This window comes from Corynebacterium phocae (genome assembly GCF_008693075.1).
GTDB lineage: Bacteria > Actinomycetota > Actinomycetes > Mycobacteriales > Mycobacteriaceae > Corynebacterium > Corynebacterium phocae.
In genome coordinates this window covers 57,484-115,154 of record NZ_VXKJ01000037.1, presented here as the reverse complement: position 1 = coordinate 115,154, position 57,671 = coordinate 57,484, and the positions used below count along the sequence as shown (strand labels likewise).

The following is a 57,671-nucleotide window of genomic DNA, read 5'->3' as shown; positions in this document are numbered from 1 at the left end:
CGGGCATAGGATGCGGCGCGTGGGTTAACGCAAAAGTCTCAGTCCTAAGCGCAGTCTAGGCAAATCGGATTGTCGTCTTCATGGTGCGAAAGACGTTTGTTGGACTGAACTAGAAAGCAGGAAAAACACGTAAATTCGTGTTCCTGACGTGGCCTAACTTCTACGTTGAGCTCCTCACCCGTGAGGTCAACTGTGGGCGGCTCGAAAGGCTCAACGATTTCGCCATCGTCGTCAATACTGCTGTTATCAGATTCGGCAGCTTTCAAACCCTCGAGAGAGTCTGTTTCAAGCTCGTCTTCTGCACGACGGCGCGGTGCGTCATAATCGGTAGCCATGGTGGGCGTCCCTTCTGAAGTTGGTTTCTAATTCTGGTGCTTTTACCGATCGCGCATATTAAACGACAAACTCATAAAAGTCATAATGCGCCACGACAGGGGCTAGAAAATTATCACCCCCATGCGGACAAAGCCCGCCCTAAACTGGCAAAACCTCACCGGCCCCCAACGTGAATAATAATTTTCCCAACCGTTGCGCAATACCGGGGTTGCCCGCCAGGAAAAGCTCCGGAGAATCTCCCCTGGACTGCATTCCCGGGTGGTGGACCACCGCACCCGCTTCCCTGGCAATAATGGTCGCGCCTGCGAAATCCCAGGCCTTAGTGCCATGCTCGTAATAGGCGTCCACCCGGCCCTCCGCGACGTGGCAGATGTCCAAGGCGGCCGAGCCAGCCCGGCGGATGTCACGAACGCGCGGGAGGACCTTGACCAACAGTTCCGCCTGCGCTTTTCTCCAGTGAGATTTGTAGGCAAAGCCGGTGGCAAGCAAGGTCATGGACAACCTATTTTCATCACTGGGGAAAAGTCTCACGGCGTCTTCCCCAGGGCGTTGAACAAAAGCGCCCAAACCCCGCCCGGCGTAATAGGTGTCACCAAGCGCAACGTTAACTACTGCGCCGGCTACGGGTTCACCATTAACGACGGCGCCAATTGACACCGCGTATTCGGGGATCGCGTAGAGGAAATTGACGGTTCCGTCTATCGGGTCAATTACCCAAGTCACCCCGGTGGAAGAATCCGCTAACGCCCCCTCCTCACCGAGAAAACCGTCGTTGGGACGCCGGCTGGATAGATAGTTGACTATGTAATCCTCACTGGCTTTGTCTACTACTGTGACTGGGTCTTCGGCGGTGCCCTTAGCTTCAGTTACCGCGGCCAATCCACCCTCGGCCACCAGGTCCGCCCTGCGCGCTCTGACTATTTCCGCCGCCCCCACGGCCGCTTCCACCGCTAAATCTTGCAGCTGTTGGAAAAAATCTTGCGAGAACCCGGCGTTGGACGTGGGGGTTTTACCATCAGGGACACCAGATTGGTTGTTATTCATGCCATCTATTCTGCCTTCTTCTACACTAGTTGGCATGACTAAAAATTCTTCGCAGAACGTTTCTGACAAACCACGAAAACTGGCGCTAGGCATTGACGTGGGCGGGTCCGGAATCAAAGGGGCCGTGGTGGACCTTGAAACTGGTGAGTTTGCCACCGAAAGGGTGCGGATTGAAACCCCCAAGCCCGCCACGCCGGACGCCGTGGCCGCAACCATCAGAAAGGTCGCAGATGAGCTGGGGTGGGAAGGCCCCATTGGCATCACTCTTCCCGGCGTGGTTCAAAACAATAGGCTTCGCTCCGCCGGCAACATCGACCAGGCATGGTTGGGGCTCGACCTGGATGAGCTCTTCGCCCGCCACTTGGACGGCCGCCAGGTGGCCATCCTCAACGACGCCGACGCCGCCGGGCTTGCTGAGGTCGCTTATGGCGAAGATCTCGCTAAGAAGGGCGCTGTCTTGTTCCTCACTCTGGGCACTGGCATTGGCTCCGCCTTCCTCCTTGACGGCAAGTTGTTCCCCAACACCGAATTGGGTCACATGCTCGTGGGTGACATGAAGGCAGAACACCAGGCTTCCTCCGCCGTCAGGGAACGTGAAGGTCTTAGTTTCAAGAAGTGGGCAAAGCGGCTCAACGTGGTCCTCAACGAGTACTCAAACCTGTTTAACCCGGACGTTTTCATTGTTGGCGGCGGGGTTTCCCGCAAGTTTGACAAGTGGGGGCCGCTACTTGAGACCACTACCCCGGTGTTGCCCGCGAAGCTGAAGAACCGGGCGGGGATTGTGGGTGCCGCCATGGCTATCACCGACCGGATTGAACGTCAGTCCTAAGCTCTCCCGACTGCCCGGATTTTCCGGTTGTGAAAAAATTTTCCGGCTAACCCCTTGACAAAGAGGAATTCAACCGCCTGGTGTCACATCGCTTTGGGGTTTTGCGTTATACTGGGCGGTCGATCCTACAAATGACTATCCAACTTTGCGCCTCGCTTCATAACTGCGAGGCGCGTTGGTAGTCAACTATGAAACTTAAGGCGAAAGGGCGTACGTGGCAGCCACTGAATCTTCAGCACAGGCACAGGACGGCAACGCAGAAGTTGACTCCTCTAGCGCTGGCGTAACCAAGCGCACGGCAAAGAAAACCGCCAAGAAAACGGCAAAGAAAACCGCCAAAAAGACGGCCAAGAAGACCGCAAAGAAGACTACCAAGAAGGCAGATAAGGAGCCCGCGAAGAAAACCGCGAAGAAGTCTGCCAAGAAAACTACGAAGAAGACCGCTAAGAAGGCGGCCAAGAAAGCCTCCACTGCGGCCACGAAGAAGACTGCGAAGAAAGCAACAGTTAAAAAGACTGCTGCCAAGAAAACCACTGCCAAGAAGACGGTTCGTAAGTCTGCGGAGTCCAAGGACACCGCACCAGAGAAGGTTTCCGTTGAGGCTGAGGAGGATGATGATCTACCAGTCGATCCGGATGTGGATTCGGATGTTGAGGACGTAGATCCGGACGCCTTGGTAGACGACGAAGATATTGATGAGGACCTCCCGGCTGATATCGACGAGGACGATGAAGACGCGGAGGACGAAGACTCTGATGAGGATGAGGCCGGAAAAGCCGTCTGGGATGAGGATGAGTCTGCGGCATTGCGCCAAGCCCGCAAGGACGCTGAGCTTACCGCGTCTGCTGACTCGGTCCGCGCCTACCTCAAGCAGATTGGTAAAGTTGCGCTGCTCAACGCTGAGCAGGAAGTTTCCCTTGCTGAACGCATCGAAGCCGGCCTTTACGCCCAGCACAAGCTCGATGACGCTATCCAGGCTCAGAAAGACGGGGATAAAGAAAAATCCCTTAAGCCCGCAGACAAACGCGATCTGCGCGCTATTGCCCGTGATGGCCGCAAGGCTAAGAACCACCTGTTGGAAGCAAACCTCCGCTTGGTGGTTTCTTTGGCAAAGCGCTACACCGGCCGCGGCATGGCGTTCCTAGACCTGATCCAAGAAGGAAACCTCGGCCTAATCCGCGCGGTGGAAAAGTTCGACTACACCAAGGGCTACAAATTCTCCACCTACGCCACCTGGTGGATCCGCCAAGCTATCACCCGTGCCATGGCCGACCAGGCGCGTACCATCCGCATCCCGGTCCACATGGTAGAAGTTATCAACAAGCTGGGCCGTATCCAACGCGAGCTCTTGCAAGACCTGGGCCGCGAGCCAACCCCGCAGGAGCTGGCTAAGGAAATGGACATCACCGAGGAAAAGGTGATGGAGATCCAGCAGTACGCCCGCGAGCCCATCTCCTTGGACCAAAACATCGGTGATGAGGGTGACTCACAGTTAGGTGACTTCATCGAGGATTCTGAGGCCGTGGTAGCCGTCGACGCGGTGTCCTTCACGCTCCTCCAGGATCAGTTGCAAGACGTCCTTCTTACGCTATCCGAGCGGGAAGCCGGTGTGGTCCGTCTGCGCTTTGGCTTGACCGACGGTATGCCCCGGACACTGGACGAAATTGGTCAGGTCTACGGTGTCACGCGCGAGCGTATTCGCCAGATCGAGTCCAAGACCATGTCCAAGCTGCGCCACCCATCGCGTTCTCAGGTACTGCGCGACTACCTGGACTAGCTTTCCAACGCGGACTTAACGCCGCCACCGCCTTCCCCCATGTGTGGGCAAGGCGGTGGCGGTTTCTTTATGTTCGGTGTCCGCGCCCGGGGCCCATGTTGCGCGCGATGGTTTGGCGGCGGGCCGTAGAGGCAAAGCAAAGCCGGGGCGCAGGTCCCGGTGTGGGTTTCCTGCGCCCCGGCGGAGCGGTAGCCCCCTTGGGGCTTACCTTGAAGCTGTAGTTCTACGAACTACTGCTGGGTTTCGCCGTTAATCTCCGTGTTGAGTTTTTCTTCCAGGCACTGCTCCACGGCGACCTGGGTTTCTAGACCCATGCAGTCCTGCGCACCGGTGCTGTTGAAAAGGGACACACCCAAGGCAATAAAGCCGATGGCGCCGAGTAGGGCCAGAACCGAGGTAACAAGGCCAACTACTGACATCCAAGTGCGGCTCAGCTCCTTAGGCAGTTTCTTCCCCTTTACCAGGGCAATGATGGCCAGGATGATGCCAATTGGACCCAGTAGGAATGGTGGTAGCACCAGCAGCAGGGAGAGCAGGGCCAAAATACCCACGCCAAGCGCCCAGGGGGCAAGCTTGTTTTTCTCGGCCGGGATCTGAGTATTTTCGTATCCCACAGGACCTGCCCCATAGCCGGCTACCGGGGCGTTATTGCCGTAGGCAGCTCCCTGGTCGTGGTTCACAGCGCCCGCCTGGTGGGTCTCATTGCCGTAGGAAGGAAGCCCGTTGGTGTCGTTGTTGTCGCCGTAGGGGGTGTTTGGATTGGTCACTGTTGGTGAGCCTTTCTCTAGTCTTCTAGTCTTTAAACGTTCGCAGGCCACCCTACCGGAAAGATACCGGAATAGGTAAGCCTTAGCGTCGCATTTCGATTACATTCAGGAAACATCTGAGCTACGCCGCCACCGGTCCGGGCCTAAAAAGCCTGGTTTGGGGCAGGCTTTGTGCACGGGGGCTGTACCACTACTCCCCTAGCAGCACTACCAAGAGCGCAAGTAGTCTATGCGCTCGCGCAACTGCTTGGCATTGCACAGAGCGGTGGGCGGACCGCCGCAGGCCTTGCGGGCCTCGGTGTGGATGGCACCGTGGGGGCGCCCGGAGTTCTGTGCCTGGATGGAGACCACGGTATTGAGTTCTTTGCGGAGCTTTTCCAGCTCGTCTACCACTCCGTCGCTGGCGGGCACGGCCTTTCCCGCGCCACGCTGCGGGGCGGAGGGCAGTCCAAAGATGTCGCGGCGGTGGGCCTCGGCTGCCTCGGCAGCCCGGCGCGCTTTTTCTTCCGCATCGCGGCGGTCTAGCTCCTCGGACTGTTTCTTTCGGAGTAGATCTTTGACCTGGTCCGCGTCGAGTAGTCCAGGGATCCCCAGGAAATCATCATCCACGTCGCCCTGACCGGTAGTAAACTGCGATCCGTTGTAGAGCAGACCGGAAAACTCCGCTTCCGCGCCCAGGGCTTCGTAGGACTTCTCCAACAAGTCCGGTTCGGTTTTCTTCTGGTTGGCCTCATCGAGCAGGTCATCATCCCAGCCTTCTTTGTCCGGCTTCTCCCCTCCCAGGACGTGGTCGCGGGATTTTTCCATGTTCTCCGCCAGTCCCAGCAGGACGGGGACGGAAGGCAGGAATACGGACGCGGTTTCGCCTTTGGCGCGTTTTCGCACAAAGCGCCCGATGGCCTGGGCGAAAAACAACGGCGTGGAAGCTGACGTGGCGTACACGCCCACGGAAAGCCGCGGAACGTCCACACCCTCGGAGACCATGCGCACGGCCACCATCCACTCATCGTTGGATTGGTCAAACTCCTTGATGCGCTTGGAGGAACCCGGGTCATCCGACAAAATGACGGACACTGGGGTGCTAGACATTTGCTTCAAGATTTTGGCGTAGGCACGTGCAGTTTGCGTGTCGGTGGCTAGCACCAGCCCGCCGGCGTCGGGTACTACGCGGCGCACCTGCAGGAGTCGGGTGTGGGCGGCTTGCAAGACGGCGGGAATCCAGTCCCCTTTGGGGTCTAGGGCGGTGCGCCAAGCGCGGGCAATGTGTTCGGGTTTTAGGATATCGCCCAACCGGGCCGCGTACTCCTCACCGGCACTATCGCGCCAGCGGGATTCCCCGGAGTAGGAAAGGAACACTACGGGCCGGACCACGCCGTCTGCGAGTGCTGCACCGTAGTCATAGGTGTGATCCGCGCGGGAGACTAAGTGACCCTCCCCGTCTTCCTCGTAGCGGACGAAGGGAATCCGCGAGTCATCTGAGCGGAAAGGGGTGCCCGTCAGCGCCAATCGGTGCACGGCATCAAGGTAGGCTTCACGAACACCGTCGCCCCAGCTCTTGGCGTCACCGGCGTGGTGAATCTCGTCCAGGATGACCAGCGACTTCTTGGCGGATGCTACGGCGTGGTGTTTGAAGGGGTGCATGCCCACCTGGGCGTAGGTGACCACTACCCCGTCCATGGCGGGGTTGACGGCGGAGGAGTTTTTAAACTCCGGGTCTAGGGCTAAGCCCACGCGCGCGGCGGCTTGCGACCACTGCACTTTGAGGTGTTCGGTGGGGACCACCACGATAACCCGGTTGACCGTCTTGTCCTCCACGAGGTCACTGGCAATACGCAGCGCGAATGTGGTCTTGCCCGCTCCGGGGGTTGCCACCGCCATGAAATCGCGTGGGCGGGTGGCCATGAACTTATCCAGGGCAGCTTGCTGCCACGCGCGCAGCTGGCCTTTATTCTTGCTCACTTACGACGCAGTGCCTTGTAGGCTTTCTCGCAATCAGGGCACACCGGGGATCCCGGTTTGGCCTGCTTGGTAACCGGGAAGGTGTCCCCGCATAGTGCGACCACAAAACTGCCGTTTACGGCGGAGTCGAGGATTCGATCCTTTTTCACGTAGTGGAAGAACTTTGGGGTGTCGTTTCCCGTTGAGGTTTCATCACGGACATCTGGGCGCTCAATTGTCTTTGTTGTCGTACTCACGCCCACCATAATGCCCCACCAACGCATGGTTGTGCGAGTTAACCAGGTAACGTGGGTTGCTATGAAAGGAAAGCGCAAACCTCACCTCATTACGGACGCCAAGGTTGGCCCGGGCCAAGACCGGCACCGGCGTGAGGTGGAGTACCTCGTTTTGCAAGGCCTGCGCATTCCTCCGCTGATTTTGTGCTCGATCTTTGTCTACTATCACTGGTGGGTTGCCGCTGCGATAGTGGCTGGCATTACTATCCCCCTGCCGTGGATAGCGGTGGTGCTGGGAAACTCCAAGGGCCAGGTACGCGACGAGCGGGAAAGAATGGCTTACCGGCCGGGCATGGCCAGGCAACAGATGCAGGATTTGGAGCGCCAACAGCTCCAACAGCAGAAATTGGCGCAGCTACCCGCGCCGTTGCCTTCGACAATCGACCATACCGAGCACGAGCACGGTTCAGATAAGGAGACACCATGAATAACTATTTCACCAAGCTGGATGGCCGCGTGGTCCCGGCCCAGGTAGCCGAGGACTTGGTGGCAGTATTCAAGGAGGTCGGTTACACCGCTGACGGCCTGGCGGGACACCTGGGCCCGGAATATACTGAGGCGCTCTACCGTGGTGAGCCGGCTCCGGTGGTAATGGCCACCCGCGGCGGATCGAGCCTGGACCTGGTTATCCGCGCTTTCGTGCTCCACGACCCCGTTTCTCTCGAAGATCTAGCTCGGGCTCTGGGAGCCAAGGTTGCCGCCCAACTTGTCGACGCCGCCGTGGCCGTCCCGGAAGAGCCTGCCACCGGCGAAGATACCCAGCCGGCCGGCAGGTTTGTCATTGCCCTGGACATCCGGCCGCACGTGATTGTGGGGCGCAACTACTGGGTCTTTTCGGACGTGGACGCCTCACTCGTGGATCACGTTCCCGGACCGGACCACGTGCTGGGAGTGGGTTCGGCTTCTTTATCGTTGCTGCAATCCATCCCCACCTCCCCTGTGTCCTCCGTCCTGGATCTGGGAACTGGCTCCGGTGTACAGCTACTGGGACAGCTTCATAGTGCGGACGCCATCACCGGCACGGACGTCCACGACCGCGCCCTAGTGTTGGCCGCGGCCACCGTGGCCGGAGCCGGATATGCGGCTAAGAACCGCGTGGAGTTGCTCCAAGGTTCTTGGTTTGAACCGGTGGAGGGACGCACGTTCGACCGGGTGGTAGCCAACCCACCGTTTGTGGTGGGAATGCCAAAGGTGGGCCATGTCTACCGGGACTCCGGTCTGAACCTCGACGGCGCGACTGAGCTGGTTGTCTCCCAAGTCACCAACTATCTCAACCAGGGTGGAACAGCCCACATCCTGGGCGCGTGGATTCATCAGGGGGATATTCCCTGGCAACAGCGCGTAGCGTCCTGGCTCCCTGACAAGGGGGTGCGCGCCTGGATCATTCAGCGCGACGCGGCGGATCCAGCCTTGTACGTCTCCACCTGGTTGAAAGACGAGTCGGTGGATGTTCGCTCCTCTCAGGGCCGCGCCCAGGCAAAGGCTTGGCTGGAACATTTTCACAACCACGATGTCCACGGAATTGGGTTTGGGTTCGTAGCTATCCAGCGTATCGCTGATGATGAACCTTCGGATGTCTTGGCCGAATACCTGCCGCAGGATTTTGAAGATGCGCTGGGGCCGGAGGTAGAAGAGTACTTCCTGCGCGCGAGCTGGCTGGCGGGGTTGGTTCCGGGAGAAATTGAGACGAAGAATTTTGCTCCCAGACCGGGGTTGGCAAAGGAGGATATCAGCGTGGCAGGTGATGGCGGGTCCGCTTTTTCTCAAGCGGCACTACGCCTTACCCGCACGGAAGGCCCGCGCTGGAGCCACGAGGTAGACGAGCACCTGGCCGCCATTATCTCTGGTCTCAACCCTTTCGGTCTCAACTTAGAAGACACCGTGGGGCTTTACGCCGCCGCCCACGGCTTTGACGAGGGTGAACTGCTAAACGCAGCCGTCCCGGCCATAGTAGACCTCGTCCGCCATGGGCTAGTTATCCCCTCCGAGCTGCTCGACTTTGGCCCCAGCGTCGCGGAGTGGGACTAAGCAGCAGGTTTACACATCTACAAGAGCACGTAAGGAGTTAAGTATGCGCGCTGTTCTCACGCGGGTTTCCACGGCCAGTGTCACCGTTGACGGTGAGGTGGTCGGTTCCATCGATTGCCCGAAAACCGGCGGCCTCCTGGCTCTCGTTGGTGTCGCGCATGAAGATGCCTTAGACCCAGCCGAGTGTGAGAAGAAGATAGCCAAGATGGCCGATAAAATAGCCAATCTCCGCATCTTAGACGGGGAGCTAAGCATCTCCGACGCCCAAGCGCCGGTTCTTTTAGTCAGCCAGTTCACGCTTTACGGGCGCACTGCCAAGGGCCGCCGGCCGTCCTGGTCGGACGCCGCCTCTGGCGAGGTCGCCCAACCGATAATCGAGAAACTATCGAAATTATTACAAAGTTCCGGTATAGAAGTCCAACATGGCCGATTTGGCGCGATGATGCAGGTTAGCTCCGTAAATGAAGGACCTTTCACCGTCCTCGTCGAAACCTAGGCTTTACTTGACTCCCCCTTAAAGGGGGCGGAGTCGGCCACTGGTGATGGCAATCGGGAACCTGCTCCGTCCCCGGGGCGTTGGACTTTGTAGATAGCAATTCGCGACGCCGGTTTCCGGCACAACCGCTTCAGGAGGCCTAGAAGTGACTACATCATCCGCTGCGTCGAAGTCCGCGGGAAGTTCCGTGTTCCCTGACGAAGATCAGGTAGACCGTGGATCCCGCCGAAACCAAACCAATGACAATCCTTCTGCCGATTTAGTACGTGTTTATCTCAACGGAATTGGAAAAACCGCGCTCCTCAGCGCCGAAGATGAGGTAGAGCTCGCTCAGCGTATTGAGGTGGGACTCTATGCCGAATACAAGTTAAAAAACGCCGCCAAGTTAACCCGTGCGGAAAAGCGTGACCTAAAGATTTTAGCCCGGGACGGCAAGAAGGCACGCTCCCACCTTTTGGAGGCAAACCTGCGGTTAGTCGTCTCTCTGGCCAAGCGCTATACCGGCCGCGGGATGCCTTTGCTGGATCTCATCCAGGAGGGGAACCTCGGTCTCATTCGTGCGATGGAGAAATTCGATTACTCCAAGGGCTTTAAATTCTCCACTTATGCCACGTGGTGGATCCGCCAAGCTATCACCCGTGGAATGGCTGATCAATCGCGCACCATCCGCCTCCCGGTCCACCTGGTAGAGCAGGTCAACAAACTTTCCCGCATTAAACGGGAGATGTACCAGTCCCTGGGCCGTGAGGCAACCAACGAGGAGCTGTCGGAGGAATCCGGGATTGAGGAGTCCAAAATAGAGATGCTCCTCCGCCAGTCCCGCGATCCAGTTTCCTTGGACATGCCTGTTGGCGCGGATGAGGAGGCTCCACTGGGGGACTTCATCGAGGACGCTGAAGCCACAGACGCAGAATCCGCTGTGGTAGCCGCCATGCGCCATTCGGATATCCGGGATGTCATTCAGACTTTGGAAGATCGCGAGCAGGACGTCATCCGCCTGCGCTACGGCCTAGATGACGGCGTCCCCCGTACGCTCGACCAGATTGGCCGCCAGTTTGGGCTCTCCCGTGAGCGGGTCCGCCAGATTGAACGCGAAGTCATGGCCAAGCTACGTGACGGTAACCGGGCCAACCGTTTGCGCGACTACGCGTTATAACCGTCGCTGCGGATTGGGAACCATCCGGGCGTACTAGTGATGGCCGTTAAGCCGGTCCGGGTCCGCCCCAACGGGCTCGGACCGATCTTGTTTCCACGCGTCTTACCCCGTCCCGGCTGGGAAAAATGCTAGCCCCCGACCACTGATTCATGTTAGGTAAGGCTAAGGTTTTACAACTTTTGCCGGGGACGTACGCCACAGCACCGAAAATCTGCGCTAAAATGGTCGGGGATTAAAGGTTTCACACTCAACGGCCGTCACTTGCACCCTGAAGGAGTCGGTCATTGGAATGAGAACCCCTTTGCACGCGATAGTGTGACACCGCTAGTGCGACACCGAATTCAAAGAAATTTTTGAGGCTGCCATTGTTCAGGCAATCTCTCCAGAAAGGCCACTTATATGCGCGACCTCGTTGACACCACAGAAATGTACCTGCGGACTATCTACGAATTGGAAGAGGAGGGCATTACCCCTCTCCGTGCTCGCATTGCTGAGCGCCTGGAGCAATCGGGACCCACCGTCTCCCAGACGGTGGCCCGTATGGAACGCGACGGTCTGCTACACGTTCGCAGCGACCGCAGCCTAGACCTCACCCAGAGGGGCCGGGAGCTGGCAACTTCGGTCATGCGCAAGCACCGCCTCGCGGAACTTCTGCTCGTGAACATCTTGGGCATGGAACTCGACCGCGTGCACGACGAGGCTTGTCGGTGGGAACACGTGATGAGCGAGGAGGTGGAACGCCGCGTAGTGGAGCTTCTGGACCACCCCTCCCGCTCCCCCTTTGGCAACCCCATCCCTGCCCTTGATGAGTTGGGCATGAAGCAACCCAAGTTGGACAGCGGAATCCGGGTAATTGATCTGCCAGATGGTGAGGAAGTCTCCGGCACCATCGTGCAAATTAACGAGGTCCTCCAGGTGGATGCAGACCACTTCCGCGAACTAACCAAGGCTGGAATTGGCGTCAACAAACACATCACAGTTGTAAATAACAATGGCGAGGTCACATTCACGACCGAAACCGGTGCCACTGTTGAATTAGCAGACGAGCTGGCCCACGCTATCCGCGTGGCCCGCACCTAGGCGTAGAAAAACTTCGGCTCCGCACAGCCTGCAAATCCCGCATCCAGCTCCCGCCAGGGGCCGGATGCGGGATTTTGCCTTTCGCACGCATTCCACAACTTCGCTAACAATCCGCAACCCACAACCCAGCGGACCTTCGCGGGCGCAGAAGCTCCCGGCCGTCGGAATAACTGTCAGGCCAACCCGCCGACAACCCGGCCGACAACCCGGCAACAGCTCCGGGAAACCTCTGGATCAAGATTGCGTACAATCATAAGGTGGAATACAGCCCGGGCGGTTGCGCGGCTGGCGAGAAGACCGACTTATGAAGGATAAGGCTAGACCCATGAAACTTTTAGTCACCGGCGGCGCCGGATATGTAGGTAGCGTCTGCGCTGCCGTGCTGGTAGAACAAGGACATGATGTCACCATCATCGATAATTTCAGCACCGGCAACCGCAACGCAGTTCCTAAGAGGGCGCGGCTGGTGGAAGGCAACCTGGAAGACAAGGCCGCCGGAGTTCTATCCGAGGGCGGGTTTGATGGGGTCATCCACTTCGCGGCGCAGTCGCTAGTTGGAGAGTCTGTAGAAAAGCCCGCGCAGTACTGGCAAAAGAACCTGGTGGCAACTTTAGGACTACTAGATGCCATGCGGGACAACGGCGTCAGTAACCTGGTATTTTCCTCGACCGCCGCTACCTACGGTGAGCCCCACACCGTGCCCATTGTCGAGGATATGCCCACCTCCCCCACCAACCCCTACGGTGCCACCAAACTCTCTATCGACTACGCCATCACCTCCTATGCGCACGCCTACGGCCTGGGAGCTACCTCCTTGCGTTACTTCAACGTGGCCGGTGCCTACGGGGATATTGGCGAAAACCGGGAAGTTGAAACCCACCTGATTCCACTGGTTCTCCAGGTTGCGTTGGGTCACAGGGACAAAATCTTCATCTTTGGCGACGACTACGCGACTGCTGACGGCACCGCGGTGCGCGATTACATTCACGTCCGGGACTTGGCAGAGGCCCACCTCCTAGCGCTGGAAACCAACCAGCCCGGAATCCACCGCATTTACAATCTGGGGTCCGGGGATGGCTTTTCCGTCAAGCAGGTCATCGATATGTGTAGAAATGTCACCGGCCACGATATCCCGGCGGAATTAGCACCCCGGCGCGCTGGGGACCCAGCTGTTCTCATTGCCTCCTCGGACAAAATCAAACGCGAACTGGGGTGGAACCCCAAGCGGACTAAGCTGGAGACCATTGTTAGAGACGCTTGGGAGTTCACGCGAGAACTAGGAGACCAGGCTCACTCCGCGAAGCGTTAGTTGCCCCTACCCCGGATGCAGTTAGCGTTGGCCGGCCAAAGTAGCGCCCGGCTACGCGGCGGTTTCACCACGGGAGGGCCGCGTGCGCGCAGAGGCCCTAGGGTGCGTTTTCCAATTTTGCACCGCTAACTCTGAACCCTTTGTTAGGTTGTCCACCAAACGGCTGTGCAGCCCGGCGCGGTAAGCCTGGTTGACCAGGCTAGCCAACCGGTGGGTGGGGTCCTCAGTGGTGGCAACTGATAGCGCTAAGCCTCCCACCATGGCCATGTCTTGGACTATGCAGACCGCCGCGTAGATAACCAGGGCGTTGATTCGGATGGTCCCAGAATAGGTGTGCATCGTGGCTAGCATCAGAACTTCGGCCGTCGCCGGGTGCTCGATAAGCACCCCCAGGACTACATCGCGCAGCGTGGCGGTGGCCAGCCAGCTCCCCAATTCCAGCAGAGCCTCTTGCTTTGCGTAGACGTGGTCTAGGTCCAACCCTTCGCACTCTGTGATGAGGCGCAGGGCCGTCTCGCGGATCTGTTCTGCTTTAACGCACACCACCGAGTTGGGTTTTAGGCCCGTGGCCTTTCCGGTGGCTAGCCTGATTTGGGCGTCCACTATCGCCCGGGACTTCTTCGTGGCCTGCACCGTCATTGCCCTAGCATTTGCGGCGGTGATGAAGGGGTTGCGTTTGTTTAGCTGCCTAATCCCGTCATCACGAGTAATTTCCGGCAACTTCCCCTGGCCAATCCAGTTAGTCATCGACGCGGCGTCAGTGATGGTGGGGATTTTACCCTCCGCCCAGCGCGGCATGGGTTCCTTGTCACCGTATTCCGGTCCGAACCAGAGTTCATAAGGCTGTCCCAGGCTGATTTCCGGGGTGTGCCAGCAGGCGTCAAAGCCGCGATCGGTAGCTGAGGAATATTCGAAGAGGAAGTCTGCAATCCAATCCAGTTCTTTCAACGGCCGGTAAGAGACCACGAAGGCGAATATGACGTCGCTGTAGGATTCCACCGCGCTAAATGCCTCATCGCACTGCCGTTTGACGTTGTCTAGGTCCAGCCTAGCTACGGGGCCTAACTCAAGAAGACTGCCGTTTTGCTCGAAGCCCATCACTACGAGGGACTCCAGGGGGAAAAATCCCAATGCCCCGGGAACGTTGGATATCAAGTAGCCGGGCGTGGCACCTTTGGGTGCCATTACGGCCTCCCGCGCAGGTTCTGCCGGGGGGTTGCCTTTACGGGCCTGTGGGTCTTGCTGCGGTTCATGTGTGGAGTGTGAGTGTTTATCTGATTTATCTTTATTGTTTTTCATATCCCCACAATGGCCGGAAACTGAGGCCTTGAAAACCCCCCGCCGGCCACCTGTGGATAACTGCGGCCGCCTGGCTATTTTCACCTAAAAAATTGGCCCCGCTGAGAGAAGTTATCCACAGAACGAGTTGCTGGTGGTAAAAATGGGGGCACCCGCTTGCCCCCTGCGTTTCTTCTGCGCTTCCTTAGCCGGAGTTGCCTTCCGTCAACAACCGTCACTTTAACTACCCCAAAGTAAGGGAACACAGGTAGAATGAGGGTTTGACCTAGCAACCAAAATTCTAGCTCTGGCTAGCGCCCACCACAGGTGGGAATAACCCGGGTATAGTTTCCGTTGCACTTCACAACGGCAATGGGCACGAGTCCAGTAGATTTTGATTTTACTGTGCGCAGACCTACTGCTGAGTGAGGGCTTTGAAGGAGGATTCACATGCACGACCACGCTATTGGCAACCAGGACTCCGGTGACCGCAACGAGCGCGCACACGCTGACCGCGGCATGTACGAATTGGAGTACCCGGCGCCGGCCATAAATGCTGAGGGCGCGCCCCAGGACAAAGGGCCTACTTTGATCGTGGCTTTGCATGGCTACGCTGACGCCGGCCAGGCGATTGAGGCTAGTGCTGACCACCTTAAAGCAGCACTAAACAACCGGTTGGTTGCCACCTTTGACGCGGATGAACTCATTGACTACCGTTCCCGCCGGCCGGCCACCACGGTCAGCGGTGATAATCCCATTGAGATTGAAAACCTCGACCTTGATATGCGTGCGGTGTGGGATGTCTCCGGCAAACCCTTCCTCTTGCTGTCCGGTCCGGAACCAGACTTACGCTGGCAGGGCTTTAGCCGCGCGGTGACCGACCTGGTGAAGAAGTTCAACGTGGAGGACACCATCATGGTCTACGCCGCCCCTACCCCTTCACCGCATACCCGTCCCCTGGTGGTCTCAGCTCATGGAAACTCCAAGAAACTGGTTGACCGCATGTTCCGGTTCGACCAATCCATGATGGTGCCGGGCTCCGCGCAGCTGTTTATCGAAAAAGAGCTGGCCAAGCAGGGACGCAACGTGGCGGGTTACACCGCCCACGTGCCTCACTATCTGGCATCTTCTCCCTACCCGCAGGCCATCTATAGCCTGCTGGACTCCGTGTCCAAAGTGGTGGGGCTGGATCTTCCTCTCAAGTCCATAGCCAGTGACATTGAAAAGGTGGCGGAGCAACTGGAGGAACAGGTCATGGATTCGGAGGAAATCCAGGGAGTAGTAGCCCAGCTGGAGGAGCAGTACGACTCCTACGTAGAGCGTTACCGCAACGAAAACCCGCAGGCAATCTTGCCCGGTGAGCCCACGGTCCCCAGCGGTGAAGAGATTTCTGAGGAATTTGAAAAATTCTTGGACGCCCTAGGCAATGAGGACTCCTGGAAGGAACTGCTTTTAAACCAGGACCTCAATGACCAAGAAGAATCCGTTATCGAGGAAACTACGGACTCTACGGGCCCGGATGTAGATAGCCCTGATGAAAACGGGGCAGGCGGCGGCAACACCCCCGGCCAGTAGCGCGGAGTCGCTAAGATAGTAAGGCGTGAATACCGATAACCTGTCCCAACGCCTGCCTGAGCTAGAAGAAGTCCCAGAGCCCATCCGTGATGAGGTCATCTGGGACACTTTCATGTCCTGGATCACTGACCGCGGGATAAGCCTCTACCCGGCGCAGGAGGAAGCCTCTCTAGCCGTGCTGGCTAGCGACAACGTTATCCTGGCTACGCCCACCGGCTCCGGCAAGTCCATGGTGGCCAACGCCGCGCACTTCATCGCGCTAGCCCGCGGCCAGCGCAGCTTCTACACCGCGCCCATCAAGGCGCTGGTGAGTGAGAAGTTCTTCGCGCTGTGTGAAATCTTCGGTGCGGAAAACGTAGGCATGATGACTGGCGATGCCACCGTCAACGGCCAGGCCCCCATCATCGCCGCCACCGCAGAGATTGTGGCCAATATCGCTCTGCGCGACGGCGCGCAGGCCAACATCGACCAAGTGGTGATGGATGAGTTCCACTACTATTCCGAACCTGATCGCGGTTGGGCCTGGCAGGTGCCACTGCTGGAGTTGCCCAAAGCGCAGTTCCTGCTCATGTCCGCCACCCTAGGTGATACCAAGTGGTTGGAAAAGGACTTAACCGAGCGCACGGGACGGGAGACTACTCTGGTGGCCGGCAGCACACGCCCGGTCCCGCTGGATTTTTCCTACACCTTCAAAGCTGTCCACGAGACCATCGAGGAGCTGCTGGCTTCTAAGAAGGCCCCTGTCTACATTGTGCACTTCTCCCAGCGCGAGGCCGCTGAACGCGCCCAGGCGCTGACCTCCCTCGCGAAAATCATCACCCCGGAAGAAAAGGAAGCCATTGCCGCGGAGCTGGCCAACTTCCGGTTTACCACTGCCTTCGGTAAGGATTTGTCCAAGCTGGTGCGAAGGGGCATCGGCGTGCATCATGCGGGCATGCTGCCCAAGTACCGCCGCCTGGTGGAGCGCCTGGCGCAAAAGGGCTTGCTCAAGGTTATTTGCGGCACGGACACCCTGGGCGTGGGTATCAACGTGCCCATCCGCACCGTACTGATGACCGGCCTGGCCAAGTTCGACGGCCAGCGCCAGCGGATCCTCAAGTCGCGTGAGTTCCACCAGATTGCCGGGCGCGCCGGGCGCGCGGGCTATGACACGGAAGGCACCGTGGTGGTGGAAGCCCCAGAGCATGAGATTGAAAACGCCAAGGCCCGCCAACGCGCAAGTGGGGATCCCGCCAAACTGAAGAAGCTGAAGAAGAAATCCGCGCGCGACGGGGAGGTCACGTGGTCGGAGAAGACCTACCTGCGCCTCATTGACGCCGAGCCGGAGCAGCTGACCTCCCAATTTAAGGTCTCTAACTCCATGTTGCTCAACGTCCTAGCCCGGCATGGGGACACCTACCAGCACATGAAGAACCTGCTGCGTAGCAATCATGACACCCGCACTAAGCAAAACCAGGACATCCTTACCGCGCTGGATCTTTTCCGCGGGCTGGTGCGTACCGGCGTGGTCCAAAAAGCCACCAAGGGCCACGATATTTACGGCCGCCCCTATCACGTGGTGCGGGAGATGCCCCGGGACTTTGCTCTCAACCAGCCGCTGGCCCCGTTCGCGCTGGCAGCACTAACTGTCCTGGATCCGGAGTCCCCCACGTATACCTATGACATCATCTCCGTGTTCGAGTCCATCTTGGATGATCCCCGCCAGGTGCTCATTGCCCAGCAAAGGCAGCGCCGCGGTGAAGAGATTGCCGCGCTGAAGGCCGAGGGCGTGGATTTCACCGACCGCATGGCAATCGTGGAAGACATCACCTGGCCCAAGCCGTTGGAGGAGCTGCTGGAGCAAAGCTATGACGTCTTCGCGGAGTCCAACGCCTGGGTTAAAGAGTTTGAGCTTAGCCCTAAATCCGTAGTACGCGACATGCTAGAAAACGCCATGACGTTTAGTGATCTCATTGCCACCTACGGCCTGGCGCGTTCTGAGGGCGTGGTGCTGCGCTACCTCACCGACGCCTGGCGCACGCTGAAACAATCCGTGCCGGAGGAGTATTTCACTGAAGAGCTCGCTGACATTGTGGAATGGCTGGGTGAACTTATCCGCCAGGTGGACTCCTCCCTGGTGGACGAGTGGGCGGAGATGGCTGGGGAGGACAAGCCCATCTCCCAGGAGGACTTGGAACGCGAGCTGGCTTTTGGTACCGAGGACCCCACTGCGCTGACCGCCAACCGGCGCGCGTTTACCATCATGGTGCGCAACTACTTCTTCCGCCTGGTGCAGCTGTTTGCGTTGGAAAAAGAAGACCGCCTGGAAGAAATGCTGGATTACTTAGATGAGGTCCCGGACTTCGGTGCCGCGTTGGATGACTACTTTGATGAATACGCGGACATAGACTCCGGGCCGGACGCCCGGGGGCCGGAATATTTCCGCGTGGCTGACCAAGACCAACGCGTGTGGCAGGTGCGCCAGATTATCAAGGACCCGGAGTCAGACAACGCCTTCCAGTTTGTGGGCACGGTGGACTTAGACGCCTCCGATGCCGCCGGTGAGGTGCGGCTGGCAAGTTTGGAAGTGGTCCATTAGCTAGGTGGGCTCACACCAGGTTGACGCCGTAATGTGACGCGCCTTAGCTAAAGCCTGTAACAGCTGTGACAAAAGTGCAACAATGGAGGTGTAGCTTTTCCCGTCCGCCCTTCTAGCGAAAAGGAATGTTGAGATTTGAAACCCTTACATGCCGCCGCCTCCGCGCTTTGCGCTGCCACCTTACTGACGGCCTGCACCGCGCCTGACAGTGGGGACTTGAATAACACAGATTCCACCAGCGCGCAGCCCGCCACCTCCTCCGCGCCCGCGTCAGAAAAGGGCTCAACCGCCACGGCTACCGAGGCTAAAGCCACCAACGTGGATACCCGGGAGTTCTCCTTGGAAGATATCACGGTGGAAGGTGACACGGTGCTCCCCGTCCGAGGCACCATTACCACTAGCGGGAAATCCAATAGCCCACTTATCATCATCAGCCATCTGCGCTCTTTTAACTGCTCGGACGAAACCTTCGCCTACCCTTGTGCCAAAGACGCCAAAGAAGTCCGCCTGGACAAAGGCATGGCCTATCTGGCTAAGACGCTAGGCCAGGCCGGTTATACCGTGGTGGTCCCAGACCTGGGCCCGCTGTGGGCCCCTGATGAGCTGGACAAGCCTTATGATCAAACAAAGGCTTGGATGGCCACAATGGACAAAATTCGCCGAACGCTAGCCGATGCGAATGAAGGCAAAACCACCTTGATGGGTAAAGCCCTAAAGGGCAATATTGATCTTGAGCACACCGGCTTGTTCATGCATTCCCGCTCCGCCATTGTGGCCAATGACGCCGCAAAGGCTTGGCCGGGGGTTAGCCTGGTCTCGTACGGCGGATTTTACGCCCTCCCCGAAACTGATGAGGATGAGTTTGCACCGGCACCGCCCGACGTTCCGTTGCTGGTTATTGACGGCGAGGCAGACCAAGATGTTGACCGTGCGGGCGCATCCTGGCTGCCTGAATACGTGGCTCTGGACAGGACTGCCCCTGCGTTCAGCGTCATAGTTCCGGGCCTAGGCCACAATTTCATCAACACCACGCTGTCTGAAAAGGAGTTTGACGACAGGACGGTGCAAGAAGCCACGGCGGAGGATCACCAGAAGTTCTTGAGCACAGCCGTCGTCTCCTGGTTTGACCAAACCATCCGCCAAGCCGAAGGCCCCTTCCCCATGAGCGCCGGGGGCGAACTCCCGGACACGGTGGGCGGGTTGGATGCCCGCGTGTTCGCCGTAACCCCCAACACCGGTGATAAGACCGCGCGCCGCTGGGTGGCTACGGCCACCGGCCCCAAGCTAGAGGGTGCAGAGGTCACCTACTGCCGCAACTACCCGCTGATGAACCCCATGGAATACCCGGACCGCTGTGAGCTTGCCAAACTGGGAATGGTGCACTCTAGTTCCTTAGTGGCACGGTTCGAACTCAGCGATACCCCGGTTAGCGTCCCAGTGACCGCGGAGGATGCCCAATCGGTAATAGTTCATGTGATGCCCTCCGGCAGCAGGAAAGACAAGAAGGACACCGCCTTGGACCTCACACTGGTGACCGACGGCGGTGAGAGGATAGCCGTTGCCGTTCCTGCGGGAAACCAGGCCCTCCGGGACCGCCAGGCGAAAAACAACAACGGCGAATACTGGATTGAAACCCTCCGCCTGCCCCTCCCACCGGAGGCCGAAGGAAAGACCATCACCAGCGTGGAACTCACCGGACAGGGCTCCATCGACCTGCGGGCGGTAGAACTTTTCTAGCGCTCTAGTGGTGGCAGCTGGTGCTACGGACGTGCGCCACGGTAGCCCAAAAGCCCGTCCTCCCACCTTTCCCGCCTGAGCGGGTGATGGGAGGACGGGCTCCATTAATGAGATGCGTCTTAGTCCCCTCTTGCTTAACGGGCGGCTTCGGCCTGGATAGCCTGGGCAATCGCCTGGATGACGCCGCTAATCTTGAGGCCTTCCCAAATCTGTTCTTTGGTCATTCCCTCTTCCTTGAGGACCCCAACGTGGGCGGTAAGGCAGTGCTCGCAACCGTTGATGGCGGCGGCAACAATGCTCCAGAGCTCAAAGTTGACCTTATCCACCCCGGGCTTAGCAATGAAGTTCATGCGTAGTCCGAACTTGACCTGGGCGAAATCATCGCCCAACCAGCTCTTTGCGCGGTAGGCAACATTGTTCATGGCCATGACGGTGGCAGCGCCCAAGGCGGCCTCGATGGCTTCTTCCGAAAGGTGCTGCTTGGCATCCTCCATGACCTCGGAGAGGACGGTGTCGTTGCGGGTGGCAGCGGCGGCGGTAACAACGCTGCCCCACAGCTGCTCTTCGTTGAGCTCGGTGGAGCGCAGCAAGGAACTCAGGTTGAGTTTTTGGTCCTTAGCGTAGGCCGGGAGGGCGGATTTCAGGTTTTCGATAGACATTTACAACATCCTTTTCATTTTATATAGGTTATTTTCAGGCGGGTGGAAAGATGTGCCCCGCCGGTTAAGACGGGGCATACGCAAGCTGGGGCTCACGTCCCAGGGCTTAGAGCTGGGACTTCACTACCTCAAGCTTGTCAATGTTCTTGGTTGGGTCATTGGCCTGCCAGTTGCAAGCACACACCTCTTCAGACTGCAGGGCGTCAAGCACACGCAGGACTTCATCAACATTGCGGCCAACAGCGTCCGGGGTAACGGAGACGAACTGGATGACGCCATCTGGGTCAATAATGAAGGTCGCGCGGTCAGCTACGCCGCCGGAGTTTTCTACGCCTAGGGCGCGGATGAGGTCGTGGCGCACATCGGCAAACATAGGGAAGGGAACTTCCTTCAGTTCTGGGTGGGTGGCGCGCCAGTTGAAGTGCGCGAACTCATTGTCAGTGGAGCCGCCCAGCACCTGGGTGTCGCGGTCCTCAAATTCCTCGTTCAACTTGCCAAAGGCAGCAATTTCCGTGGGGCACACGAAGGTGAAGTCCTTGGGGTAGAAGAATACGACCTTCCACTTGCCTTCGTACTTCTCCAGGGACACCTCCTCGAAGTAGTCTTCAGGAGCGTTGGCGTTGACCCCGTGGAGGTCTCCGCCCTTAAGCGCGGTCAGGTTGAATTCTGGGAACTTTTCACCGACGGTCAAGATTGGCATAAAAGTTTTTCTCCTTACATAGTGTTTGGGTCTGGGCTATTGACTACTACTCGGTAGATAGAGCGCTACACCACAACCTAGGTGCGACTAGTGCAGATATCTAGAGTAGGTTTTGTACTGCGGACGGTTCCGCTTTTGGCCACCGGGCTTTTCACCGGCTGACCACTGCCCCCTATTATGCCAAACAACCTCCAACTTGACAATAGGTAACCTTATAAACCCGTGGTAAAGTAATAGGTATGCGCAATAAAGAGTACCGTCCAACCCTGGCCCAACTGCGGACCTTCGTTACGATTGCGGAAAACAAGCACTTCGGGACAGCCGCCACCAAACTTGAAATCTCCCAGCCCTCGCTGTCCCAGGCGCTCGCCGCACTAGAGCGGGGGCTCAACGTTCAGCTCATCGAACGCTCCACGCGGAAGGTCATTGTCACCACCGCTGGAGAGGCGTTGCTGCCCTACGCCAAAGCCACTCTTGACGCTGCCGATCTATTCCTCACCCACGCTCACGGCTCCCAGGGCACCCTGGCGGGACCACTATCTATCGGGATAATCCCCACCATTGCCCCCTATATCCTGCCCCACCTCCTACAATCCAGCCTGGAGGAATTCCCCGAACTTGAGCCTAGGATCACCGAGGACCAAACCGCTTCCTTGTTGAAAAAGCTCCGCGAAGGAACCCTAGACGTTGCTGTGATGGCGCTTCCTTCCGATACCGCCGGCCTGACCGAAATCCCTCTCTATGAGGAGAAATTCAAAACGGTCACCACCTCACAACACCCTCTGGCAGGCCGTGAGGACCTCACTCTAGGTGATATCGAGGAAATGGAGTTGCTTCTTCTTGATGACGGCCACTGCCTCCGCGACCAGATCGTTGACCTATGCCGCAGCGCGCACATCAGCCCTTCTAAGGCCACCAGCTCCGTGACTAGGGCAAGCTCGCTGACCACCATCATCCAACTGGTCGTAGCCGGGATGGGGACCACCCTCATTCCGGAGTCCGCGTTGAAAACTGAGCTCCATAACCCCAACCTGGTGGTGGGCGGCTTTGTACCGGAGGTCACCGCCAGCCGCCAGGTGGGCCTGGTCTATCGGGCTTCTGCGGCCAGGGAAACTGAATTTTCCCAACTTGGCGAGCTGGTGCGTCTAGCTTTCACGAAGGCCATCTCCTAGCCCACCAACCTGGGCGGAACAAGGCAGGGCCGTGCACTGGCAGCACGCCAAGGCCCCCGCTAGCAAGCAGGCTGCTGAAATACACTCAAGCGCCGCCAGCGGGGGCCTGGATCAACTAGGAGATGAGCAAGAAGCTACGTTGGACCATCTAGTAGTTAACCTGCTGCGCACCGGCAATCTGCCGGAACATATGTGCGGTGGCCAGTTGCGAAAAGGGCAGAAGATATATCAAGCCCAGACCCGCCGTGAACAACACCATGGCAAAAGAACAAAGCCCCATCACGAGGCTAAACAGCAACAACTGCCCGTAATGTTTCTTACCGACCTTGAAACCGGCTTTGATGGAGTCTCCAATGCCGGCCTGACCAGAGGCAGCAAACCACTGCATGTAGGAAACTAGCGGCGTGATCAAAAGCGCCAGCAATACCAACAGCCCGGCCAATGCGAGGATTACGGCGATGAAGATTAGTACATCGGAACCAGAAGAGCTTTCGGCATCCATGAGGCTCGCGGAGATCACCACCACCGGGACGATGAGCACGGCGGCCAGTAGGCCGGTAACCAGCGTGCTGAGGAACTGGACTACCAACGCTGGAAAGTAATGGAGATCCTTGCCCAGATGACCCCAGCCCGTGCTTTGGTCATCTACCTGGTGAAGCGCTAGACGCATGAGGATGGGGGAGATCAAGAAACTCACCAGCGGCGCGATGAAGTCATCAAAGTTCATCGCAGAATAACCGTTGTCGTAAAGGGCTCCGTTTTCAAAGTCTGCTGCGGAGTCAAAGCCCACGGTCAAAATAGCAACCACGGAGGGCGCAATGAAGATGAGGGAAAGCACGAAGCCAATGACCAACCAGAGCTTGGCGTTAGAGGCAACCGCCTTTAGACCATAGCTCACGGCGTCGTTCCAACTCACCTGACCTTTGTTCCGCGGTGGCACCCCTCCGGAGTAAAAGCCACTGCCGTTGGGCTGGCCGTACGCACCCTGGCCCTGGTCAGCGTAGTTCGCATACCCGGCGTAGCCCGGGTTGGGAGTCGATCCAAAGTTCGGGGAATCCTCCGGGTGATTCGTAGGGCCATAGGGGTTAAGTCCGTCATCATTGCCGTCTGAGTCCCACGGATTGGTGGGATTATTTGGGGTGGTCATTTTTCCTCCTCAAGAAAATTCGGTTTGCCCATGAGAGTCTTCTACAGCAAACAGTTTCTTCCTACCCTACTAATTCTACTCAGTTCGCGGCTTTTCCACAGTGCCCAGACCTTTAAAGCGGGTGGCTGTAAGCCGGTGCCCAAGATTGCGCTCCCGGTGGACCTTAACGTAAGCAACCGTGGCCCCTAACGTAAGCAACCGTGGCCCCTAACGTCAGCAACCGTGGCCCCTAACGTCAGCAACCGTGGAGAGCGGGCCGGCCGGTAAGTGACCTGCGCCCCGTAGTCGGGGTAGACTGATCGTTCGATTATGACTAACACTCCCCCACAGGCATCCCAGCGCCCACAACGACAGACATCGCAACCCGAACGCACCGCCCCCTCCCGCGACGCCCTTCACGCCCGGCTAGAGCAAGTCTCACTTGCCGACGCCCGTGGTTTCCACAGGCGGCTGCGCAAGGCTCGCTCGGCTGCTGCGCGCTTGGCTATTGCACAAGACATGGACGCCGCCCAGCGCCGCGTCGAAAAAATTTCTGCCGCGATTCCGGACATCACCTACCCGGAGACACTGCCGGTTAGCGCGCGCAAGGACGATATCGCTGCTGCCATCCGCGATAACCAGGTGGTTATCATTGCCGGTGAGACCGGGTCCGGCAAGACCACCCAAATCCCCAAGATTTGTCTGGAACTAGGCCGCGGGCGCCGGGGATTTATTGGGCACACCCAGCCGCGCCGTTTGGCAGCCCGCACCGTCGCTGAACGCATTGCGGATGAGCTGGGACAAAAGATTGGCCAGACCGTGGGTTACGCCATCCGTTTTGATGACCGGGTTTCCCCCACCACCGCTGTGAAACTTATGACCGACGGCATCTTGCTGGCGGAAATGCAGCGCGATAGGTTCCTCAACGCCTACGACACCATCATCATCGACGAGGCCCACGAGCGTTCACTAAACATTGACTTCCTCTTGGGATATCTCAAGCAACTTCTGCCTAAGCGTCCGGACCTTAAGGTCATCATCACCTCCGCGACCATCGACCCGGAGAAATTCGCCGCGCACTTTGCGGATTCTAAGGGTAAACCGGCCCCCATCGTAGAGGTTTCCGGCCGCACCTATCCCGTGGAAATTCGCTACCGGCCGCTGGAGTTCGAGGTCAACGGGAAGGTAGTAGACCAAGACCCCATGGACGGGCTGGTAGCGGCCATCGAAGAGCTGATGACTGAAGGCCCCGGAGACATCCTGTGCTTCTTTGCCGGCGAACGCGATATCCGCGACGCCATGGAAGCTATCGACGCCAAGAAGTGGCGTGGCGTGGAGGTCACCCCTTTGTTCGGCAGACTTTCTAACCAAGAACAGCACCGAGTTTTTTCTCCTCACTCGGGCCGGCGGATTGTCCTGGCCACAAACATCGCAGAAACCTCCCTAACCGTGCCGGGAATCCACTACGTGGTGGATATGGGCACGGCCCGCATTTCGCGGTATTCCACCCGCACCAAGGTCCAGCGGCTGCCCATTGAGCCGATTTCTCAGGCCAGCGCCAACCAGCGGTCCGGGCGCTCCGGCCGCGTTGCTGACGGCATAGCCATCAGGCTGTACTCGGAAGAAGATTTCCTATCCCGCCCGGAATTCACAGATCCGGAGATTTTGCGCACCAACCTAGCCAGCGTCATCTTGCAGATGATTTCCTTGCGCTTGGGCGATATTGCTGAATTCCCCTTCGTGCAACCTCCAGATAACAAGGCTATCCGCGACGGGCTGCTGCTGCTCCACGAGTTGGGTGCGCTGCGGTCTGATAGCGCAGAGAAAGACGGGCTTCCGGTACTGTCCGCTATTGGCCGCGACCTGGCCAAAATCCCTGTGGATCCCCGCATGGCCCGCATGTTGGTGGAGGGAAACTTCACCGGCAGCCTGGATGATGTCATAGTAATCGTGGCCGCCATGACCATCCAGGATGTGCGCGAACGCCCGCTGGAAAAGCAGGCCCAAGCAGACCAAGCGCATGCCCGTTTCAAGGACAAGACCTCCGATTTCCTTGGCATGCTCAAACTCTGGGATTACGTTTCCCAGTCCCGCGATGAGCAATCCGGCAACGCCTTCAGGAAGAAGATGAAGGCCGAATACCTCCACTACATGCGTATCCGCGAGTGGTTTGACCTGGTACGCCAGCTCAGGGACGTTACCCGTCAAATGGGGTGGTCTACCAAAGACAATGTGGTAACTGAGCGCCGGCCAGATGATATTCACCAGGCCCTACTTTCCGGACTACTGTCCAACATTGGTGCCCGGGAGGGCAATTCCAAGGAGTTTATTGGCGCGCGCAACACCCGTTTCCTGGTATTCCCGGGCTCCGCACTGGCCAAGAAGCCACCAGAATTCCTCATGGCTGCGGAGCTGGTGGAGACTTCGCGGCTCTGGGCACGCGACGTAGCAGCGATTGATCCGGCCTGGGTAGAAAAGCTGGGCGCAAACCTGTTGCGCCATAATTACTCAGAGCCCACCTGGTCACGCAAGCGGGCAGCTGCCGTGGCCACCCAGCGCTCTACGCTCTACGGGGTACCGATTGTTGCTGACAGAACTGTCCCCTACCACCGGGTGGATCCCGTTGCCGCCCGGGACATGTTTATCCGCGAGGCGCTCATTGAGGGAGAGTGGAACGCCCACCACAAATTCCTTCAGCACAATGCGCAAGCCCTTGACGACGCCTCCGGAGTTGAGGACAAGGCGCGCCGGCGCGGCATCATTGCCGATGAAGACACGCTGTTTGAGTTCTACGACTCCCGCTTGCCCCAAAAGATCACCACCGGGCGCCACTTTGACTCGTGGTGGAAAAAAGCCCGGCAGGAAAATCCTGAGCTCCTCAACTTTGATCCCAACGCCCTTATTGAAGACGATCACGATGTCACGGAGGAGGCGTTCCCCGACCGCTGGCTGAAGGGCTCCATTGACTACGACCTGGAGTACCACTTTGAACCGGGCACGCCTATGGATGGCGTCACCATTCTCATTCCGGTGCCCCTTTTGGCGGGCATGGATACTGAGAGCTTTGACTGGTTGGTGCCTGGCATGCGCCTGGAGTTGGTGACGGAACTGATTCGCACTTTGCCTAAAGCCATCCGGCGTACCGTGGTGCCGGCCCCGGATTTCGCGGAGCGCGCACTGCCCAAGCTCATTGCCTATGAATCACCATTGAAACAACAGCTTGCTGATGTCCTCCGGGAGCTAGGCGCCCAGGGCATCAACGCGTCCGACTTCCGGCCATCGCAACTTCCTGAGCACCTGAAGATGAACTACGCCGCCGTTGATAAGCGGGGAAAGATCATTGACTCTGACCGCGATCTGGCGGCCTTGGTGCAACGCCAGGCGGGTCATATCAAGGCATCTGTTTCCCGGGTGGGCCGCAAGGCGGAATCCAAGGCGGTGAAGAAGTGGACTCCCGATAACCTGGGGAAGGTCGAAGAGACCGTGGCCACCGTCGTTGACGGACACGAGGTGGTCGCCTACCCCGCCTTAGTGGCAACCCCGGAGGGCGTTGAGCTTAAAGTCCACCCCACCAAAGCCGCGGCCGACGCCGCCATGCTTACCACCACCTTGACCTTGTTGCTCCGGGAAATCACCGTTCAGCCCGGCCCCATGGTCAAGGGACTTCCTTTGCAACAGCGCGTTGCCATTGACAACTACCCCCACGGTGGTGCGCAAGGGTTGGTGGATGATGCCAGGGTGGCCGCCATTCGCGACCTGATGATGGAAAAAGGCGGGCCGGTGCGGGATCCGGAGGAATTTGCCCGGCTCTTAGCCGCAGTAAAACCCGAGGTTGCCTCCCGTGTACGGCGTACGGTGGTGGCTCTAGCACCCGCCATGGTGGAATTTGCCAACGCCAAGTCGGAGCTGGCTAAGTGGGAGGGCCCCGCCATCGACGATATGCGGCACCAATTGGACTTCTTGTTGCCCAAAAATGCCGTCACCATTCATGGGCTCATCCATCTCCAGCACCTTCCCCGCTATATCCAGGCGATCAATATCCGCTTGGAGGAAATGGCCATTGACCCGGACAAAGACGCGGACCGCCAGGATGAGGTTCACGAGGCCCACGCCTATTTGACCAACAAACTCCGCAATCTACCGGCCGGCCGCGAGAAAACCAAGGAGGCAAAGGAAATTAAGTGGATGATTGAGGAACTCCGGGTCTCCCTTTTTGCCCAACGGTTGGGCACAGCACGTCCCATCTCTTTGCGGCGGGTCCAAAAGGCGGTTGACAAACTCCGCTGACAGCAGCAAGTGTGCCCGCCCACACGCCGTACCAGACAGGAGGTCCGCGACAGCTGTCAAATTCTAGTTGTCGCGGTCGCGCCTGCGCATGAGGCGGATTTCTGACTCAAAGTCATCTGCGCTCTCGAAGGACTTGTACACGGAGGCGAACCGAAGGTACGCGACCTCATCAAGCTCGCGCAGCGGGTCCAGGATGGCCAGGCCGATGGCGTTGGCATTGACCTGGGAGCTTCCGTGTCCGCGAACGGTTTCTTCTACTTCCTGAGCCAATCGCTTCAAAGCGTCATCAGGAACATCACGTCCTTGGCACGCGCGACGCACGCCGCGAATGAGCTTTTCCCGGCTGAATGGCTCGGTGATCCCGTTGCGCTTTACCACCAGAAGTACGGCTTTTTCCACGGTGGTAAACCTGCCCCTGCAGGCAACACATTCCCGGCGTCGTCTGATGGCCGAGCCCGCATCCACCATCCTGGAGTCAATGACGCGGGATTGTTCGTTGTGACAAAACGGGCAGTACATCTTTTAATTCCTTCCGTGCAAACGCCTATCTCCTAAAGGTAGCACCGCCGGCGCTAGGTTCCGAAGGATCAGCACTGCCGGTTCTGCCGGTTCTGCCAGTTCTGACAGTTCTGCCAGTTCTGACAACTAGACGACAAAAGGGCACCTCGCCAAAATAGGAGATGCCCTGCTGCATGGCTTGCCGTGGAAGATGACTAACGATGTTTACCAAGTGTTTGCAGCTACCGCCCGTTTCTAGGCTCTCGGGCCAAAACTCGTTCCGATTCGAAGATTAAATCCCGTTCCGGGTCTAGGGCCAAGGCCCCGTTCCAGCTGGGAGTGCGAACGAGCTGCGGTTACGTCCGTCTAACGAGCCGCCGTTAGCGTTGTGCTTTGGATGGTTTCGGCGGGAAGGTGCGTCCCGTGGTAGTCCTGGGGTTCAGCGGACGTTCCCAAGAACGCGCCAAGAAGTACTACTATCCCGAAGATCCCTCCAAGGACAACGGCACCAAAGCCTCCCTCACCGCCGTGGATCTCCTCGCCTGCACCTGCCATAAAGCCCGCCGCCTGCAAGGGTTGCGCTTTCCCAAAGCCCATCTGAGATTTGAGCACACTGGAAATACCGGAAAAGGGCCCGATGGTTTCCAGTTGAACTCCCCCGTATTGACCAGTGTGTTCTATCTCAAGTGTTCGAACCGTGGTGCTCTCGCGAGGAGAGACCCGGGATGTACCGGAAATTCCGAGGGAACCATGAGGAGAACGGGGATCCCACACAGCCGCAGGGGCAACGATGGTGGGGTGGGCAATTGCACCCCTGAAATGCCGGTCTACTTGCTTTGTTGAAATTGTCATCATCATTTTCCTTTCGAACCACGGGCCATACTAGGCCAGCGCCTAGACAAACATCCCCGGATTCGTCCACTTGTTCGAATTAGTATCTACGTTCGATTTATAGCACGCTTTCGAAACTTTGTGCAAATTTTTCCTTAAATGCTCGAACATAAGTGCCTAACGTGGTAGAAATAGAATGTAGACACCATTTACCAATCTTGAATCAGCTGTGGCCGCCAGCTTCAGTGATTTTAAATATCGGCCCAAATATTGGTCGTTTATATATTTCCGCCCTTTCAACCTAGGTTTCAAGACGGAAGCTTTCCTCATGGCTAACTAGCCCGAAGGTCTTGAGCTTCTTCTTGTCATCTGCAACACGACTGGAGTCCCCTTTATGTCGAACAAGTCCAAGAAGACCACTGGCAAGCCGGATAAGTCTTCTCTCAGCGAACGCCAACGGCGCATTCTTGACGTCATTACTGATGCCGTGATGTTGCGGGGATACCCACCCAGCATTCGGGAAATCGGTGACGCCGCGGGCCTACAGTCAACATCCTCGGTTGCCTACCAGCTCAAGCAGTTGGAAGAGAAGGGCTTCCTGCGGCGCGACCCCAATAAACCTCGCGCTGTGGACGTACGAAGCTTCAACGACGACACCGGAACTGGTAAGCGGTCCACTTCAAAGGCTAGCCGGAAGAATTCCGGCAGCAAAGAGTCTGACTCCGCCGCAGGCTTTGACCCCAGGCTTGACTCCTCAGCGGAATCTTCCGCAGTAAGCTACATTCCGGTAGTTGGCCAAATCGCAGCAGGCTCCCCCATCACGGCCGAAGAAAACATTGATACGTTCTTCCCAATGCCCGTAGATGTGGTTGGCTCCGGAGAACTGTATATGCTTCAAGTTGTCGGAGAATCAATGAAGGACGCTGGCATCCTCGACGGTGACTGGGTCATCATCCATTCCCAGGACACCGCCGAAGAAGGAGACTTTGTTGCCGCCCTTCTCAATGGAGATGAGGCCACCGTTAAGGAACTCCACCGTGACAGTTCCGGGGTTTGGCTACTTCCCCACAATGACGACTTTGAACCCATTAACGGAAACGACGCCAAGATTATGGGCAAAGTAGTCTCAGTTTTCCGCAAACTGTAGGTAAAAATAGGTCCGAATTGAAGCTTCCAACCCTATAGGGGCATAGGCACACACCGTGTACTACCCCCTTTTTTGGGTATTTGGCGGTTCTTTTTTCAATTTTTTCTACAGGCACTCTTTTAATTCCGCGCGTTCAACCAGGGAGTTTTCCGAATCGCCCGAAATCTGCGGTAATGTCTGCCTAGATTTATGTTGGAATAGCTTTGAACTCGCCCGAACGGGCTTATGCTTTTGGTTGGGGACAACAACGTTCACAACTGTGCGATCCCCGACCCGGATCTTCCAGCTCGCTCGTAGCTAAGACTATTTAGACCACCACCAAGAAGAGGCCCAATGTACGCAGAAGAACGCCGTCGCCAGATAGCTTCTTTGACCGCTGTCGAAGGACGCGTCAATGTCACCGAGCTGTCTGAGCGGTTCAACGTCACCGCTGAGACCATCCGCAGAGATCTTGCAGTCTTGGATAAGGATGGCGTGGTTCACCGCGTCCATGGTGGTGCGGTGGCTTCCCAGTCATTCCAGACTGCCGAGTTCACTTTGGACGCGCGCTCGCGGTCCGCGTCTAACGCCAAATCAGCAATCGCAACTGCGGCGCTGGAGTTTTTACCGGCTGGTGGCGGCTCGATCTTCCTCGACGCGGGAACCACCATCAACGCTCTGGCGGACCTCATTGGGTCCTCCCCCATAGCCCCTCACCTATCCATCGTCTCAAACAGCTTGCCAATTGCGCTGTCACTGGCTAGCAACGGCGTCCCGGACGTACAGCTGTTGGGTGGAACCGTACGCGCTATCACCCAAGCTGTTGTTGGTGACACCGCATTGCGGACCATGGCTCTCATGCGCGCGGACGTGGCATTCATTGGTACTAACGCATTGACTTTGGACCACGGTTTATCCACAGCGGATTCCCAAGAAGCGGCCATCAAATCGGCATTCGTTAATCACGCGCACAAAGTGGTCGTGCTGTGCGACTCAACGAAACTGGGCACCGATTATCTGGTGAGCTTTGCCTCCCTGGATGACATTGACGTAGTCATTACTGACAACGACGCCCCTGAGACAATCTTGCAACAAATCCGCGACCGCGACATTGACGTTGTAGTGGCTAAACGCTAGGACAGGTCTCCACGCGACATCCCTTAATCGAAGCTGCTACAGACAAAAGCTGCCTAAAACCGAAGATTCGGTTTAGGCAGCTTATTCACGTCTGCGCGAAAACCTCTACTGGTCGAGTTGTGCTAAGTAGTCACGCACTGCTTCCCGTGCCGCGTTGGCACCCACGCTCTTTACCGCAATCTCCGCTAGCTGCTGGCACTGCTCTTCGGTAACCAGGGAAAGCTGGGAACCGACACCTGCGATGGCCGTGGAGGCGCAAGACAGGGAGGTAACGCCTAGGCCTACAAGAACCGCGGCCAGCGCTGGATCAGCTGCTGCTTCACCGCAGACACCAACAGGAACGTTATGGCGAATACCTACTTCACAGGTGTGCTTTACAAGCCGCAGAACTGCTGGCTGCCAAGGGTCGGTCAGGTAGGCCAGTTGTGAGGACAGACGATCAGCCGCCATGGTGTACTGCGTCAAGTCATTGGTGCCAATGGATACGAAGTCCAGCTCCGGCATAATCATGTCCGCCATGAGAGCAGCTGCTGGTACCTCAATCATGGCACCAGCCGTTAGGTTGCGCTCGCGGCATAGGTTGGCAAACCAACGGGCTTCAGTGGTAGTGGCCACCATTGGTGCCATAACCCAGGTGGGAGCGTCGTCTTCACGGTTTTCCGCTGCCTGCGCGATAGCGTCGAGCTGGCGGGTGAGCAAAGCCTCGTTGTCCCGGGCAATACGCAGGCCACGCACGCCAAGGGCGGGGTTGTCCTCGTGCTCCATGTTTGCATAGGAGATGGGCTTATCAGAGCCGGCATCCAAGGTGCGGATGACTACCTTCGAGGACGGGAAGGCGGAGAATACGCGCCCGTAGATTTTCGCCTGCTCTTCGATGGTTGGCTCTTCCGTCGCGGAAAGGAACGACATCTCCGTACGATAGAGGCCAATTCCGTCCGCCTCTGTGTCGGCTGCAATGCGGGCGGCGTTGCCGTCAGCCACGTTAGCTAGCAACTGAACTTTTTTACCGTCCTTGGTCTGCGCGGGTCCGCGCCATTGGGCGATGCGCTCGGCGATCATGGCATATTCTTCGATTTTCTCGCGTGCGACGGTCTCCTCGATATCGGTAGACACGGTTCCCAATGCTCCATCGACGAACACCTTGGTACCAGATTCGATGTCGCGCAGAGAGGAACCCGCCGCAACGATGCACGGGATGTCCAGCTGGCGGGCAATAATCGCCGTGTGGGAGGTAGGGCCGCCAAGTTCGGTGACCAGTGCTTTGATGCGGGTGCGGTCTAAGGTCGCGGTATCAGCCGGCGCTAAGTCATCAGCGAACAGAACTGCTTCACCCTTCACGTTCGGAAGCCCTGGCTCTGGCTCGCCACGAAGTTCCGCGATGACACGGTCGCGGACGTCTTTGAGGTCCGTGGTGCGCTCAGCCATCAAGCCTCCTGCGGCTTCGAACATGGCAACGAACTTGTCGGTTGCGCCGACTACGGCAAATTCAGCATTTTGACCGGAGTTGATGTTCTTCTTCACGGCTTTATGCCAGCCGCGGTCCTTGACCATACCTGCGGTAGCGTTGAGAACCTCAGCGGCGTTACCTTCAGCGCCAGCGGCCCGGGTTTCCAGACGTCCGGAGACGTTAGAGGCGGCTTCTTGAAAGCGCTCGAACTCTGCGACCTGTTGGTCAGGGCTCACGCCTTGGCCGCTACTTGGCAGTTCCGGGCGTGGTCTAATCCATACAGCTTCCGCGTATGCAACACCGGAGACAACTCCGGTACCAATTACAGTCTTTCCCGCTCCCGTAGAAGTAGTGAAATTGTCCATGAAATGGCTCCCTAAAATAGACGTAGTTAACACCAGCTTGCTCCTAAGACGGCTTGTACCGCAACGAGAGCAGCGAGAAGATTCTCGAGTCACCAAACTCGGCGAAACCTTATCCTGCGAACCCTAACTTTCAAAGTCATTGCCCAAATGTCAGCGATTCGCAGTAGGCGCTGTAGTGCCTGACGAAAATCAAGATCTTTACACTGGTATCCTAAAGCTTACGTGTTGCCTACCAGCTGCGTCAGTCTTTTCAGAATATGTTTGGTGCTGATACTTCCAGCGAGGATACGAGGAGCATTATTAATGGCCCCGCTTTCCTTGAAATTGGCAGGTTGAAACACGGAAGAAAAATATCGAGAGGTCGCAATTCACCGATGATTGTCACATTGACACCTAGCCCAAGCATCGACGCTACTTTAAGGCTCGACAGCTCGCTGAAAGTTGGCAGCGTTAACCGCGCTATCGACGTCACCCGCGTAGCCGGAGGAAAAGGGGTTAATGTCTCTCACGCGATCCACGCTGCGGGGTCTGAGACTGTAGCAATCTTCCCGGCGGCGGACACAGACCCTTTCATTCAGTTAGCCCGTCAATCCGATTTTCCCTTCGTCAACGTCCCTATGGGCGCCGCTGTGAGGACAAACACCACGCTGACTGATCCGGATGGCTTCACCACGAAAGCCAACGGGCCTGGTCCGGTTTTGTCTGCAGAAGATCAGCAAGCGATTATCGATCAACTGTCTCAGGCGTCACGCACCGCTGACTACGTGGTCCTGGCGGGCTCTCTTCCCGGAGGCGTTGATGAAGCCTGGTACGCGACCCTTATCCAAGTGGTCCACGCAGCTAACCCGCGCGCAAAGGTCGCACTCGATACTTCGGATAAAAATCTCAAGGCCCTCTACAGGACACTTGACCGCGCTATGCCAGATCTCATTAAGCCCAACGGCATGGAGCTTGGGCAATTGGTTGGTGAGGACGGCGACTATCTGGAAGAGCTTGCCAGATATGGAGATTACCGCGAGGTTGCCCGGGCAGCTAGAAATGTTAATGCTTGGGGTATCAGCGAGGTTTTGGTCACCCTGGGCGCGGCCGGAGCTATTTTGGTAACCCACACCGGCGCGTGGGTTGCTAAGCCCCCGGAAATCGAGATTAGGTCAACTGTGGGTGCCGGCGATAGCGCTCTGGCCGGGTTCATTCTTGCCCGCGAACAGGGAAAAGACTACTTAGAGTCCCTACGAACTGCGGTGGCCTACGGCACCGCTGCCGCCGGACTGCCGGGTACTTCGGTGCCCCGCCCAGAGCACATAGACCTCGAAGGGACTAAGGTAACTGAGCTCTAAGAACGCTTAGGGGCGCGTACGGTGCTCCCCGACTGGGGAATTTTTCACCCTCTCCTAAACGGTCGAAGAAACCATCCCTACCAGGAGTAGCTTTCACTACTCCACATATGGGGGTAGGCACCGCCACGCGAAGATCCCACTCAGTGGAATAAGTACCGGCGTTTTCGCTGTACACCGGTCGCGGGTTACCGGGCGTGCAAGCGTGTCCGATTTTTAATCGCCCCTCTCACGGGATTGCTGCTGCAGATGCGTACAATGGAGGAGAATAATCATCACATGTCTTTTTTAAAGACGAAAGGAACTTGTAAATTATGGCTTCCAAAACTGTAAAAGTTGGCTCTTCCGTAGGTCTCCACGCTCGTCCTGCCTCTGTTATCGCAGATGCTGCCGGTGAGTACGACGAAGACATTTTGCTCACCCTGGCCGGAAATGAGGATGATGACGACGAAACCGATGCAGCCTCTTCCCTCATGATCATGGCACTTGGTGCTGAGCAGGGCGATGAGGTCACCGTTACCTCCGAAAACGCTGAAGCTGTGGAGAAAATTGCGGCTCTGATCGAATCCGACCTGGACGCCTAAGCTCAAGACGGCCCCTGGTTGTGGGCTAACCCCGTACTAACTACCTTGAAAAAGGTGGGGTGTACGGGGATTTTCTTGCCCCCCGTTGCTTGTTCCGGGGTGAATGCCCGGTAACGCACCAGGGGCTCCCAGGTGCTATCTGAGCCCCCCCCTAGGCCGCACGGGGCCGCGGGAACCACCCTCCCTGCCCTGCGCGCCCGTATCTTCCCGTGCGCGGCACAAGCTCCTAGCTGGAAATTGCGTCCAAGGGCGGCGTCCTGCTGGCTTTCTGCGCTGGCCACAGCGCTGCTAGGACTCCCACGAATCCAGATCCCACCATGATGAGGGCTATCACCAGGTAGGGCACGGAGATGACGTCCAGGCCTTGGGAGCCCAACACCTTGAGGAAGGCCCAACCCAGGCCTAGCCCCACGATCACCCCTATGATGGCACCGTAGAGAGCAATCTGCACGCTCTCAATAATGATCAACAGACGGATCTGGTTGCGCTTAGTTCCAACCACCCGGAGCATGCCAATTTCTTGTCGCCGTTCAATAACGTTGAGCGCTAGGGTGTTGACGATCCCCAGCACGGCCACGATAACACTCAGCGCCAGTAGTGCGTAGAGGATGTAGAGCATCTGATTAATCAAGCTAGCTACACTGCCGGCGTATTCACTGGAGTTTTGTACCCTAACCACAAGGTATTTTTCCACTGCCTGCTCCAGACTCTCACGGAGTTCCTCCTGGGCGACCTCTTGGTTGCCCACCACCACAATCCGGAACAGGTTGTCATTTTCATAGGCCGGGGTTCCCACGATGGTAGCGGTAGAGAGGGTGAAATCTTTCAGAATCCGGTTTTCTCCGTGCGTACCAATGAGCTTTGCTGTATTAATCTCTGCGCCGTCTAGGTCATAGACCGGAATGGTGTCGCCAATTTTCCAGCCCATTTTTTCCGCGTAGGAATTGCGAGCAATGAACGTATTGGGCTGGCCTAGATTGAAGTCGCCGCGTGGGTCTTGTATTTTGAGCACCCGGGATACGTCCCTGTCCGCGCTGAAAGTGACCGGAAACCCTCGCAGGGAGTCCAGCCCTTCCAACTCTGGGCTAAGCGAGACTTTAGCGAAGGAAAACGCTACCGCAACATCCACCAGAGGGTCCTCGCGCACATCAGTCAAGGCGTTGGTGGGGATGGGGAAGCCGTTGGTGGAAGGGCCTTGCAAAATAAAATCCGCCACGATTTCTGACTCCACCAGGTCCTCAATGCTATCGCGCATGGAGGCACTCAGCATGCCTATCGCGGTGACCAGCGCCATGCCCAGCGTCAGCGCGAAGGCGGTGGTGGCAGTACGCTTGGGGTTGCGGCGGGAATTGGTAGCAGCTAGCCGCCCCATGGGCCCAAAGGGCCTGGCCACGAACTTACCCAAAAATCCTATTACCGGAATCGAAAATCCCGGCGAGGCCATGAACACTCCCCCTATTATGGCGAAGGCAGCTATCCCGACTCCGATGGCGCGGGGCTTGGTGGTCAGGTCCTCCGGGGAGACCAACGCTGCCCACAGCGCGGCCACACTACCCACGGCAATGAACGCTACTCCAACCAGGGTGCGCAATTTTAAGGAGGGTTGGGTGCTACTTTCCGTGGTACGCATGGCCTCCACTGGTTTTACGGCACCCGCCCGTCGCGCCGGAGCCCAAGCGCTAATAACTGTCACTACTATGCCCAGGAAAAGCGGGAAAGCTACGGACTTAGTGTTGAGCCCAATGGTTCCTACTGCAATGGGCATGCCCAACGCCCCCAAGGCACCTTGAATAATGTGCACCAAGGCCATCCCGCCTAGGATTCCCAGCGCTGAGCCCACCACTGCCACCAATATTGACTCGATCATCACGGAGACCGTCAACTGAGTGCGCGAGCAGCCCACAGCCCGTAGCAAGCCGAATTCTTCCCGGCGTTGCGCCACAATCATGGCAAAAGTGTTGGCGATGATAAATGACCCCACCAGCAAGGCGATGAGGGCGAAAGCTACGAGGAAGTAATTGACAAAGCTCAGCGCCTGGGAGAAGTTTTCATTAAAGCTCTCAGCCAGCTTCTGCGCCGAGCTATATCCAAACTGGGGGTAGGTATGAACCAGGTAGGCAGTGAGGCGCTGTTGCTTTAAGTCACTTCCTCCAATTAGTACTGCGGGGATGTACCCACCGGTGGCGTAGGTATCAATGTATGTGCCTTCTGCTTGCAGTAGTAACACGCCTTGACTCAAGTCTGCTGCGCTGGCCCCGGGCTGGTAGATGCCCTGTACCACGTACTCCTGCTGGGAACTTGGATCTACCGCAACTAGGGTGTCGCCTACCGCCACTTCGTAGATTTCTGCCGCTTTGCGGTTGACCACCACCCCGTTTCCGGTAGGGGCTGCGCCCTCAACAATGACGTTTCCGGGCCCCACCGCCTGCTCCGCGTCATACCACGGCGCGATGGAAGATATATTGGCTCCGGTCTGGAAAGGTTTGCGCTCATCATCGGCTACCACAATTGCGGTAGCCCCCTGCACCGCAACCCCGGAAACATGGGGATCTGCGCGCAAGGTTTGGACAATCGTCGCATCCACTCCACCCACTCCGGAGGTACCAGCACCGGGGCTGAACAAGTCGGCGCTAGCGCCGGCAATCCGGTTGGAGTGCATGACCACGTCAACGCCAACGAATACATCTTCGACTGCGGAGTCAAAGATTTTCCCCAAGGAGTTGGTAAACATCATGGACCCTGCCACGAAGGAGGTACCTAGTAACACTGCTAGGACGGTAAGTGAAAGGCGCAGCTTGTTGGCCAGTACTGTGCGCCAGCTAAGTCGGTGCAAGGTTTGTGCGCTTTTCCGCCACGGCGCGGCACTCCGCTGAGCTACCGCGCTGTGTCTACCCATGTGGGGCCTCCGGGGGTGGTGTTGTGCACTTTTGACTTACCGGACGCGCTCAGCTTTCGAAGATGCGCGGTATAGGGCTAGCTAATTCAATTCTAACAGGCCACCCGGATAGGGAGGAGTCTCGAAATCTAGGAGGCCCGATGTGTACCGGCGCCCTCTCCCAGGTGTCCGTAGAGCCAGGTAGCCGCCGGATAGGCAACGATGACGCCTACTGAGCCCCAGGCGATCCCCTCTAAAGCTACACTCCCCAGGGTTAACGTCAGATTGCCGATACCGGCCACCAGAGCCACGGCGGCGCAGGTGAGGTTGACAGGATTATTGAAATTGACCTTGTTATCGAGCCAGATCCGGATACCTAACATTCCGATTAATCCGTACAGCACCATGGTTGCCCCGCCTAGGACGCCTGTGGGGATAGTGAAAATCAGTGCACCAAATTTGGGAACAAAGGCTAGCGCAATCGCAAAACCGGCGGCAACCCAGTACGCTGCGGTCGAGTACACCCGGGTGGCGGCCATCACGCCAATGTTCTCGGCGTAGGTGGTAGTCCCTGAACCGCCAAACCCGCCAGCCAGCGCCGTGGCAATTCCGTCAGCTACCAGGGCGTCACCGGCTAGGTCATCCAAGTCCCGCTTGGTCATCTCGGAAACTGCCTTGACGTGGCCCACGTTCTCGGCGATAAGTACCACTAGAACGGGTAGTGCTACGGCTATGGCGGAGAGATTAAACTCGGGGGTATTAAACTCCGGTAATCCTAGCCAGTCAGCTTCGTCGATTGCCTGCGCCGCGCCTTCCCCTAGGTTCCCGGTTATGGCGGCAAAGACCCAGCCCACAACTACGCCGATCAGGATTCCTAACCGGGCAATCATTCCGCGCCCGGCGATAGTAGCCAGGACAATAGTCACCATAGTTACCGTCGCTATTAGGGGCTGAGATTGAAAGTTGGTGGTCGCGGCGGGTGCTAGGTTCAAGCCGATGAGTGCCACGATGGCACCGGTAACTGTGGGTGGCATCACCGCGTCAATAACTTTGCGGCCGGCGGCCTTGACTATGAATCCAATCAGCACCAATGCTAGGCCGGTGACCAGGATAGATCCGGTTTGAGCGCCAAATCCCTGATTTTGCGAGGCCATTAGTGGTGCGATGAAGGCGAAAGATGAGCCCAGGTAAGAAGGCAGCCTATTGCGGGTTATCAGTAGGAATATGATGGTTCCCAGACCCGAGAATAACAGCGTCGTATTTACCGGAAAACCGGTCAGGGTTGGCACCAGCAAAGTGGCACCGAACATAGCCACCACGTGTTGCATGCCGATGCCCACCGTGCGCGGCCAACTCAGCCGTTCTTCAGGCGCTACTACCGCCCCAGGGGCGATTTTTCGGCCGTCGCCGTGGACGGTCCATCCAATTATTTTACTCACAAGGTTTCATTATCACTGACCAACCGACGTTTGGGAAATGAAGAACAAAGCCGCCCGCAAAGCTGCACCGGCTCGGCGCAAGTGCCGGAGCCGGTGCAGCTGGGGAGGACAAGGGGCTCCATTTACCTACGCGTTGTAACGATTTTCGCCGGCCTGCGGTGCAGGTGGGAACTCTTGAGTTGGTTCCGGCGCGGTCTCGTGCTGTAATTCCGGTGGCAATTCTTGGACCAACTGCTCTTCTGGTTCGTTAGCGAGGTCTGTGACGATAAATTGCTCCAGCTCCGCCACTAGCGACTCGGGCAACCGAACGTCGAGCTTGGTGCCTTCGCCCACATATTCCTCCGACCTCACAGTCCCTAGGCGGTGTACCCGCGAGACTACCTCACCTCTGTCAAAAGGCACCAGTAGTTCAACGTGTCTGTCGCGGGAATTAAGGAAAAGCTCGATCCGGGCGGTGAGCTCGTCAATTCCCTCACCGGTCTTAGCGGAAACGTACACCACATTATCGCGGTCCAATACGTGTCGGATCTCTGCCAGGACGAGGGGATCCGCCTCATCAATTTTATTAATGACGATTATCTCTGGTGGTGCCTGCTGCTCAGTTTCTTTGACAATGTCATAAATGACCTTGTTCACGGCGTCGATTTGTTTGAGCGGGAAAGGATCTGAACCGTCGACTACGTGGAGCATCAGATCCGCTCCCAGTACCTCTTCTAAGGTTGACTTGAAGGCCTCCACCAACTGGGTGGGCAGGTGGCGCACGAAGCCTACGGTGTCGGAAAATACTACGCTGCGCCCGTCGCCCAGCTCCGCGCGGCGGGTAGTGGGATCCAAGGTGGCAAAGAGTGCGTTTTCTACCAGCACGCCGGCACCCGTCATCGCGTTGATGAGCGAGGACTTTCCAGCGTTGGTATAGCCGGCGATGGCAATCTGCGGGATAGCGGAGTTGTCGCGCCGCGAACGCTTGATATCGCGGGCAGTCTTCATCCCGCGCAGTTCCTTGCGCAACCGTGCCATCTCAGTGCGGATACGCCTCCGGTCCGTCTCGATCTTGGTCTCACCGGGACCACGGAGACCAACGCCGCCGTTGGAACCAGCGCGGCCACCGCCCTGACGGGAGAGACTTCCTCCCCAACCACGGGTATGGGTGTACAGGTACTCAAGCTGAGCCAGTGAGACCTGCGCTTTACCTTCTTTGGATTTTGCGTGTTGCGCGAAGATATCCAGGATCAGCATGGTCCTATCAATCACCTTGGTATCCAGCTCGCGTTCCAGGGCGGTTAATTGACCGGGCTGGAGTTCGCCGTCACAAATGACGGTGTCAGCGCCTGTGGAGGCCACGGCTTCTTTGAGCTCACTAACCTTACCGCGGCCGATGTAGGTGGCCGGGTCTGGTTTATCCCGCTTCTGGTAGAGCGACTCCACGACTTCCGCTCCGGCGGTCTCAGTAAGCTGCACCAGCTCTGCCATGTCAGCTTCAAGCTCGGCGGCGGTCCCCTCGGTCCAGATACCGACCAGGATGACCTGCTCGAGGCGGAGCTTTCGGTACTCCACCTCGTAGCCATCGGTGGTGTCCTCTGCGCGGATGGAGGTTGAGCTGGTCACCCGGCGGAAGGCGTTGCGCTCGGCAAGTTCGAGCTCACCTATGGTGGGGTTAAGTGAATCTAGTGTAGTTCGGCCTTCTCCGCCCGCAGCACCGTCACTGCTGTTAGCTTCTTTCGAGGAAGGCTCTGCCTGGCTGTCACGGAATGCGTGAGCCAACAATTCGTCATGCGATTGTGAATTCTTATCTGTCATATACTGACCTATTGTTCCACGCGATGGCACTAAACCGCCAATATTTTCGCCCACAGCTTACAAACCGTTATACAGACATTACCGCTGCGCAAGAGCGGAACCCGGGGGCAAGTTTCCCACCGATGGTCGGAGATTTAACTTCGTTTCACAAGTTCTTTCAGATTGTGGGAATTTACACTTAGCCTATAGGGTTGGAGGTATAAGTAAACTTCCGACTAGATAGCTAGGAATTATTCCCATGGGCAACGTTGACAACACGGCCACGCAACATCCGGAAATGCAAGCTCTAGGACTTAAATACGACCGGTGGCAAGACGCCGTTGAAGCCGCCATCTCCACCAACCAGTTGGCAGTCACCGGTGAGGTTCGCGGCGGCCAACTCATCCAATTCAGCGACCCATCCGGTGCGCAACTAAACATCTTGGCAGTAGAACCTTTTGCCACTTTCATCGGGTTCGACGGTGTGACCAAAGCGTTTGCCCACATCGATATGCTCAACGACGTCCTAGCTTTCGTGGACGTAATCGATCCCTTTGGCAAGTCCAAGCTTCACCTCACCGCCAACCTGGCCCAAGGACCGCTGCTAGCCGAAGAAGGTACGCAGCAGTGGCAGGAAGTCAATATCAGCGCTATGGGTTTGGACATTTCTTCCTACCCCTCGGCTGAAGATTACGAACAGTCCCACGGCAGTTTCCCGGAGTTTTTCACTTCCCCTGGTGCGGAAATAGTTGACAACAATTCCCCGGAAACCCCTACCGCCGCCGGTAACTTTGCCGCCCGCGTGGTGGAGGCCAACTGGCGTCACAACCAGCTCACGGGTGAGAAGTTCATCCACGCCGTGATGGACGGCATTCTACCCTTCGACCTGTGCCTAGCCGCAGACACCCTAGGTGGTGAACTACCCGAGCCGGGTGCGGTACTATCCGGTTCGGCCCTCGTGGTAGCGGCCGTGGCCCTACCCAGTGGCGGTTGTGGTTCCGGGGGTGGCTGCGGAAGCGGCGGTTGTGGCTGCGGTGGCCACTAGTTAGCAAGTTTAAGCTACTGTGGCACAAACAGTTGGCAACTGCCGTTTCACAAAGCTCTTTACACATTCGTTCCCAAGGACAACACGCACTTAGAGAAGACCAGAGGAGGTAACAATGGGTTTCGGGCTATCTTCACACCAGGTGCGGCTAACGCTGTCCGTTGTTCTAACCTTCGTTGCCTGCGTGGCCTTGGTGCTATTGCTCAAGGTCCCGGGTGTTATCATCTCGATCTTCTTGGCTGCTGCGGTGTGGCTGATGGCCACGGCACGCCCGGCTGCCTCGGAAGAAGCGGCATTGCGAACCTCAATTCAACTTTCTGCTGAAGATCTCCGCGATGTCATGGAGGATTTCGAAAGGTTTGAAACCTCCCCCTCGGCGGAGGCGCTAGCTGACAGAACGCTCCATCGCCCAGCCCTCCTAGATCTGGACGTGGTAAACCCCGAAATCGAGGATTTCCACCACCAGTACACGTCCGCGGCCAGGTACCTCAATAGGCTGCCCGCCCGGCTGGCGGACCCCACTCTGACGCCTTCGCAATTGGAAAAACTGCTCAACGTCACGGATCAACGCGCCGATGATCTGCGGGAGAGCTGGATGCGCGCCAGGCGTGCGGCCAAGGCGCTAGGCACCGACTATAACTCCAAGGGGCCTTCCTAGCGTTCCTCGCACGGAAGGGTCCGGCGGCCAGCAATCGTGCCCCTGGGAGGGCCGAACGTCCTACAGGCTGGTCTGCCCGACTGCCACGATCTTGGACGGCCCGGTAAGGCTAGTTCCATCCTCGCGAATTTCTACCTCAACCTGTCCCCCTGAGACGCGGACTTGGACGGTACCTGTGTGTTGGGCGGCATCGGCAAGTGCAGCAACCGCTGTAGCCACCGTGCCTGTCCCACACGACCTTGTCTCCCCCACGCCGCGTTCGAAAACACGCATGTGGGTGGCCCCGTCAACCAGCGGTGTCAAGACTTCAACATTGACCCCCTGGGGGAAAAATTCTCCATCGAACTGGGGAGCCGCGAACTCCATAGCCCCCAGATCCTCTGGGGTCAACCCTGGAATCACGGCAGCCAGATGAGGATTACCAACGTCAACTGCCAGACCGGCGAATTTAACCCCACCCATCACGGCGGTAGAAAGGCCGGTAACCTCCACCGGCCCCATCTCCACGGTGACCTCAGCATCCGTCTCATTAAAAGAACTCACCCTCACCGGCTTAGCGCCGGCCCGGGTCCCCACGACAAATTCGTCAGAGTCCACGAGTCCGCGTGAGCGCAGCCAGTGCGCAAACACCCGCGTGCCATTACCGCACATCTCCGCGACGGAGCCGTCCGCGTTGCGGTAGTCCATAAACCAGTCATCCGCTGCAATCCCGGCGGATAATTCCGCTAATTCCCCGGCTTCCACCAACGCCCCGGCCCGGACAACCCGCAACAGGCCATCACCGCCAATCCCGGCACGCCTGTCGCATAAAGCCGCTACGCGCTGCGGTTCCAAGATGTTACTGGCGTTAAAATCTTCGATGATGACAAAGCCGTTTTCCGTACCATGCCCCTTGGCAAACTCCATTATTCCTCCAAAATCTATCAGTAATGTTCGCGCACGATTTCCAAGGCCTGCGCCGTGGGGTGTGCGGTGGCGTCGATCCAATGAATGCGCGGATCTCGGTTAAACCACGACCGCTGGCGGCGTACGTATCTGCGAGTACCGATGATGGTACGCTCCACCGCCTGCTCCCAGGTGAGCTCTCCCCGCTGAGCTTGGAATACCTGGGCGTAGCCGATGGCTCTGCCCGCCGTTGAATCCTCGACTAACCCCTGCGTTTTCAGCCGTTCGACTTCCTCGACCAGGCCGCTGTCAAACATCAGGTGCGCGCGTTGTTCAATACGCGGGTTGAGCCAGTCCGCGGTAGTCCTAAGCCCCAGCATGAGGGTGCCCCACCGGGGAGTCTGGTTCTTGGGGGGTTGGGTTGCTTGGAAGGGTTTTCCGGTCAGCTCGATAACCTCTAGCGCGCGCACGGTACGCCGGGGGTCTTTGTCCTCAATAACGGCCGCTGCCTGGGGATCGAGCTGCGCAAGTTGAGCGTGCAATTTGTCTATCCCAACTGTATCTAGCCGCGCCTGATACTTTGCCCGGACCTTGGGATCGGTGGGGGGAAATTGCCAGTCATCTACCACGGATTGCACGTAGAGCATGGAACCGCCCACCAGAATGGGAACTTTCCCGCGCGACATGATGGCCTCCACGTCCGCCACCGCTTCCTCCTGGTAGCGAGCCACCGAGGCCCGCTCATTCACGTCCCAGACGTCAAGCTGGTGGTGAGGGATGCCCTCCCGCTCAGCGGGGGAAAGCTTAGCGGTACCAATGTCCATGCCACGATAGAGCTGCATGGAATCTACGTTAACGATCTCTCCATCTAGCTGATGTGCAAGCTCTAGGCCTAGCGCGGATTTTCCCGAGGCGGTAGGACCTACCACAGCAATTGGTCTCATCATCTCCTACACCTCCCAGTGGGCTACAAAGCGTCCAACGCCCAGGCTGGAATCTTCCGCCAAGACTACCGCGTGACGCGGTGATATGTTAGCCAGTTCAATCCACATACTGGGCTCTATTATGCCAGCCTCGCGTAACCAGGATTCGCTAGGCACCTCTGGGCGCGCACCGGCTAGAACGGACAGACACCATTGGTGGGCCCGCTCTGCGTGTGGAACTAGGGCAAGCGGGGCTCGGGCCGTTAGCCCCGCGCTGCCGTCTATGGCAACCGCTGTTACGGCACCCGCCCCGTGCTCGACATCGCACAGGCGAGTGGCAACTGTTCCCACCGGGACGGCCGGGAAGATGTACCTGACCACCAACTCCCCGAGGAAATTTCCTGAACCTACCTGGGTATGTGGCGCACCCCACGCCCGGAAAGAACCGGCGATACCAGTGCGCCATTTTTTGTCCTGCGAACAAACGATATCGAGCTTCGGCGGGTGCTCCGGCGGCAAATACTGCCGCCCCATCCGGCGTGCCACGTGCCTTAAGCGCCGCGAAGCAGGGTCTGCGGGCGCTAGCTCTTCGACCAAGGCCGGCGAGGAGGGAACAATGAGTAAATAAGCCATATCCCAACCATTGTATCCGGGTAATCCGGCCGGGAGAACCATCGCGCGGGCAAGCATTCCCTCAGACCACAAGGGGCCGCGTTGAGCTAGACCTCGCCTTAAAGGGATTTATTTGGTTAAAGTGACCCATACCGCAACAAAGGCGCGCCAGGCCAGGTAAAGTGAGAATGTAGTTTTTATCTTCGCCCGCTAACGGTGCACGTACTGAAATAAAAGGACGGTGCAGTATCTTGACCTCTTCCACTCCAACCCCAGGCAACCTGCCAAAGCCCGGCCCCCGGCCGGGACCTCGACCTGGAGCAGCCGCTTCAGCTAAGTCTGGGGCAACCCCAGGCCTAGATACACCAATTCCAGTTCAGCTCCCCCCTGCATCTGACCCCTCCAAGTTTGGTCGCGTGTCCGAAGATGGAACCGTCTTTGTTAAAACCCGGGACGGGGAGCGCGAAGTTGGCCAATGGAAAGCCGGGACCCCCGAAGAGGGGCTGGCTCACTACGGCAAGCGCTACGACGATCTAGCCACGGAGGTCGAGCTTTTAGAGACTCGACTCAAGGCTCACCCGGGTGAGGCGGAGGGCATCAAAAAGACCGCTCACGAGCTGAAAGAAACCCTTCCCACCGCCACCGTGGTAGGTGACCTTGATGCACTGGACAAGCGCTTGGATGACATCATCGCGCATTCCGAAGTAGCCGGCGAGCAAGCGCAGGCCGAAAAAGCCCGCCGCCGCGGTGAAGCTATTGCCGCGAAGGAAAAGCTGGCAGCTGAGGCTGAGGACATCGCAGAAAATTCTACCGATTGGAAGACCGCCGGTGACCGCATCCGCGACATCCTCGAAGAGTGGAAGCAAATCCGCGGCATTGACCGCAAGACCGATGACGGCCTGTGGAAGCGCTACTCCCGCGCCCGCGATGCCTTCAACCGGCGCCGTGGCGCGCACTTCGCCGAGCTCGACCGTGGCCGCGCCGCCGCCAAGAAGCTCAAGGAAGAACTCGTCGAGCGCGCCGAGGCCCTCAAGGACTCCACCGAGTGGCGTGAGACCGCCCACGCATTCCGCGACCTAATGACCGAGTGGAAGGCCGCCGGCCGGGCCCCACGCGAAGTAGATGACAAACTGTGGGCCGCCTTCCGCGCCGCGCAGGACCACTTCTTTGACGCCCGTAACGCGATCAACAACGAACGCGACAAGGAATTTGCGGCCAACGCGGAAGCCAAAGACGCTCTCCTGGCTGAATACGACCCCCAGATTGATCCCGCAAAATCCATTGACGCCGCCAAGAACAAACTTCGTGAGCTCCAGGAGAAGTGGGAAGAAGTAGGCTTCGTTCCCCGCGATCGCGTTCGCGAATACGAAGACAAGATTCAGGCTCTGGAAAAGCGCGTCTCTGACGCGGAGAGCGCCCAGTGGCGCCGGACGGATCCTGAAGTTCAAGCCCGCGTTGCCCAATTCCAGTCCCGTGCGGACGACCTGAAGGCGCAGGCCGAAGCCGCCTCCAACAAGGGCAACGCCAAAAAGGCTGCTGAACTTAACGAACAGGCTGCACAGTGGCAGCAGTGGGCAGATACCGCCGCCGCAGCTGTAGATGATCAGTAGATGACGTTTCACCTCAGCCAGGTCGCGCCCCCACCAGGGCGCCACCTGGCTACACCTTTGTCCGGGTCCGCCCAGGCGCGCAGCCCGCAAGCCCAAGGAGCAGGAGATTCCGCCACGCCTTCCGACGCGGTCTTGACCTTCGTGTTCATGGCCAACTTAGCCGCCCAGGAAGCCACCGGAGATAGCGCCGCCTCTACCTCCCCGGAGCGCGTGCTCAACAGGTTGAAGGGTTCCACCGAATCCCAGACTTACCTCTTTCCTGTATCCGCCGGGGCCGCGCCCTTATGCGAAGTATCTGAGCTGGGTTTGCCCCTCATCCCTGCGGTAGGCCCCATGCCGGAGCTGGACTTTGTGGGATTTATCCACATCTCCTTGCCGCTTCTAGAAGAAACCAGCAATGCCGAAGTTGAATGCATCCTCGACGTTGAGTACTTACCCATGCCGGGAGAAGACCTTTCGGCTGAGGGCCGGCGCCTAACCGACTGGATGGCAGCGCAGGCGCTGGAGCTGGTGAAAAAGCTCGGGCGCAGCCGGGTCCAGGTTGGGGTTTTATTCCCGCGCGGCAAGGATTGTTCCTTTGATCCCATGGCCCAAAGCTACGCTCAGTTGGGGTTTGTGCCTAAGCATAGCGAGCAGCAGATGAAAATTGCGGTGCCAGATAACCCACCGGTACCCATGTTAGACAAGCACACCATGGTGCGGGTGTGGCCCGATTATGACATTTGCCCAGACTACCTTGGCCAGGTTCTGGATTTGCTCACGGTGGCCTCCACCGACGCTCACAACGGCACCTTGACCGTAGAGCCTATCGTGTGGACGCCAGCGCGCTTGGCTGATGCCTACGCCAGGCTACGCGACCGCAGGGCCCATACCTTGCTTGTGGCACTTATTCGCAAGTCCCAGATCGTGGCCATGGCGGAGCTTTCGCGCCAGGATCACGGGGACCCCGAAGTAGCCGAATGGACTCTTACCGTCACCCACCGCGACTGCCGTATGCGGGGATTCGCGTGGGCCGCCAAGCTCGCAGCACTGCGCGCCTGCGCCAAGCTGTGGCCGGGTGTTACGCGCACCTATACCTCCGTGGCCGGTGATGACCCTGCGATGCTGAGGATAAACCAGCGTTTAGGTGCGGAGGTTATATCCACTTCTGAGGCTTGGGAGCTTGATCTCTAGACGCGACCAATGCGCGTCCAAAAGTAGCGGGAACTTATTCCCCGCGGGACTGCTGACGCTTGTAGCGGGCGGCGGCCTGTGCCCTGCGGTCATCAACAATCGGGCTAGGCGCGCGATTAGCAGAAGTACCAGCCGTGTATCCCGTCCGAGACTTCTGCTGGAGGTCCCCAACCTCATCGAGCTGCCCGGACACCCGGCGCACCCGCTCCTGCGCGGCCAGTTGCTCCGGTGACTTACGCATGGCTACCAGTGAAAAGCCCACCAGCGCCACAAGATCAGCCAACACTGCAACGAAGAAACCCACGCCGGCCCCGCCACTAAAGCCCAGGGCCCAGAAAGCCCAGATAGCCGCGAAGAAGGAAAAGCCCGAAAGCATCCAGGCAATCCAGCCGATCTTTGTGCGTTTGGTCATAAGCGTGACCACCGTCATCACCATGGCGGCGGCGCTAGCAAAGCAAAATACCGCCTCCATCGGCGAAATACTGGCCGCGCCGGTGAATACCTCAAAACCCCGGGAAGTAGCGGAGAAAGGTAAAGCTAGGAAAGCCGTAAAGAGCACTAAGGCCACGATGAAAAACGGCAGTTGACCGCCAAGGTCAAGGTTCTTTGCCGCCTGGCGTTCGGCTTCTACCGCTTCCGTGATTTCCTTTGCTCTACTCATATCCCCTCTTAACCTACTCTTGTTTTTAGCAACCGCAGGAATCCTTACCCGCAGGTTGCGCAACCGGGGCGGGTTTGCCAAGGGTGGGCAGGCCCAGCCCAACACCAATGGGTGCGGTTGTTGGCGTCTTACCTGCAGCGGACATGTCACCCGCGCGGGTCTTCCGGTGCTGGGTGACCCCGGAATCCGCGACCAAGAAGAAGGAACCTGAGCCCGTTACCGTGGTGGTCACCACGTCCCCGGGGCGAATGTCAGCGGAGAGGTCCTTGCCCTTCGCGTCCACGGGCGCGAAGTGGACCAACCGCCCGTCGCGAGCCCTGGCGGTCAGGCGGTGCGTCTGATCATTCTTGCGGCCACCCGTGGCCTGCACCAAAAGCTCCACCTCGGTGCCAACCAACTTGGCGTTTTCTTCCGCCTGGATGTCATCTTGAAGCGCCACCAAACGCTCGAAACGGTCCTGGACTACAGCCTTGGGCACCTGGTTATCCATCTCCGCAGCCGGGGTTCCGGGTCGCGGGGAATACTGGAAGGTGTACGCGGAGCTAAACCGGGCCCTGCGAACAATGTCCATGGTGGCCTGGAAATCCTCCTCGGTCTCCCCCGGGAAACCCACGATGATGTCGGTGGTGATGGCGGCATCGGGAAGTTTTGCGCGGACCTCATCGACTATGGCCATGAACTTGCGGGAGCGGTAGGAACGGCGCATGGCCTTGAGAACTGCATCCGACCCCGATTGCAGGGGCATATGTAGTTGCGGACAGATAGTGGGATTCTCGGCCATGACATCAATGACGTCGGAGGTAAACTCCGCCGGATGCGGGGAGGTAAAACGTAGGCGCTCTAGCCCCTCAATCTGGCTAACCTGGGCCAGCAATTTAGAAAAGGCGAATCTGTCGCGCGGGAGATCCGGATCCGCAAAGTTGACGCCATAAGAGTTGACGTTTTGGCCCAGCAAGGTAACTTCAAGTACCCCTTGGTCAACCAAAGCCTGTACTTCACTGAGAATATCCCCGGGACGGCGGTCTTCTTCCTTGCCGCGAAGGGAGGGAACAATACAGAAAGTGCAGGTGTTGTTGCAGCCCACCGAAACAGATACCCAGCCGGCATAAGCTGACTCCCGTTTGGCCGGCAGAACAGACGGGAACGCTTCCAAAGCGTCCACAATTTCCACTTGGGCCTTGTTGTTATGGCGCGCCCTCTCCAACAAAGCTGGCAACGCCGACATGTTGTGGGTGCCAAACACCGCGTCCACCCACGGCGCCTGGGACACCACGGCGTCCTTGTCCTTCTGGGCCAGGCAACCACCGACGGCAATCTGCATTCCAGGCCGGTTCTGTTTAGTCTTCCGCAGGGCTCCCAGCGTTCCGTACAGGCGCTTATCCGCGTTATCCCGCACGGCGCAGGTGTTGAAAACTACCAGATCTGGCTCCGCGTCCTCACCTGCAGCCGTGTAACCGGCTTCTTCCAAGAGACCAGAAATACGCTCCGAATCATGGACGTTCATCTGACAGCCGAAGGTGCGGACCTCATAAGTGCGCGGCGCAGCAGAAGATGAAGATTCCGGGGTTTTCACGTGGGAATTCGAAGTAATCACGTTGCGCCATTGTAGTTTCCTTGCAGCTCATCTCCTAACCCATGGTGCATTGCCGTTTGGTGGCTATAAAGATAAGACTCGCGTTGCCCCGCGGGGGTAAAACATTGAACATTCGTTTACGAAGCCACGGACATCGTCCCCGCCCGTACGGAAGGAGCTAGCACCTCCGGGCTGCGGTGCACCGACCAGCATATACGCCGATAATTACGTTAAAAACGAGCAGCTCGGCGGTTCTCAAGCGGCTTTCACGGAGGGATCTGTTGCCTTACTCCGTTACCGAGTTGTTATCCCAATTAAATTTGTTTTAACCTCCAAAGACCTTAAAATTCCCTTATGCCCCAACTCACATTTAAGAAGGAAAGGTGACATGTCTGATATTGCGGTAGAACCACCGATGATCCGCATCAACGGTGTCAACAAATTCTTCGATGACTTTCAAGCTCTAACTCACATCGATCTGGAAATAGGTCGAGGCGACGTGGTGGTAGTTCTGGGCCCTTCGGGTTCCGGCAAATCTACGCTATGCCGCACTATCAACCGGCTGGAAACCATCGATGATGGCAGCATTTACATCGACGGTGAAAAACTTCCGGAAGAAGGCAAGGAATTGGCCCGCCTGCGCGCCGACGTGGGCATGGTCTTCCAAAGCTTCAACCTCTTCCCGCACCTGACCATCAAAGACAACGTAACTTTGGGGCCCACCAAGGTGCGTAAGATGTCCAAGTCTGACGCGGACAAGCTGGCCATGGAACTACTCGAACGCGTGGGCATTGCCAACCAGGCGGATAAGTACCCCGCGCAGCTCTCTGGCGGACAGCAGCAACGCGTGGCTATTGCCCGCGCCCTAGCCATGAAGCCAAAGGTGATGCTCTTCGATGAGCCCACCTCCGCGCTGGACCCCGAGATGGTCAACGAAGTCCTCGACGTCATGACCGACCTAGCCCGCGAAGGCATGACCATGGTCGTGGTAACCCACGAGATGGGCTTTGCGCGCAAGGCAGCGCACCGCATTCTATTTATGGCAGATGGTCAGATTGTCGAAGACACCGATCCTGAGTCATTCTTCACCAACCCGCAGACCGACCGCGCCAAGGACTTCCTTGGCAAGATTCTGCACTAATTTTCACTTAGCTACACATCCTCTTTTTCATACAATTTTCCGAAACAAGGAGCTTTACCATGTTGAACAAGAACTTCCGCACCATCGCATCCATCTCATCTGTAGCCCTAGCCGCTACCCTGCTCACCGCCTGCGGCGACTCCGCCGGTGAAGGCCAGAGCTTGCTCGAAGCAATCGAATCCGGGAGCGTTACCCTGGGTACCAAGTACGACCAGCCTGGCCTGGGCCTGCGCGAGGGCGACGGCTCGATGTCCGGCTTGGACGTGGACGTAGCCACCTACGTTGTCAACCACATCGCCGAAGAAAACGGCTGGGACGCGCCAGAAATTGAGTGGCGCGAGACCCCCTCCGCGCAGCGCGAGACCCTAATCCAAAACGGCGAGGTAGACCTCATTGCTGCTACCTACTCCATCAACCCCTCCCGTGCTGAGTCCGTAAACTTTGGCGGCCCGTACCTGCTGACTCACCAAGCGCTGCTGACCCAGGAATCCAACACCGAAATCAAGGGCCTTAAAGACCTGGACGGCAAGATTCTTTGCTCGGTTACCGGATCCACCCCGGCACAGAAGATCAAGGAAGCGCTGCCTACCGTGCAGCTGCAGGAATACGACACCTACTCATCCTGTGTTGAGGCTCTGTCCCAGGGCAACGTTGACGCCCTGTCCACTGACGCAACCATCCTCAACGGCTACGCCGCTCAGACCCCAGGCGAGTTCAAGGTAGTCAAGCTTGACAAAGACGGTGAGCCCTTCACCAATGAGTACTACGGTATTGGCCTGATGAAGGACGACCAGGCTGGCACTGACGCTGTAAACGCCGCCCTGAATGAGATGCTCGACTCCGGCGAGTTCGACAAGATCGTTTCCGCCAACCTGGGCGCAGGCGACGAAATCGACCCAGGCACCCCAGGTGACCTGAGCTTCCTGAACTCCTAATCCTTTTCATCACCCACATCCCGACTGGAAAGGGCAAGAGCTGCTCTTGCCCTTTCCCTCATTCAAGGAGAAATCATGAGCTCCATGTGGAACCAACTAGGACCAGCCCTGTGGCCGGCCTTTTGGCTGACCATTCAGCTGACCTTCTGGTCCGCCATTGGCGCGATGATCCTGGGCACCATACTGACCGCCATGCGAGTCTCCCCCGTGAGCGTGCTGCGTCGTATCTCAACCAGCTACATCACCATCGTGCGAAACACTCCCCTGACCCTGATCATTTTGTTTTGTTCCTTTGGCCTCTACCAAAACCTGGGTCTCACCCTTGCTAACCGGGAGTCCCCCACCTTCATTGTGGACAACAACTTCCGCCTGGCTATCGTGGGCTTCACCATCTACACCGCTGCATTTGTAGCGGAGTCCCTGCGCTCCGGCATTAATACCGTGTCTTTCGGACAAGCCGAGGCCGCACGGTCCTTGGGGCTTAGCTTCAGCCAAACTTTTAGCAAGATCATCTTTCCCCAAGCACTGCGAGCCGCGATCGTACCTTTGGGTAATACCTTGATTGCATTGACCAAAAACACCACTATTGCCTCCGCAATCGGTGTTGCGGAAGCGTCCCTGGTGATGAAATCAACCATCGAAATGCACGCCAGCCAGCTTTTCATCATTTTCTTGATCTTCGCAGCAGGTTTCGTGGCGTTAACCCTCCCTATGGGACTAGGACTTGGCAAACTTTCTGAGAAAATGGCGGTGAAGAAATAATGGGAGTACGCGCTACCGTCCTCTACGACGCACCGGGCCCTAAAGGCCGCCGTTTAAACACCATCATCACCATCGCTACCGCAGTCTTCGTTGCACTAGCAATCGCCTGGATCTTATGGACCCTTCACAATGAGGGCCAGCTCGCGGCAAAACTGTGGACGCCGTTCCTCAACTCCAACACGTGGACTACGTACCTCCTGCCAGGTCTAAAGGGCACAATCCTGGCGGCAATCGCCTCCATCCTGTTCGCTGTGGTCTTCGGCGTCCTCTTTGGCCTTGGACGTCTGTCCGAGAGCAAGATCATCCGAACCTTCTGTGGCGTCGTCGTGGAGTTCTTCCGCGCCATTCCGGTGCTGCTACTGATGATCTTCGCCTACCAGATGTTCGCCGTCTACAACGTTGTCCCCTCCCGGCAGTTGGGCTTTAGCGCAGTGGTATTCGCACTGACGCTCTACAACGGATCTGTCATCGCGGAAATCCTCCGCGCCGGCATCAAGTCTCTGCCAAACGGCCAAACTGAGGCAGCCAAAGCGCTTGGCCTGTCACACCGGCAGACTATGTACCGCATCTTGCTGCCCCAGGCTACGGCGGCAATGCTTCCGGCGTTGATATCGCAAATGGTCATTGCACTGAAAGACTCCGCGCTGGGTTACCAGATTGGCTACGTGGAAGTTGTCCGTTCCGGTATTCAATCCGCGTCCTACAACAAGAACTTCTTTGCCTCGCTCATCGTCGTTGCCCTCATCATGATCATCATCAACTGGGGTTTGACAAAGCTAGCCGAGCGAATTGAGCACCAGCTTCGCGCCGGACGCGCCCGCAAGAACATTGTGGCCAAGGTCCCACACCACGAAGACCAGGGTCTGGAAACTAAAGACCAAGTCAACGCTGACTGGCACAACCCGCAGTACAAGCAGATCCGCAACCCGGCAGAGTAATACTTCTCTAGCCACACTCGCGGATTCCCGGCCTGGACGCTCCCCCAAGGAAGCGTGCAGGCCGGTTTCGCTTTCCGGGGCGCGCCACTGGGATACCGCTCCGTCAACTGTGGAGTCTTAAGAAAGCTCCTGGCAGCGCTCGCTGATGGCTTCTTTTGCAACGGGCAAAGCCACGCCCATCGAAAAACCTCTTCGCGCTAGCACACCCACCACGCGTCTGAGGACCTTGTCATTTTCCTGACGCCCCTGCGGAATTTCTTTGATGGACCGCGCCTTTTTGCGCGCCAGTTTCCACGCAATTTCCTCCTCAGACTCGGCGGTGACCTGTTCCAACGCCTGGTTACGCGCCGCTTCCCCGACCCCTTTGCGGACAAGTTCTTGCTCTAGGACCGCAGCGGACTTTCCTTTAGCTGCGTGGCGTTGCCTGACCCACTCCTGGGCAAAGGCGAAGTCGTCGATGAGCCGGACCCTTTCCAAGTCATCCAAAACCTCATCAACAATCTCCGGAGCAAAATCCAGCCGCAGCAACCTGTGACGCAGTTCTTGCCTGGACCTGCCACGCTGGTCAAGGAGCAACAAGGCGCGGCTGCGGACGCTGGATTTTTCTGTCTCCAGTTGCTCATCAAAAAGCCCGCCGCCTGAATCACCGGATTCAAAGTTTTCTAGCGCTTTGCGCAACTTTTCCAGCTTTTCAGGGGCGGGCTTGTTCATAAACTATATCCAATCTTGTGAGGGCGTCTTAGTCATCGTCGAAGTCAACGGTTGGAACCAAATCCACCGAATCATCACTCAAAGGGTCATCAGCACCCGGAACGTCCATAGCCACGCCCTCTGCTGCGGCATCCGCCGCTGCCTCACCAACGCCTAGCTTTACAAAGATCTTCTTTTCAATCTCATCAGCTAACTCCGGGTTGTCCTTCAAGAAGTTTCGGGCTTTTTCCTTACCCTGCCCCAGTTGGTCCCCTTCATAGGTGAACCACGAACCGGACTTCTTGATGAAGCCGTTTTCTACGCCAAGGTCAATAATCGAGGATTCCCTGGAGATTCCTTCCCCGTACATGATGTCAAATTCAGCAATCTTAAACGGTGGGGAAACCTTATTTTTCACCACTTTCAACTTGGTGCGGTTACCAATAGCGTCCTGGCCATCCTTGAGCGTTTGAATACGGCGAATGTCGCAGCGCACGGAAGCATAGAATTTAAGAGCCTTACCACCGGTGGTGGTTTCCGGTGAGCCAAACATCACGCCAATCTTTTCGCGCAACTGGTTAATAAAGATGGCAGTTGTGCCGGAGTTGTACAGCGCGCCGGTCATCTTGCGCAAGGCTTGGGACATGAGACGTGCCTGCAAACCGACGTGGCTATCCCCCATCTCTCCTTCGATTTCCGCTTTGGGGGTTAGCGCCGCCACCGAGTCGATGACAATGATGTCAATAGCTCCGGAGCGAACCAGCATGTCTGCGATTTCCAAAGCCTGCTCACCGGTGTCCGGCTGGGACACTAGGAGGTTATCCGTGTCAACACCCAGCAGACGTGCATACTCTGGGTCAAGGGCATGCTCTGCGTCAATGAAGGCCGCTATGCCGCCTGCTTTTTGCGCTGAGGCAATTGCGTGGAGGGCCACCGTGGTCTTACCGGAAGACTCTGGTCCGTAGATCTCCACAACGCGGCCACGAGGAAAACCGCCGATACCCAGGGCGATATCTATTGCCGTGTTACCGGAGGAAATTACCTTAATGGGTGGACGGTTGTCATCACCCAATCGCATGACTGCGCCCTTACCGAAGTCTTTCTCAATGAGCGACATTGCCGCATCAAGCGCCTTCTGGCGGTCATTACCGCGCGAGGATGGTTTTGTGGTTTTCTTTGTCTTCCCAGCCATGGTGTCCTACCTTTTTAGAAATTGTTGAGGTTTGTAAGTGTGGTGCTTCGCTGCGTGGTTGTTAACCCAGCCATCCGGGGAGGGCTCTTGAAAAAGATTAGACGCGGTTTCCCTACCAAAGGATCCCTGACTCACGGAATTTATCCTTCCAGAGTCTTGCGGCTGCATCTTCTTTCCACGAACCTACTTTAAACTTTCACGTAGACAATCCTACACAAAATGCGCAAAGATGTTCGAATTAGGTGCGGCGTGTGTACTCACGCCCGACGGGAGCTTGCCCATCCTGTACGTCGTTGCCCAACCTACGGACCTGGGGAACCTCAAAATCGTCACACAAGCCCTCCCAGACCTTCCCCGGATCAACTCCGCGTTCAATTAGATTATCGGGAGTATCACCTAGGCGTGACACCACATGGGAGTGGGAAACCCACCCCGCCTTCTGTGTGCCAAATTCGTCTCTAATCAGCCGCTGGTACTCCGTTAGTCGCATTCCCCAATCCTACCGCTAGGCACCCGCGCAGCTAAAGCTCCGCGCTCGACCGGCCCGAAACGCGACGCTACATCTACGGGTGCGGATAGCCCGAGAACCCGCAGCTAGACGCTGTTCAATTAGGCAATCTTCCTGGGGCAATCTAGCAGTGCTAAGGTTTTGTTCCATGTACAAAAATTCGACTGCGAGCAATCTCGCGTATATCGCCGTATTCACCGCCCTGGTCATAGTCCTTGCCTTTGTTTCTATCCCCACTGGTGCGGCCGGGGTACCCATCGTGCTACAAAACGCGGCATTGATCTTGGCCGGCCTAGTCCTAGGCGGGCGCCGTGGCCTCTACGTTGGACTGCTTTTCCTCCTGCTGGGTCTTGCCTTTCCTGTCCTTGCCGGAGGAAGGACGGTGTTGGCCGCCCTGTCCGGTCCCACGGTGGGCTACATCATCGGCTATATCTTTGCACCCTTTGTCTCCGGAGCTATTGCTTACCGCGCCCCGCGGAGCAAGGGCGCCATGACCGGTGTCATGGCCGCAGCCGCTTTGGCAGGTTTGGCCATCCAGTACGGATTGGGAATAGCTGGGCTCATCCTCCGCGCAGGCATGGATCTGCAGGCGGCAGTGCTGGCGCAGGCACCCTTCATTGGCTTCGACCTCATCAAAATGGCCGTAATCGTTGCCATCGCAGTAGCTGTACACGCAGCCTTCCCTGAGCTCATGGGGCGCCGCAACAGCACCAATGCCGCCAAGGTTGCCCATGCCTAACATTTCTTTCACTGGAGTCTCCGTTAATTTCAACGGAGTTGCCGTG

Annotated in this window: 50 protein-coding genes (1 of these 50 running past the window's edge); 27 read left to right on the top strand and 23 right to left on the bottom strand. The window is 57.7% G+C overall.

The features are described from left to right. Positions 1–44 precede the first annotated feature (44 nt). Positions 45–335: a DUF4193 domain-containing protein gene (locus tag F4V58_RS04810; protein ID WP_075733831.1), complete on the bottom strand. Its 291-nt coding sequence runs from the start codon at positions 333–335 to the stop codon at positions 45–47. A 139-nt stretch (positions 336–474) separates the two neighbouring features. After that, positions 475–1,416 (bottom strand): inositol monophosphatase family protein, encoded by a 942-nt coding sequence (locus F4V58_RS04805; RefSeq protein ID WP_245803033.1) that lies wholly within the window; start codon positions 1,414–1,416, stop codon positions 475–477. Here F4V58_RS04805 and ppgK point away from each other — a divergent pair. Next, complete coding sequence (gene ppgK / locus F4V58_RS04800) at positions 1,415–2,209, top strand: polyphosphate--glucose phosphotransferase (RefSeq protein ID WP_075736517.1); 795 nt, start codon at positions 1,415–1,417, stop codon at positions 2,207–2,209. The genes F4V58_RS04805 and ppgK overlap by 2 nt on opposite strands. 214 nt (positions 2,210–2,423) lie before the next feature. Further along, positions 2,424–3,986 carry an RNA polymerase sigma factor gene (locus tag F4V58_RS04795; protein WP_075733829.1) on the top strand — a complete coding sequence of 521 codons (1,563 nt, stop codon included), beginning with the start codon at positions 2,424–2,426 and terminating at the stop codon, positions 3,984–3,986. Between the two features lie 230 nt (positions 3,987–4,216). Here the strand turns inward: F4V58_RS04795 and F4V58_RS04790 are convergent, their stop codons facing one another. The 3 genes from F4V58_RS04790 to F4V58_RS04780 form a co-directional block, all read right to left on the bottom strand. Continuing rightward, complete coding sequence (locus F4V58_RS04790; RefSeq protein WP_075733827.1) at positions 4,217–4,753, bottom strand: hypothetical protein; 537 nt, start codon at positions 4,751–4,753, stop codon at positions 4,217–4,219. Positions 4,754–4,960: 207 nt separating this feature from the next. Beyond that, on the bottom strand, positions 4,961–6,655 hold the full coding sequence (locus F4V58_RS04785) for a DEAD/DEAH box helicase (RefSeq protein ID WP_084559814.1): 1,695 nt from the start codon (positions 6,653–6,655) through the stop codon (positions 4,961–4,963). Between the two features lie 53 nt (positions 6,656–6,708). Continuing rightward, positions 6,709–6,948 (bottom strand): DUF3039 domain-containing protein, encoded by a 240-nt coding sequence (locus F4V58_RS04780; protein ID WP_211272775.1) that lies wholly within the window; start codon positions 6,946–6,948, stop codon positions 6,709–6,711. A gap of 61 nt (positions 6,949–7,009) precedes the next feature. Between F4V58_RS04780 and F4V58_RS04775 the strand changes: the two genes are divergently transcribed. The 6 genes from F4V58_RS04775 to galE all read left to right on the top strand — a co-directional run bounded on the left by F4V58_RS04775 (position 7,010) and on the right by galE (position 13,056). Then, complete coding sequence (locus F4V58_RS04775) at positions 7,010–7,414, top strand: DUF3099 domain-containing protein (RefSeq protein WP_075733821.1); 405 nt, start codon at positions 7,010–7,012, stop codon at positions 7,412–7,414. Beyond that, positions 7,411–9,015 (top strand): DUF7782 domain-containing protein, encoded by a 1,605-nt coding sequence (locus F4V58_RS04770; RefSeq protein ID WP_075733819.1) that lies wholly within the window; start codon positions 7,411–7,413, stop codon positions 9,013–9,015. Before F4V58_RS04775 ends, F4V58_RS04770 begins: the two co-directional genes overlap by 4 nt. Positions 9,016–9,058: 43 nt before the next feature. Beyond that, on the top strand, positions 9,059–9,511 hold the full coding sequence (gene dtd, locus F4V58_RS04765; RefSeq protein ID WP_075733817.1) for a D-aminoacyl-tRNA deacylase: 453 nt from the start codon (positions 9,059–9,061) through the stop codon (positions 9,509–9,511). 145 nt (positions 9,512–9,656) lie between these two features. After that, on the top strand, positions 9,657–10,667 hold the full coding sequence (locus F4V58_RS04760; protein ID WP_075733815.1) for a sigma-70 family RNA polymerase sigma factor: 1,011 nt from the start codon (positions 9,657–9,659) through the stop codon (positions 10,665–10,667). Positions 10,668–11,066: 399 nt separating this feature from the next. Continuing rightward, positions 11,067–11,747, top strand: a complete 681-nt coding sequence (locus tag F4V58_RS04755) for an iron-dependent transcriptional repressor DtxR (protein WP_075733813.1) — start codon at positions 11,067–11,069, stop codon at positions 11,745–11,747. Positions 11,748–12,072: 325 nt separating this feature from the next. After that, positions 12,073–13,056 (top strand): UDP-glucose 4-epimerase GalE, encoded by a 984-nt coding sequence (gene galE, locus F4V58_RS04750; RefSeq protein WP_075733811.1) that lies wholly within the window; start codon positions 12,073–12,075, stop codon positions 13,054–13,056. Positions 13,057–13,107: 51 nt separating this feature from the next. On the opposite strand, the gene F4V58_RS04745 is transcribed toward galE, so the two are convergent. After that, positions 13,108–14,355, bottom strand: coding sequence for a DUF4192 domain-containing protein (locus tag F4V58_RS04745; RefSeq protein WP_075733809.1), 1,248 nt, complete (start codon positions 14,353–14,355; stop codon positions 13,108–13,110). A 429-nt stretch (positions 14,356–14,784) separates the two neighbouring features. On the opposite strand from F4V58_RS04745, the gene F4V58_RS04740 reads away from it, so the two are divergent. The 3 genes from F4V58_RS04740 (at position 14,785) to F4V58_RS04730 (ending at position 20,224) form a co-directional block, all read left to right on the top strand. Next, positions 14,785–15,909, top strand: a complete 1,125-nt coding sequence (locus F4V58_RS04740; RefSeq protein WP_075733807.1) for a PAC2 family protein — start codon at positions 14,785–14,787, stop codon at positions 15,907–15,909. A gap of 25 nt (positions 15,910–15,934) precedes the next feature. After that, on the top strand, positions 15,935–18,487 hold the full coding sequence (locus F4V58_RS04735) for a DEAD/DEAH box helicase (protein WP_075733805.1): 2,553 nt from the start codon (positions 15,935–15,937) through the stop codon (positions 18,485–18,487). Positions 18,488–18,622: 135 nt separating this feature from the next. Beyond that, the gene (locus F4V58_RS04730) at positions 18,623–20,224 is read left to right on the top strand and encodes a dienelactone hydrolase family protein (protein ID WP_075733803.1); all 1,602 of its coding nucleotides are present in this window, start codon (positions 18,623–18,625) and stop codon (positions 20,222–20,224) included. A gap of 134 nt (positions 20,225–20,358) precedes the next feature. Here F4V58_RS04730 and ahpD read toward each other — a convergent pair whose 3' ends face one another. Both ahpD and F4V58_RS04720 read right to left on the bottom strand, forming a co-directional pair. Continuing rightward, complete coding sequence (ahpD, locus tag F4V58_RS04725) at positions 20,359–20,883, bottom strand: alkylhydroperoxidase, AhpD family (protein WP_075733801.1); 525 nt, start codon at positions 20,881–20,883, stop codon at positions 20,359–20,361. Between the two features lie 106 nt (positions 20,884–20,989). Then, a complete protein-coding gene (locus F4V58_RS04720; protein ID WP_075733799.1) occupies positions 20,990–21,583 on the bottom strand; it encodes a peroxiredoxin in 594 nt (197 codons plus the stop codon). 239 nt (positions 21,584–21,822) lie between these two features. Here F4V58_RS04720 and F4V58_RS04715 point away from each other — a divergent pair, with 239 nt between their 5' ends. After that, the gene (locus F4V58_RS04715) at positions 21,823–22,755 is read left to right on the top strand and encodes a hydrogen peroxide-inducible genes activator (RefSeq protein ID WP_075733797.1); all 933 of its coding nucleotides are present in this window, start codon (positions 21,823–21,825) and stop codon (positions 22,753–22,755) included. A gap of 148 nt (positions 22,756–22,903) precedes the next feature. Here the strand turns inward: F4V58_RS04715 and F4V58_RS04710 are convergent, their stop codons facing one another. After that, positions 22,904–23,902, bottom strand: a complete 999-nt coding sequence (locus F4V58_RS04710; protein WP_075733795.1) for a hypothetical protein — start codon at positions 23,900–23,902, stop codon at positions 22,904–22,906. Positions 23,903–24,211: 309 nt separating this feature from the next. Here F4V58_RS04710 and hrpA point away from each other — a divergent pair, with 309 nt between their 5' ends. Continuing rightward, a complete protein-coding gene (gene hrpA, locus F4V58_RS04705; protein WP_075733793.1) occupies positions 24,212–28,168 on the top strand; it encodes an ATP-dependent RNA helicase HrpA in 3,957 nt (1,318 codons plus the stop codon). 63 nt (positions 28,169–28,231) lie between these two features. On the opposite strand, the gene nrdR is transcribed toward hrpA, so the two are convergent. Then, complete coding sequence (gene nrdR, locus F4V58_RS04700) at positions 28,232–28,687, bottom strand: transcriptional regulator NrdR (RefSeq protein ID WP_075733791.1); 456 nt, start codon at positions 28,685–28,687, stop codon at positions 28,232–28,234. A gap of 345 nt (positions 28,688–29,032) precedes the next feature. Further along, positions 29,033–29,518 (bottom strand): hypothetical protein, encoded by a 486-nt coding sequence (locus F4V58_RS04695; protein ID WP_150385710.1) that lies wholly within the window; start codon positions 29,516–29,518, stop codon positions 29,033–29,035. Positions 29,519–29,891: 373 nt separating this feature from the next. Here F4V58_RS04695 and lexA point away from each other — a divergent pair, with 373 nt between their 5' ends. Both lexA and F4V58_RS04685 read left to right on the top strand, forming a co-directional pair. Continuing rightward, entirely contained in the window at positions 29,892–30,644 is a 753-nt protein-coding gene (gene lexA, locus F4V58_RS04690) for a transcriptional repressor LexA (protein WP_075733787.1), read from the top strand. A 333-nt stretch (positions 30,645–30,977) separates the two neighbouring features. After that, on the top strand, positions 30,978–31,760 hold the full coding sequence (locus F4V58_RS04685; RefSeq protein WP_075733785.1) for a DeoR/GlpR family DNA-binding transcription regulator: 783 nt from the start codon (positions 30,978–30,980) through the stop codon (positions 31,758–31,760). A 105-nt stretch (positions 31,761–31,865) separates the two neighbouring features. On the opposite strand, the gene ptsP is transcribed toward F4V58_RS04685, so the two are convergent. Further along, entirely contained in the window at positions 31,866–33,572 is a 1,707-nt protein-coding gene (gene ptsP / locus F4V58_RS04680) for a phosphoenolpyruvate--protein phosphotransferase (protein WP_075733783.1), read from the bottom strand. 374 nt (positions 33,573–33,946) lie between these two features. On the opposite strand from ptsP, the gene F4V58_RS04675 reads away from it, so the two are divergent. Continuing rightward, positions 33,947–34,909 (top strand): 1-phosphofructokinase family hexose kinase, encoded by a 963-nt coding sequence (locus F4V58_RS04675; protein ID WP_075733781.1) that lies wholly within the window; start codon positions 33,947–33,949, stop codon positions 34,907–34,909. 311 nt (positions 34,910–35,220) lie between these two features. Continuing rightward, positions 35,221–35,490, top strand: a complete 270-nt coding sequence (locus F4V58_RS04670) for an HPr family phosphocarrier protein (protein WP_075733779.1) — start codon at positions 35,221–35,223, stop codon at positions 35,488–35,490. A 226-nt stretch (positions 35,491–35,716) separates the two neighbouring features. On the opposite strand, the gene F4V58_RS04665 is transcribed toward F4V58_RS04670, so the two are convergent. The 3 genes from F4V58_RS04665 to hflX form a co-directional block, all read right to left on the bottom strand. Continuing rightward, the gene (locus F4V58_RS04665; protein ID WP_075733777.1) at positions 35,717–38,323 is read right to left on the bottom strand and encodes an ABC transporter permease; all 2,607 of its coding nucleotides are present in this window, start codon (positions 38,321–38,323) and stop codon (positions 35,717–35,719) included. 191 nt (positions 38,324–38,514) lie between these two features. Then, positions 38,515–39,804, bottom strand: a complete 1,290-nt coding sequence (locus F4V58_RS04660; protein ID WP_075733775.1) for a uracil-xanthine permease family protein — start codon at positions 39,802–39,804, stop codon at positions 38,515–38,517. 126 nt (positions 39,805–39,930) lie between these two features. Then, complete coding sequence (gene hflX / locus F4V58_RS04655) at positions 39,931–41,601, bottom strand: GTPase HflX (RefSeq protein ID WP_084559684.1); 1,671 nt, start codon at positions 41,599–41,601, stop codon at positions 39,931–39,933. Positions 41,602–41,839: 238 nt separating this feature from the next. Between hflX and F4V58_RS04650 the strand changes: the two genes are divergently transcribed. Next, positions 41,840–42,625, top strand: coding sequence for a hypothetical protein (locus F4V58_RS04650; protein ID WP_075733773.1), 786 nt, complete (start codon positions 41,840–41,842; stop codon positions 42,623–42,625). 115 nt (positions 42,626–42,740) lie between these two features. Further along, positions 42,741–43,283, top strand: coding sequence for a hypothetical protein (locus F4V58_RS04645; protein ID WP_075733771.1), 543 nt, complete (start codon positions 42,741–42,743; stop codon positions 43,281–43,283). A 60-nt stretch (positions 43,284–43,343) separates the two neighbouring features. Here F4V58_RS04645 and dapF read toward each other — a convergent pair whose 3' ends face one another. From dapF to F4V58_RS04630, 3 genes are read right to left on the bottom strand one after another with little or no spacing between them, the layout of a single operon-like run. Next, positions 43,344–44,189, bottom strand: coding sequence for a diaminopimelate epimerase (gene dapF, locus F4V58_RS04640; protein WP_075733769.1), 846 nt, complete (start codon positions 44,187–44,189; stop codon positions 43,344–43,346). 17 nt (positions 44,190–44,206) lie between these two features. Further along, on the bottom strand, positions 44,207–45,115 hold the full coding sequence (gene miaA, locus F4V58_RS04635) for a tRNA (adenosine(37)-N6)-dimethylallyltransferase MiaA (protein ID WP_075733767.1): 909 nt from the start codon (positions 45,113–45,115) through the stop codon (positions 44,207–44,209). 3 nt (positions 45,116–45,118) lie between these two features. Further along, positions 45,119–45,724, bottom strand: a complete 606-nt coding sequence (locus F4V58_RS04630) for a hypothetical protein (protein ID WP_075733765.1) — start codon at positions 45,722–45,724, stop codon at positions 45,119–45,121. A gap of 227 nt (positions 45,725–45,951) precedes the next feature. Here F4V58_RS04630 and F4V58_RS04625 point away from each other — a divergent pair, with 227 nt between their 5' ends. Further along, entirely contained in the window at positions 45,952–47,313 is a 1,362-nt protein-coding gene (locus F4V58_RS04625) for a DUF349 domain-containing protein (RefSeq protein ID WP_075733763.1), read from the top strand. Beyond that, the gene (locus F4V58_RS04620; protein ID WP_245803032.1) at positions 47,314–48,486 is read left to right on the top strand and encodes a GNAT family N-acetyltransferase; all 1,173 of its coding nucleotides are present in this window, start codon (positions 47,314–47,316) and stop codon (positions 48,484–48,486) included. It abuts the gene before it with no gap. A 34-nt stretch (positions 48,487–48,520) separates the two neighbouring features. Here F4V58_RS04620 and F4V58_RS04615 read toward each other — a convergent pair whose 3' ends face one another. Both F4V58_RS04615 and miaB read right to left on the bottom strand, forming a co-directional pair. Continuing rightward, positions 48,521–49,147, bottom strand: a complete 627-nt coding sequence (locus F4V58_RS04615) for an Rv2732c family membrane protein (protein WP_075733761.1) — start codon at positions 49,145–49,147, stop codon at positions 48,521–48,523. Between the two features lie 25 nt (positions 49,148–49,172). Further along, positions 49,173–50,741, bottom strand: a complete 1,569-nt coding sequence (gene miaB, locus F4V58_RS04610; protein ID WP_075733759.1) for a tRNA (N6-isopentenyl adenosine(37)-C2)-methylthiotransferase MiaB — start codon at positions 50,739–50,741, stop codon at positions 49,173–49,175. A 394-nt stretch (positions 50,742–51,135) separates the two neighbouring features. Between miaB and gluA the strand changes: the two genes are divergently transcribed. The 4 genes from gluA to F4V58_RS04590 all read left to right on the top strand — a co-directional run bounded on the left by gluA (position 51,136) and on the right by F4V58_RS04590 (position 54,496). After that, the gene (gluA, locus tag F4V58_RS04605) at positions 51,136–51,861 is read left to right on the top strand and encodes a glutamate ABC transporter ATP-binding protein GluA (RefSeq protein WP_075736513.1); all 726 of its coding nucleotides are present in this window, start codon (positions 51,136–51,138) and stop codon (positions 51,859–51,861) included. Between the two features lie 59 nt (positions 51,862–51,920). Beyond that, entirely contained in the window at positions 51,921–52,796 is an 876-nt protein-coding gene (locus F4V58_RS04600) for a glutamate ABC transporter substrate-binding protein (RefSeq protein ID WP_211272774.1), read from the top strand. Between the two features lie 75 nt (positions 52,797–52,871). Then, the gene (locus F4V58_RS04595; protein ID WP_075733757.1) at positions 52,872–53,558 is read left to right on the top strand and encodes an amino acid ABC transporter permease; all 687 of its coding nucleotides are present in this window, start codon (positions 52,872–52,874) and stop codon (positions 53,556–53,558) included. Continuing rightward, a complete protein-coding gene (locus F4V58_RS04590; RefSeq protein WP_075733755.1) occupies positions 53,558–54,496 on the top strand; it encodes an amino acid ABC transporter permease in 939 nt (312 codons plus the stop codon). The genes F4V58_RS04595 and F4V58_RS04590 overlap by 1 nt, the downstream gene beginning before the upstream one ends. A 117-nt stretch (positions 54,497–54,613) precedes the next feature. Here F4V58_RS04590 and recX read toward each other — a convergent pair whose 3' ends face one another. The 3 genes from recX to F4V58_RS04575 all read right to left on the bottom strand — a co-directional run bounded on the left by recX (position 54,614) and on the right by F4V58_RS04575 (position 56,868). Beyond that, complete coding sequence (gene recX, locus F4V58_RS04585) at positions 54,614–55,207, bottom strand: recombination regulator RecX (RefSeq protein WP_075733753.1); 594 nt, start codon at positions 55,205–55,207, stop codon at positions 54,614–54,616. Between the two features lie 28 nt (positions 55,208–55,235). Further along, positions 55,236–56,378, bottom strand: coding sequence for a recombinase RecA (gene recA / locus F4V58_RS04580; protein WP_075733751.1), 1,143 nt, complete (start codon positions 56,376–56,378; stop codon positions 55,236–55,238). A 238-nt stretch (positions 56,379–56,616) separates the two neighbouring features. After that, positions 56,617–56,868 (bottom strand): DUF3046 domain-containing protein, encoded by a 252-nt coding sequence (locus F4V58_RS04575; protein WP_075733749.1) that lies wholly within the window; start codon positions 56,866–56,868, stop codon positions 56,617–56,619. A 166-nt stretch (positions 56,869–57,034) separates the two neighbouring features. On the opposite strand from F4V58_RS04575, the gene F4V58_RS04570 reads away from it, so the two are divergent. Next, positions 57,035–57,625 carry a biotin transporter BioY gene (locus F4V58_RS04570; RefSeq protein ID WP_075733747.1) on the top strand — a complete coding sequence of 197 codons (591 nt, stop codon included), beginning with the start codon at positions 57,035–57,037 and terminating at the stop codon, positions 57,623–57,625. Beyond that, positions 57,618–57,671, top strand: partial view of an energy-coupling factor ABC transporter ATP-binding protein gene (locus F4V58_RS04565; protein WP_075733745.1) — the 5' end (the start) only. 639 nt of this gene lie beyond the right edge of the window; the window shows 54 of its 693 coding nt (coding positions 1–54); the start codon lies at positions 57,618–57,620; its stop codon lies beyond the right edge, outside the window. The genes F4V58_RS04570 and F4V58_RS04565 overlap by 8 nt, the downstream gene beginning before the upstream one ends.

Bases quoted from the DNA above. Each gene is read 5' to 3' on its own strand.
- F4V58_RS04810 (WP_075733831.1), bottom strand. From the start codon at position 335: ATGGCTACCGATTATGACGCACCGCGCCGTCGTGCAGAAGACGAGCTT.
- ppgK (WP_075736517.1), top strand. From the start codon at position 1,415: ATGACTAAAAATTCTTCGCAGAACGTTTCTGACAAACCACGAAAACTG.
- F4V58_RS04805 (WP_245803033.1), bottom strand. From the start codon at position 1,416: ATGCCAACTAGTGTAGAAGAAGGCAGAATAGATGGCATGAATAACAAC.
- F4V58_RS04785 (WP_084559814.1), bottom strand. From the start codon at position 6,655: ATGGCCACCCGCCCACGCGATTTCATGGCGGTGGCAACCCCCGGAGCG.
- F4V58_RS04775 (WP_075733821.1), top strand. From the start codon at position 7,010: ATGAAAGGAAAGCGCAAACCTCACCTCATTACGGACGCCAAGGTTGGC.
- F4V58_RS04770 (WP_075733819.1), top strand. From the start codon at position 7,411: ATGAATAACTATTTCACCAAGCTGGATGGCCGCGTGGTCCCGGCCCAG.
- dtd (WP_075733817.1), top strand. From the start codon at position 9,059: ATGCGCGCTGTTCTCACGCGGGTTTCCACGGCCAGTGTCACCGTTGAC.
- F4V58_RS04755 (WP_075733813.1), top strand. From the start codon at position 11,067: ATGCGCGACCTCGTTGACACCACAGAAATGTACCTGCGGACTATCTAC.
- galE (WP_075733811.1), top strand. From the start codon at position 12,073: ATGAAACTTTTAGTCACCGGCGGCGCCGGATATGTAGGTAGCGTCTGC.
- F4V58_RS04745 (WP_075733809.1), bottom strand. From the start codon at position 14,355: ATGAAAAACAATAAAGATAAATCAGATAAACACTCACACTCCACACAT.
- F4V58_RS04740 (WP_075733807.1), top strand. From the start codon at position 14,785: ATGCACGACCACGCTATTGGCAACCAGGACTCCGGTGACCGCAACGAG.
- ahpD (WP_075733801.1), bottom strand. From the start codon at position 20,883: ATGTCTATCGAAAACCTGAAATCCGCCCTCCCGGCCTACGCTAAGGAC.
- F4V58_RS04720 (WP_075733799.1), bottom strand. From the start codon at position 21,583: ATGCCAATCTTGACCGTCGGTGAAAAGTTCCCAGAATTCAACCTGACC.
- F4V58_RS04715 (WP_075733797.1), top strand. From the start codon at position 21,823: ATGCGCAATAAAGAGTACCGTCCAACCCTGGCCCAACTGCGGACCTTC.
- F4V58_RS04710 (WP_075733795.1), bottom strand. From the start codon at position 23,902: ATGACCACCCCAAATAATCCCACCAATCCGTGGGACTCAGACGGCAAT.
- hrpA (WP_075733793.1), top strand. From the start codon at position 24,212: ATGACTAACACTCCCCCACAGGCATCCCAGCGCCCACAACGACAGACA.
- nrdR (WP_075733791.1), bottom strand. From the start codon at position 28,687: ATGTACTGCCCGTTTTGTCACAACGAACAATCCCGCGTCATTGACTCC.
- F4V58_RS04695 (WP_150385710.1), bottom strand. From the start codon at position 29,518: ATGACAATTTCAACAAAGCAAGTAGACCGGCATTTCAGGGGTGCAATT.
- lexA (WP_075733787.1), top strand. From the start codon at position 29,892: ATGTCGAACAAGTCCAAGAAGACCACTGGCAAGCCGGATAAGTCTTCT.
- F4V58_RS04685 (WP_075733785.1), top strand. From the start codon at position 30,978: ATGTACGCAGAAGAACGCCGTCGCCAGATAGCTTCTTTGACCGCTGTC.
- ptsP (WP_075733783.1), bottom strand. From the start codon at position 33,572: ATGGACAATTTCACTACTTCTACGGGAGCGGGAAAGACTGTAATTGGT.
- F4V58_RS04675 (WP_075733781.1), top strand. From the start codon at position 33,947: ATGATTGTCACATTGACACCTAGCCCAAGCATCGACGCTACTTTAAGG.
- F4V58_RS04670 (WP_075733779.1), top strand. From the start codon at position 35,221: ATGGCTTCCAAAACTGTAAAAGTTGGCTCTTCCGTAGGTCTCCACGCT.
- hflX (WP_084559684.1), bottom strand. From the start codon at position 41,601: ATGACAGATAAGAATTCACAATCGCATGACGAATTGTTGGCTCACGCA.
- F4V58_RS04650 (WP_075733773.1), top strand. From the start codon at position 41,840: ATGGGCAACGTTGACAACACGGCCACGCAACATCCGGAAATGCAAGCT.
- F4V58_RS04645 (WP_075733771.1), top strand. From the start codon at position 42,741: ATGGGTTTCGGGCTATCTTCACACCAGGTGCGGCTAACGCTGTCCGTT.
- dapF (WP_075733769.1), bottom strand. From the start codon at position 44,189: ATGGAGTTTGCCAAGGGGCATGGTACGGAAAACGGCTTTGTCATCATC.
- miaA (WP_075733767.1), bottom strand. From the start codon at position 45,115: ATGATGAGACCAATTGCTGTGGTAGGTCCTACCGCCTCGGGAAAATCC.
- F4V58_RS04630 (WP_075733765.1), bottom strand. From the start codon at position 45,724: ATGGCTTATTTACTCATTGTTCCCTCCTCGCCGGCCTTGGTCGAAGAG.
- F4V58_RS04620 (WP_245803032.1), top strand. From the start codon at position 47,314: ATGACGTTTCACCTCAGCCAGGTCGCGCCCCCACCAGGGCGCCACCTG.
- F4V58_RS04615 (WP_075733761.1), bottom strand. From the start codon at position 49,147: ATGAGTAGAGCAAAGGAAATCACGGAAGCGGTAGAAGCCGAACGCCAG.
- gluA (WP_075736513.1), top strand. From the start codon at position 51,136: ATGATCCGCATCAACGGTGTCAACAAATTCTTCGATGACTTTCAAGCT.
- F4V58_RS04600 (WP_211272774.1), top strand. From the start codon at position 51,921: ATGTTGAACAAGAACTTCCGCACCATCGCATCCATCTCATCTGTAGCC.
- F4V58_RS04595 (WP_075733757.1), top strand. From the start codon at position 52,872: ATGAGCTCCATGTGGAACCAACTAGGACCAGCCCTGTGGCCGGCCTTT.
- F4V58_RS04590 (WP_075733755.1), top strand. From the start codon at position 53,558: ATGGGAGTACGCGCTACCGTCCTCTACGACGCACCGGGCCCTAAAGGC.
- recX (WP_075733753.1), bottom strand. From the start codon at position 55,207: ATGAACAAGCCCGCCCCTGAAAAGCTGGAAAAGTTGCGCAAAGCGCTA.
- recA (WP_075733751.1), bottom strand. From the start codon at position 56,378: ATGGCTGGGAAGACAAAGAAAACCACAAAACCATCCTCGCGCGGTAAT.
- F4V58_RS04575 (WP_075733749.1), bottom strand. From the start codon at position 56,868: ATGCGACTAACGGAGTACCAGCGGCTGATTAGAGACGAATTTGGCACA.
- F4V58_RS04570 (WP_075733747.1), top strand. From the start codon at position 57,035: ATGTACAAAAATTCGACTGCGAGCAATCTCGCGTATATCGCCGTATTC.